Source organism: Catenovulum sp. SX2, from assembly GCF_052056295.1.
In the GTDB taxonomy this organism is placed as follows: domain Bacteria; phylum Pseudomonadota; class Gammaproteobacteria; order Enterobacterales; family Alteromonadaceae; genus Catenovulum.
Genome location: NZ_CP182493.1, coordinates 1,095,760 through 1,153,430, shown reverse-complemented (window position 1 = coordinate 1,153,430; position 57,671 = coordinate 1,095,760). Strand labels below are relative to the sequence as shown.

Below are 57,671 nucleotides of genomic sequence, written 5' to 3'. Positions count from 1 at the left end.
TATATTGGTTTGGTAAAGATGTGCAAGGGCACATGGGCAATTTAGTTTGGGATAAACAAGCTTTTCCAAATCCGAAAAACATGATCAGTGATTTTAAACAGCAAGGTGTTAATACAGTTTTAATCACAGAGCCTTTTATTCTAACCAGCTCAAAACAGTGGTCGAGTGCAGTGGCTAATCAAGCTTTAGCAACCTATGCATCGGGGCAAGCTTATACTTATGACTTCTTTTTTGGCAACACTGGCCTTGTTGATATTTTTAATCCTAAAGCTCAAGATTGGTTTTGGCAGTATTATCAACAACAAATGGAATTGGGCGTAGAAGGCTGGTGGGGCGATTTAGGTGAACCTGAAGTGCACCCTGATGACATTATTCATAGTGCTGGAAGGGGCGATCATATCCACAACGCATATGGCCACGTTTGGGCGCAAACTGTTTTTGAAAAACAGCAAGAATATTTTCCTGAAAAACGTCCGTTTATTTTAATGCGTTCAGGTTTTGCCGGCTCACAGCGTTATGGCCTTATTCCGTGGACCGGCGATGTCAGTCGTTCATGGGACGGCTTAAAACCGCAAGTAGAACTTAGCTTACAAATGAGCTTATTTGGTTTAGCTTATACCCATTCAGATTTAGGTGGTTTTGCCGGCGATAATTGGGATGCTGAGATGTATATTCGTTGGTTGCAATATGGTGTCTTCCAACCAATTTATCGACCACACGCCCAAGAAGCGGTTGCACCAGAGCCTATATTCCATGATGAGAAAACTAAACGTATAACCAAACATTTTATTAATCTGCGTTATCGTTTAATGCCATATTTGTACAGCATGGTATTTGCAAATAGCCAACAGGGTACACCACTGATGCGACCTCTTTCATTTGTTGAACCAAACAAGCAACAGGCTTGGTTAACGGCCAATGAATATATGTGGGGGGATAGTTTGTTAGTAGCGCCAATAGTGAATGCAGGCGTAAAAGTTAAAGCCGTTAGTTTGCCAGACGGTACTTGGTACGACTTTTGGGATGACAAAAAAGTGGTTGGTGGGCAAACATATCAAACACCTGTCAATATCGAAACTATTCCGGTATTTGTTAAGGGCGGAAGTTTCATCCCAATGTTAACTGAAGTGAATAATGCCAAACATTATGATAGTAGCAAACTTGAGCTGCATTATTATCTAGCAAACCAAGCCGGTAAATTTAACGCGAGTATGTATGAAGATGATGGTGTCACAGTTGATGCTTATCAAAAGCAGCAATATGAGCAAATGGATTTTACCGCCAAAGAATCTGAAGCTAATATACAAATTAACATTAAACGCCATATCGGCAAAAAATACAGCAATGAAGCTGGAGCTCGCACTATTCAGTTGATGTTACATGGTTTAGAGCAAGTAACAGCTGTTGAGGTTAATTCCACTGCTGACAGCAATTATCAATTTAATCCAGACAGCAAAATTTTGTTAATTGAGTTAAAGCAAAATCAACAAGATCTACACATAAATATTAATAGGCGATAAATATTCAACATCTGAACTGTGGGTATTGCGAAATAATATCACTATATACCCACAGTAAGTTTGTTTTGTTTGTTATCTCTCTGCTATACTTCGCTCCCGTCTGTATTGTCTATAATTCTTTCGTTTCAAATTCAGGTTCCACATGACAACTAGATATATTTTTGTAACTGGCGGGGTGGTTTCATCACTCGGTAAAGGTATTGCTGCGGCATCGTTAGCGGCGATTCTTGAAGCGCGTGGCTTAAAAGTCACCATCATGAAATTAGACCCATATATTAACGTTGACCCAGGAACCATGAGTCCTATTCAGCATGGTGAAGTTTTTGTAACCGAAGACGGTGCTGAAACTGACTTAGATTTGGGTCACTACGAAAGATTTATTCGTACCAAAATGACTAAGGGTAACAACTTTACTCAAGGTCGCGTCTATCAAGACGTAATTGCGCGTGAGCGTAAAGGTGAATATTTAGGTGCAACCATTCAGGTTATTCCACATATCACTAACGAAATTAAACGTCGTGTAGTAGATGGTGCTAAAGGTGCTGATATCGCTTTAGTTGAAATTGGCGGCACAGTGGGTGATATCGAATCACAACCTTTCTTAGAGGCTATTCGCCAACTAGGCACTGAAATTGGCCGTGAACATGCTATGTTCATGCACTTAACTTTAGTGCCTTACATGAAAGCATCAGGTGAAGTTAAAACTAAACCAACTCAGCACTCAGTAAAAGAGTTGCGCTCAATTGGTATTCAACCTGATATTTTGATTTGTCGTTCGGAAAATGCCATTCCAGCAAACGAGCGTAAAAAGATTTCATTATTTACCAATGTAGAAGAAAAAGCGGTTATCTCGTTAAAAGATGTAGATAGTATTTATCGCATTCCTGCATTGTTAAAATCGCAAGGTTTAGATGAGCACATTACTCGCCGTTTCCATATTGACTGCCCAGAAGCAGATTTAACTGAGTGGGAACAAGTATTGTACGAAGAGTCAAACCCTATGGGTGAAGTGACTATCGGCATGGTGGGTAAATATGTTGAGTTGGCTGATGCGTATAAATCAGTAAACGAAGCATTAAAACACGCAGGTTTGAAAAACCGTTTAACGGTCAATATCGAATATATAGATTCACAAGACTTAGAATCTAAAGGTATTGAAAAACTTAAATCATTAGACGCTATCCTAGTGCCAGGTGGTTTTGGTGAGCGTGGTACTAACGGTAAAATGTTGGCTGCTCAATATGCGCGTGAAAACAATATTCCTTATTTAGGCATTTGTTTAGGCATGCAAATGGCATTAATTGAGTTTGCGCGTAACGTAGCAAATTTAGAAGCTGCGAATAGCACAGAGTTTGACTCTGAAACGCCGCACCCAGTAGTTGGTTTAATCACTGAGTGGTTAAATTCTGAAGGTGATGTAGAAACGCGTAATCAAACATCTGATTTAGGCGGCACTATGCGTTTAGGCAGCCAATTGTGTCATTTAAAATCAGGTTCAAAAGCGGCAGACACTTATGGCTCAACTGAAGTTTATGAGCGTCACCGTCATAGATACGAAGTAAATAACCATTATATTGAACAACTTGAGAAAGCAGGTCTTGTATTCTCAGGTCTTTCAGCAGATCGAAAACTGGTTGAAGTAATTGAATTGCCAAATCATCCTTGGTTTGTTGCTGCTCAATTCCATCCAGAATTTACATCGACACCACGCGATGGCCATCCTTTGTTTAAAGGATTTGTGGCAGCAGCGTATGAGTGTCAAAAGCAAGATAAATAAACAAAATCACACGGCAGGGAAAGTATCCCTGCCAAAGTAATTTAAAGAGGACTAAAAATGGCTACTATTGCAAAAATTATCGGTCGCGAGATTATCGATTCACGTGGTAACCCAACTGTAGAAGCAGACGTATATTTAGAAAGTGGTGCGTTTGGTCGCGCTGCAGCACCATCAGGTGCATCAACTGGTACTCGTGAAGCGTTAGAATTACGTGACGGCGACAAAACACGTTTCTTAGGTAAAGGTGTATTAAAAGCAGTTGCTAATGTAAACGACGTAATCGCGCCAGCGTTAATCGGTAAAGATGCTTTAGACCAAGCAGCAGTAGACGGTTTAATGATTGAATTAGACGGTACTGAAAACAAAGATAAATTAGGCGCAAACGCAATTTTAGCAGTTTCTTTAGCAGTAGCTAAAGCAGCAGCAGCTGAAAAAGGTGTAGCTTTATACGAGCACATCGCTGACTTAAACGGTACTTCTGGTCAGTACAGCATGCCAGTTCCTATGATGAACATCATCAATGGTGGTGAGCACGCAGACAACAATGTTGATATCCAAGAATTTATGGTTCAACCTGTTGGTGCTAAGTCTTTCCGTCAAGCAATCCAAATGGGTGCTGAAATCTTCCACAACTTGAAAAAAGTATTAAACTCAAAAGGCTACAATACTGCAGTTGGTGATGAAGGTGGTTTCGCGCCAGATCTTAAATCAAACGCTGAAGCATTAGCAGTAATAGTTGAAGCGGTTGAATTAGCTGGTTACAAAATGAATGAAGAAGTAACTTTAGCATTAGACTGTGCTGCTTCTGAATTCTACGCTGACGGTAAATACAACTTAAAAGGTGATGGTAAATCATTCACTTCAGAAGAGTTTGCTGATTATTTAGGTGACTTAGTTGCTCAATACCCAATCGTTTCTATCGAAGATGGTTTAGACGAAAGTGACTGGGATGGTTGGAAAGTATTAACTGAAAAATTAGGCTCTAAAGTTCAGTTAGTTGGTGACGATTTATTCGTAACTAACACTAAAATCTTGAAAAAAGGTATCGAGAAAAGCATCGGTAACTCTATCTTAATCAAGTTCAACCAAATCGGTTCTTTAACTGAAACTTTAGAAGCTATCAAGCTTGCTAAAGATGCTGGTTTCACAGCTGTTATCTCTCACCGTTCTGGTGAAACTGAAGATGCAACTATTGCTGACTTAGCTGTAGGTACTGCTGCTGGCCAAATCAAAACTGGTTCAATGAGCCGTTCTGATCGTGTTGCTAAGTACAACCAATTATTACGTATCGAAGAAGTATTAGCTGAAAAAGCTGTATACAACGGTCGGTCTGAAATCAAAGGTCAAGCATAATTGCTGACTCGCTAGTTTTTCTAGCGATAATTTGATAATACTATGGTGTTTTAATTGAAATTCAGTTAAAACACCTTTTTTTTATCTGGAGTATTTGGTTTTGGTAGACTTTTTTGCACAACAACAAGATTTTGCCCAAGACAGCAAACGCTTGCTGGCCTATGCGCAGTTGTGTAATGTGTTCTACGAACGTGAACTAAAACTCTTAGCCGAATTTAATCTTGAACCTTCTCGTTTAAGTAAGCGTTTAGCCGCTTTACCTTTTTATATCAAAAGAGCTGCTGAATCTCTAATGTCGTTGGAAAATCCACTCCAGCTAGATACGCAAAATGGTACTTGGTCAGGCAAACAAAAACGCCGTAATCCCGCTGAAAAAATCACTGCAGACATGACGTTCGAGTGGTTAGATAAATATGCGCAAATTGGTTTGATTTTACCTGTACTAGTTAACGAAAACGGCGTCACTTGGTATAGATTAGATTGTATTGATGCTACATCAGACGGAAAAATTCGTTTAAATGAACACGGTTGGTTTAACCTCAATGGCCAAAGTTTAGATAGTGTTAACTTAAAAATTGTTAAAGCAAATAAAGATACTATGACAGCTGCTTGTTGCGGTCATTCATGGATAGGTGGAGATACTACGTTTCCCCGTACCTTAACCTTGCGCGAACTGTTATTATCTAGCACTATTAACTGGCCTAATTTAAACAAACCGATGAAAATTCCCCATTAGCTTATGAAACTCTTTCGGAATTTACTGATTGTTATTTTTATCTTACTGCAATATCGCTTGTGGTTTGGTGACAATGCATATTCCGAATATCAAAGTTTGAGTGGTAAAGTCAATCAACTTGAAAATGCCAATCAGGAGCTAAGATTACGCAATAAAATTATGTTAGCGGATATCGAAGATTTAAAGTCGGGCATTGAAGCGATAGAAGAAAAAGCGCGTAATGAGTTGGGTTTAATCAAACAAAACGAAGTTTTTTACCGAATAGTTCCCAATAGTGAATAAGCAAAAAATAATGAGCCCGTCGATTGCTGTTGTTATTCCAGCTGCAGGTGTTGGTAAACGCATGCAGTCAAATATCCCCAAACAATATTTACCTTTATGCGGTAAAACTGTCCTTGAACATACAATTGAACGTTTTGCTGGCCTTGCCATTGTTGATAAAATTGTTGTCTCGGTTGGCGTAAACGATGATTACATCCAAACACTAAAAGACAAACTTTCCGATAAAGTAGAACTTGTGATAGGTGGTAAAGAAAGAGCTGACTCTGTTTTGGCTGGTTTACAAGTATTAAATGCCAAACAACATCCTTGGGTTATGGTGCATGATGCTGCGCGTCCTTGTGTATTAACCGCAGACATAGTTAAGTTGTCAGAGCAAGTTATTGCGCAAAAAATTGGTGCTATTTTAGCTTCACCAGTGCGAGATACCATGAAACGCTCAGATAACCAGCAACAAATTCAACATACAGTTGAGCGTGAGTATTTATGGCACGCTTATACACCGCAAATGTTTGCAACTGATTTGTTAACCAATGCCATTGGCCAGAATTTGTCTAACGGACAAGTGATTACGGATGAAGCTTCAGCAATGGAGTTAGCCGGACATCCGGTTAAGCTTGTCGAAAGCTCAGATAGCAATATTAAAATTACCCGCCCGCAAGACTTAAAACTTGCCGCCATTTATTTAGAGAGTCAACAAAATGAAAATTAGAATCGGTCATGGTTTTGATGTACATAAATTTGCCGGCGAAGGGCCAATTGTTTTATGTGGGGTAAAGATCCCTTATGAACAAGGATTTTTAGCACACTCGGATGGTGATGTTGCTTTGCATGCTTTAACTGATGCTATATTAGGTGCACTTGCATTAGGTGATATAGGCAACCATTTTCCAGACACAGCTGCTGAATACGAAAATATCGATAGCCGAATATTATTAAGACATGTTATTGGTTTGATGCAGCAGAAGAACTATCAATTAGGTAATGCAGATATCACTATTATTGCCCAAGCACCAAAAATAGCACCACACTTAGCGCAAATGCGCCAGATAATCGCTGAAGATTTTCACTGTGATATCGAACAAATAAATGTAAAAGCAACCACCACTGAAAAATTAGGTTTTACCGGCCGTAAAGAAGGTATTGCAGTTGAAGCTGTTGTACTGTTAGAGGAAATCGCATGAATTTAGCTTACTTACATGGTGAGCCACAGGCTACAGGTTCAATCCGCAACAACAATGCAGACTTTTATGTAGAAGAAGTGATGCACTTTGAACTAGACGGTCAAGGTGAACACTTATGGTTATGGATTGAAAAAGACGGACAAAATACCCAGTTTATTGCTAAGCAGTTAGCCAAAGTATTTGGTATCGCGGCCAGATTAGTTTCAACATCTGGTATGAAAGACCGTCATGCTGTGACTCGCCAATGGTTTTGTTTACCTTGGCCAATCAAAAAAGACATTCCTGAAATTGAGTTACCTGGCGCCAAGGTATTAGAAATGAAGCGTCATGGTAAAAAACTTAAAATCGGCACGCACAAAATCAACAAGTTTAATATCGCAGTTAAGTTAACGGATTTTGCTCAGCAAGAACTGGTTGAACGTTTAGAAAAAATAAAAGCATTAGGTGTAGCTAATTATTTCGGCGAACAAAGATTTGGTAAATATGGTGATAACGTTGAACAAGCTGTCAAAATGTTCAGCGGTGAATTAACCGTGCGTGACAAAAAACTTAAAGGCTTGTTTATTTCAGCAGCCCGTTCAGAGTTATTTAACCAAATTCTTAATTACCGAATTGAAAAAGACTTATTCAAGCCATTAGACGGTGATGCCTTTGTGTTAAAAGGTAGCCACTCATTTTTTGTTGAAGCACAGGTACAAGCAGAAACCATTGAACGTTTTAACCAAGGTGATGTATTGTTAAGTGGTGCTATGTTTGGCGCTGGTGAAGCTATTGTCCAAGGGCAAGTGGCTGAGATAGAGCAAAGCGTGTTACAGCAATATCCAGAAATAGTGCAAGGTTTAACCGTTGAAGGGCTAAAACAAGATAGACGCGCCTTACAATTACCTGTTGATGAATTTAGTTGGCAGTTTGAATCAAAGCAGCAAGATAGTTATTTAACGTTATCTTTTGTCTTGCCAGCAGGCTGTTTTGCAACCTCGGTATTGCGTGAAATTTTAAACTATACAGATGCGAGTAAAAACCATGCGCATACTGCTGAGTAATGATGATGGTGTGTTTGCCCAAGGTTTAGCTGCTTTGTATCAGGCATTGTCTGTAGAGCATCAAGTGACTGTCATCGCACCAGATAGAAACTGCAGCGGTGCCAGCAATAGCCTAACTTTAACTAATCCGCTGCGTGTGACTAAACATGACAACGGCTTTTATTCAGTTAACGGTACACCAACAGATTGTGTGCATATAGGTATTAATCAACTGTGTCAGGTAAAACCTGATATTGTGGTGTCAGGTATTAACCATGGCGCTAATTTAGGTGACGACGTTATCTATTCAGGTACTGTGGCTGCTGCAACAGAAGGGCGGCACATGGGCTTACCCGCAGTTGCTGTTTCGTTGGCCGATTACAATAGTCAGGACTTTTCGGTTGCTGCAAGTGTCGCGGCGACTATTATTGGTCAGCTGGCGAAACACCCATTGCCAAACGATCAAATTCTCAATGTTAATGTGCCGCCGGTCACCAAGCAGCAAATAAAAGGCATTAAAACTACACGTTGTGGTAAACGCCATCAAGCGGAAACTATGGTGAAAACCTTTGACCCGCATGGTCGAGAAATATATTGGTATGGACCTGTAGGTGAAGTTAAAGACAATACTGCTGATACAGATTTTGCTGCAATTGAACAAAATTTCGTTTCAGTCACACCATTAACGGTTGATATGACAGCATATAAAACAATAAACGAGCTAGAGAACTGGCTTGCACAAATAGAAATTTGTTAGAATCTTTTTAATCTTAAAGTAGTGTTTAAAATCATGTCGGTAAGTTTAAATTTAGCCCGTAGCGGCGAGCGTCTTGCTCAACTATTGGTACAAGAAGGAATTAAAGATCAAAGAGTGTTGCAGGCAATCGCTCGAGTGCCTCGTCACGCTTTTGTTCAGCCAGCCTTAATTCATAAAGCATACGAAAATACCGCTTTACCTATTGGTAAAGGACAGACTATTTCACAGCCGGCTATTGTTGCGCGTATGACAGAAATTATTTTGTCGGCAAACATTCCGGTTAATAACGTATTGGAAATTGGCACTGGTTGCGGTTATCAAACTGCGGTGCTAGCTCAATTAGTTGATAAAGTATTTTCGGTAGAGCGCATTGCGTCACTGCAGTTTCAAGCTCGACGTTTAATGCGCCAATTAGACTTACACAATATCAGTTTAAAACATGGTGATGGTTGGAAAGGTTGGTCGAGTAAAGCGCCTTTTGATGCCATTATCGTAACGGCTGCTGCCGCTTCAATGCCACAAAAGCTCAAAGAGCAATTGAAAGTGGGTGGCATTATGGTTATCCCTATTGGTATAGAAGAGCAGAGATTAAAACTTGTTACTCGTACTGAAGAAGGTTTTGAAATTAAAGATATCGCGAACGTTAAATTTGTCCCCCTAGTTGCCGGCGATATTGAATAAAATAAAGGAATAAATATGAGCGCTCAGCCTCAGCGAAGTAAAAAAGAGTATGCTTTCTTAACACTTAAAGGCATGGCAATGGGCGCGGCAGATGTAGTGCCTGGCGTGTCTGGTGGCACTATCGCTTTTATTAGTGGCATATACGATGAGCTGATAGGTTCAATTCAAAAAATTGGTCCCCATGCTATCAAATTACTTTTTAGCCAAGGATTTTCTTCAGCTTGGCAATACATCAATGGGTGGTTTTTATTGGCGGTATTTGGCGGAATACTACTGAGCTTAAAAACCTTTGCTGCCTTGATTACGTTAGCGCTCGACTCACAACCTTTATTGGTTTGGGGCTTTTTTTCTGGGTTAATTGCCGCGTCTGTCTATTTGCTGGTGACTAAACTAAAAAATCATCAATGGCAAAATTACCTAAGTATGTTTGTTGGTGCATTGTTCGTGTACTGTGTCTCTGTCTCATCACCCGCACAACTTCCTGATGACAATTGGATTCTGTTTTTAGGTGGCTTTGTTGCTATATGCGCAATGATTCTACCTGGCATATCAGGCAGTTTTATTTTGTTGCTTGTTGGTTTGTATCCAGTATTTTTAAACGCGATTAATACCTTGGATATAATAGCACTCGCCAGTTTCGGAGGCGGATGTATCGCTGGGTTGCTGGTCTTTTCGCGCTTTTTGTCTTGGCTATTAAGCCGCTTTCATGATGTAACCATTGCAATGTTAATTGGCTTTTTAATTGGCTCGCTCAATGTCACTTGGCCTTGGAAGCAGGTGTTGACAACTTACACTAATAGACATGGTGAACAAGTGCCATTAATACAGGAAAATGTTCTCCCTAGTGCTTATTCTATGATTACCAACAACGATAGCCAGCTGATACTTGTAGCAGCTTTTGCATTGTTCGGTTTGAGTTTGGTGGTATTGTTAGAGCGATTCGCGAACAAACTAAAATAGTTATTTGGATGGTTCTTTGCCAATATGTGGTCAACTAGCAAGCTGATATGGATTAAAGTATTGATTACAAGCCTATGTTTAAGTGCTTGTGCTCAACGTACTGGACCTGCTCCAGTTGATTCTGTATATCGTGGTAAAAGTATCTTCGATTTTGAACCTAATAGTTTGCAGCAATCTCAATATACAGTCGTGAAAGGAGATACGCTTTATAGCATAGCATTTAGAGCGGGTGTTGAATTTAAACAACTTGCTCGACAAAATAATATTAAACCGCCTTATTCAATATTTCCTGGTCAAACCTTAGTCCTGAATAAGTCACATAATTCAAAAGGATCTAAAAAACTTAGCCCCTCAAAACAAATTGATATAAGTAAATCTGAAAAAAAGGTTGCAACTGCACCTAAGCAGGAGTACCTTAAATCAGGTAAACAAAATGTTAACAAAGTTAAAAACCCGATAGGGTTTGACCTAGGTAGCTGGCGGTGGCCTGCAAGTGGTAAGATTGTAGCTAGGTTCTCAAATGCAGAACTTGGCAACAAAGGCTTAGAAATTGCAGGTAAGAGGGGAGACCCCATATATGCAGCAAACTCCGGTAAGGTAGTTTATGCAGGAAAGGCACTGCGTGGTTACGGTAACCTGATCATCATCAAACATTCGGATGACTATTTAAGTGCATATGCACATAATCAGGTCAATCGAGTGAAAGAGCAAGATTGGATTACAGTGGGTCAACACATTGCTGATATGGGTGATACTGACACGGATGAAGTCAAATTGCGCTTTGAAGTGCGATTTAGGGGAAGTACCGTGGATCCTGAAAAATTTTTGCCAAAAAAATAGCTTAGGATACTTTAAGGACTGAACTAGTTGCTGTGACTAATAAACCAGGAGATGAAATATGGGCCAGGTAAAAAGCACGAACACCAAACAAGCCGTTGAAGCAAATGTTGATGTGGACGACATCGCACTTGAAGATATTGAAAACTCAAACGATGATAATTCAGCAGAAGAAGTCATCACCTCAGAAGATCTTAATAAAAACCTTGATGCAACACAATTATACTTAGGTGAAATAGGTTTCTCACCTCTATTAACAGCTGAAGAAGAAGTTTATTTTGCGCGCAAAGCTTTGAAAGGCTGTGAAGCCTCTCGCAAAAGAATGATCGAGAGTAACCTACGTTTAGTGGTGAAAATTGCTAGAAGATACAATAACCGTGGATTAGCTTTATTAGATTTAATTGAAGAAGGTAACTTGGGGTTAATTCGTGCTGTTGAAAAGTTTGATCCAGAACGTGGATTCAGATTTTCAACCTATGCGACTTGGTGGATACGTCAAACGATTGAACGTGCGATTATGAACCAAACTCGTACAATTCGATTACCAATCCATGTTGTTAAAGAATTAAACGTTTACTTAAGAACAGCACGTGAGTTAGCTCAAGAACTTGATCATGAACCAACCGCGGAAGAAATTGCCGCTAAATTAGATAAGCCGGTTTCAGAAGTCAGCAAAATGCTGCGCTTGAACGAAAAAATTAGTTCAGTCGACACACCTATGGGTGGTGATTCTGACAAAGGCTTGTTAGATATACTATCCGACGATAGATATGAAGGACCTGAAGAAACCATTCAAGATAATGACATCAAAAGTAACATAGTGCATTGGCTTGAAGAATTAAATCCAAAACAACGTGAAGTATTAGCAAGACGTTTCGGACTATTGGGTTATGAAGCATCTACTTTAGAAGATGTCGGTAAAGAAATTGGATTGACCAGAGAGAGAGTGCGTCAAATCCAAGTAGAAGCATTACGTCGCTTAAAAGATATATTGTCCCATCAGGGACTTTCAATGGAATCATTATTCCAGATGTAATATCTAGGCTAGTAACTAAAAGGCTGCTTTTGCAGCCTTTTTCTTTTTATTCTCAAAAGAAAACCATTTTTCCCGTCATTATCTACAAGTTTTCATTAATTTTAATGTTGCTTTGCATGTATAGCATATAGCTTAGCTAGGCTATCAAGCGTTATAGAGTGGTAAATTATAGACAGTTAAGTACTAAAAATAGCCGTTTCGTACGATATTTAGCCGAACAGTCAAAAAACTTAAATAATTCTAAAAAAAGCGTTGACGCCCATTCTTTTCTCCCTATAATGCGCCACCACAACGCAGCGACGCGGTGAAGTTCAACTCCTCCAAATCCTGCAAGCTTGAATCAAAAACTTGTTTTTAAAACTTATCTAAAAAGCTTAAAAATAAAAGGTTGACAAGCGAAATGAGAAGCGTAGAATGCGCGCCTCACTTAACGAGTTAAACATAAGTTGCTCGCTAAAATGTTCTTTAAAAATTAGTAACCTTATTTATCTGTGTGGGCACTCGCATAGTTTGAATAGACAAAAAATTATTCAATCTATCAGAAGTGACATACTTGTTAATTCAGTAAGATTGAGACAAAGATTAAAACTTTTTTATGAAGAGTTTGATCATGGCTCAGATTGAACGCTGGCGGCAGGCCTAACACATGCAAGTCGAGCGGAAACGAGAATAGCTTGCTATTCGGCGTCGAGCGGCGGACGGGTGAGTAATGCTTGGGGATCTGCCTTGTTGTGGGGGATAACCATTGGAAACGATGGCTAATACCGCATAATACCTACGGGTTAAAGAGGGCTTCGGCTCTTGCGACGAGATGAACCCAAGTGAGATTAGCTAGTTGGTGAGGTAATGGCTCACCAAGGCGACGATCTCTAGCTGGTTTGAGAGGATGATCAGCCACACTGGGACTGAGACACGGCCCAGACTCCTACGGGAGGCAGCAGTGGGGAATATTGCACAATGGGCGCAAGCCTGATGCAGCCATGCCGCGTGTGTGAAGAAGGCCTTCGGGTTGTAAAGCACTTTCAGTTGTGAGGAAAGGGTAGTAGTTAATACCTGCTATCTGTGACGTTAACAACAGAAGAAGCACCGGCTAACTCCGTGCCAGCAGCCGCGGTAATACGGAGGGTGCGAGCGTTAATCGGAATTACTGGGCGTAAAGCGCACGTAGGTGGATAGATAAGCTGGGTGTGAAAAACCGGGGCTCAACCTCGGCCGTGCATTCAGAACTGTCTGTCTAGAGTAAGGGAGAGGGGGGTAGAATTCCAGGTGTAGCGGTGAAATGCGTAGAGATCTGGAGGAATACCGGTGGCGAAGGCGGCCCCCTGGCCCATTACTGACACTGAGGTGCGAAAGCGTGGGTAGCGAACAGGATTAGATACCCTGGTAGTCCACGCCGTAAACGATGTCTACTTGCTGTTTGTGCATTTAATGCGTGAGTAGCGAAGCTAACGCGCTAAGTAGACCGCCTGGGGAGTACGGCCGCAAGGTTAAAACTCAAATGAATTGACGGGGGCCCGCACAAGCGGTGGAGCATGTGGTTTAATTCGATGCAACGCGAAGAACCTTACCATCCCTTGACATCCAGAGAATTTACTAGAGATAGTTTAGTGCCTTCGGGAACTCTGAGACAGGTGCTGCATGGCTGTCGTCAGCTCGTGTTGTGAAATGTTGGGTTAAGTCCCGCAACGAGCGCAACCCTTATCCTTAGTTGCCAGCATTAGGTTGGGGACTCTAAGGAGACTGCCGGTGATAAACCGGAGGAAGGTGGGGACGACGTCAAGTCATCATGGCCCTTACGGGATGGGCTACACACGTGCTACAATGGACAGTACAGAGGGCAGCTAACTTGCGAGAGTACGCGAATCCCTTAAAGCTGTTCGTAGTCCGGATTGGAGTCTGCAACTCGACTCCATGAAGTCGGAATCGCTAGTAATCGCAGATCAGAATGCTGCGGTGAATACGTTCCCGGGCCTTGTACACACCGCCCGTCACACCATGGGAGTGGGCTGCAAAAGAAGTAGGTAGCTTAACATTGGGCGCTTACCACTTTGTGGTTCATGACTGGGGTGAAGTCGTAACAAGGTAGCCCTAGGGGAACCTGGGGCTGGATCACCTCCTTAACGAAGCTATTAAACGTGCTGAGTGTTCACACAGATAAATAACGGTACTAATAATTAAGAACGACGAGAAGTTATCGCTAAGATGCTTACCTAAGTGTATTAGCAATGACTTAACGTCAAATGCTCTTTAACAATCTGAAAAAGTAAAAGCTAAAATTAAATTTTTAAGTTCAATTTTAAATCTGAATCTAACGAGTTTAATCAAGCAAACCAAGTATTCTAATCCAGAATATATCGAAAGATATATTCAAATAAACGAAGCGTTGTTTAATTTTATAATCTGAGAAACATTCGGGTTGTATGGTTAAGTGACTAAGCGTGCACGGTGGATGCCTTGGCAATTGGAGGCGATGAAGGACGTGTTAATCTGCGATAAGCTTGGTCGAGTCGATAAAAGACGCATGAGACCAAGATTTCCGAATGGGGCAACCCACTCTTTATAGAGTATCTTACAGTGAATACATAGCTGTAAGAAGCAAACCCGGAGAACTGAAACATCTAAGTACCCGGAGGAACAGAAATCAACCGAGATTCCGTCAGTAGCGGCGAGCGAAAGCGGAACAGCCGATATCATAGTGTTCAGCAGAACATTCTGGAAAGTTTGACCATAGTAGGTGATAGTCCTGTATGCGAAAAACACTATGATACATATTAAGTAGGTCGGGACACGTGTTATCTTGACTGAATATGGGGGGACCATCCTCCAAGGCTAAATACTCCCAATTGACCGATAGTGAACCAGTACCGTGAGGGAAAGGCGAAAAGAACCCCTGTAAGGGGAGTGAAATAGAACCTGAAACCGTGTACGTACAAGCAGTGGGAGCAGACTTGTTCTGTGACTGCGTACCTTTTGTATAATGGGTCAGCGACTTATATTCAGTAGCAAGGTTAACCTTTTAGGGGAGCCGTAGCGAAAGCGAGTGTTAACTGCGCGTTCAGTTGCTGGGTATAGACCCGAAACCCGGCGATCTACCCATGGGCAGGTTGAAGGTTGAGTAACATCAACTGGAGGACCGAACTCACTAATGTTGAAAAATTAGGAGATGACCTGTGGGTCGGAGTGAAAGGCTAATCAAGCCGGGAGATAGCTGGTTCTCCCCGAAAGCTATTTAGGTAGCGCCTCGGACGAATACCACTGGGGGTAGAGCACTGTTAAGGCTAGGGGGTCATCCCGACTTACCAACCCTTTGCAAACTCCGAATACCAGTGAGTACTATCCGGGAGACACACGGCGGGTGCTAACGTCCGTCGTGAAGAGGGCAACAACCCAGACCGCCAGCTAAGGTCCCAAATACTAATTAAGTGGGAAACGATGTGGGAAGGCTTAGACAGCTAGGAGGTTGGCTTAGAAGCAGCCACCCTTTAAAGAAAGCGTAATAGCTCACTAGTCGAGTCGGCCTGCGCGGAAGATGTAACGGGGCTAAATTAGTAACCGAAGCTGCGGATTCATACTTTGTATGAGTGGTAGGGGAGCGTTCTGTAAGCTGTTGAAGGTGTGTTGTAAAGCATGCTGGAGGTATCAGAAGTGCGAATGCTGACATGAGTAACGATAAAGCGGGTGAAAAACCCGCTCGCCGAAAGACCAAGGTTTCCTGTCCCATGCTAATCAGGGCAGGGTAAGTCGGCCCCTAAGGCGAGGCAGAGATGCGTAGTCGATGGGAAACAGGTTAATATTCCTGTACTTTTATTAACTGCGATGGAGAGACGGAGAAGGCTAAACTAGCTTGGCGTTGGTTGTCCAAGTGAAAGTATGTAGGCTAAAGTTCTAGGCAAATCCGGAACTTTATTAGGCTGAGATACGAGACGAGCTACTAAGGTAGCGAAGTAGTTGATGCCCGGCTTCCAGGAAAATCTTCTAAGCATCAGGTTAATAAGAACCGTACCCGAAACCGACACAGGTGGTCAGGTAGAGAATACTAAGGCGCTTGAGAGAACCCGGGTGAAGGAACTAGGCAAAATAGTACCGTAACTTCGGGAGAAGGTACGCCACGTTATTGTGAAGGGCTTTACGCCTGGAGCGAGAGGTGGTCGAAGTAACCAGGTGGCTGGAACTGTTTATTAAAAACACAGCACTGTGCAAAATCGAAAGATGACGTATACGGTGTGACACCTGCCCGGTGCCGGAAGGTTAATTGATGGGGTTATCCTTTGGAGAAGCTCTTGATCGAAGCCCCGGTAAACGGCGGCCGTAACTATAACGGTCCTAAGGTAGCGAAATTCCTTGTCGGGTAAGTTCCGACCTGCACGAATGGTGTAATCATGGCCACGCTGTCTCCACCCGGGACTCAGTGAAATTGAACTTGCTGTGAAGATGCAGTGTACCCGCGGCTAGACGGAAAGACCCCGTGAACCTTTACTATAGCTTGGCAGTGAACATTGAACCTACATGTGTAGGATAGGTGGGAGGCTTTGAAGCATGTACGCCAGTATGTGTGGAGCCATCCTTGAAATACCACCCTTGTATGTTTGATGTTCTAACGTTGTCCCATAATCTGGGATGCGGACATTGCCTGGTGGGTAGTTTGACTGGGGCGGTCTCCTCCCAAAGCGTAACGGAGGAGCACGAAGGTTGGCTAAGTACGGTCGGACATCGTACGGTTAGTGCAATGGCATAAGCCAGCTTAACTGCGAGACAGACACGTCGAGCAGGTGCGAAAGCAGGTCATAGTGATCCGGTGGTTCTGAATGGAAGGGCCATCGCTCAACGGATAAAAGGTACTCCGGGGATAACAGGCTGATACCGCCCAAGAGTTCATATCGACGGCGGTGTTTGGCACCTCGATGTCGGCTCATCACATCCTGGGGCTGAAGTCGGTCCCAAGGGTATGGCTGTTCGCCATTTAAAGTGGTACGCGAGCTGGGTTTAGAACGTCGTGAGACAGTTCGGTCCCTATCTGCCGTGGGCGTTTGAGAATTGAGGGGGGCTTCTCCTAGTACGAGAGGACCGGAGTGGACGAACCTCTGGTGTTCCGGTTGTTCTGCCAAGAGCATTGCCGGGTAGCTAAGTTCGGAATCGATAACCGCTGAAAGCATCTAAGCGGGAAGCGAGCCCCGAGATGAGTTGTCACAGACCCTTGAGGTCCTGTAGGGCCCTTGTAGACTACGAGGTTGATAGGTTGGATGTGTAAGTGCTGTGAGGCATTGAGCTAACCAATACTAATTGCCCGTGCGGCTTAACCATACAACGCCAAATGTTTATTGGGTTGCCAAGAATACAAAGAAAGAAGTTGTTTGATTGAATGATTAGATGAACAACAGATTGAAATAGAACTTAAAAATTAAGCTTTTACGAATTCAGATTGATGATTGTTTCAGATAAAACAATCATGTACCGATTATGCCTGGCGGCGATAGCATTGTGGAACCACCTGAACCATTTCGAACTCAGAAGTGAAACACAATAGCGGCGATGGTAGTGTGGGAGTTCCCATGTGAGAGTAGCACACTGCCAGGCTTTTAATTCTAAAGAGAAAATATAGTCAATTGAAAATAAAATAAATTATTTTCAATTGGTTATTGACTGAAAAAAGAGATGCTGTATTATGCACGCCTCTTTCGGAAGTAACCGAATTGTTCTTTAAAAATTAGTAACCTTATTTATCTGTGTGGGCACTCGCATAGTTTGAATAGACAAAAAATTATTCAATCTATCAGAAGTGACATACTTGTTAATTCAGTAAGATTGAGACAAAGATTAAAACTTTTTTATGAAGAGTTTGATCATGGCTCAGATTGAACGCTGGCGGCAGGCCTAACACATGCAAGTCGAGCGGTAACAGAAAGAGCTTGCTCTTTGCTGACGAGCGGCGGACGGGTGAGTAATGCTTGGGGATCTGCCTTGTTGTGGGGGATAACCATTGGAAACGATGGCTAATAACGCATAATACCTACGGGTTAAAGAGGGCTTCGGCTCTTGCGACGAGATGAACCCAAGTGAGATTAGCTAGTTGGTGAGGTAATGGCTCACCAAGGCGACGATCTCTAGCTGGTTTGAGAGGATGATCAGCCACACTGGGACTGAGACACGGCCCAGACTCCTACGGGAGGCAGCAGTGGGGAATATTGCACAATGGGCGCAAGCCTGATGCAGCCATGCCGCGTGTGTGAAGAAGGCCTTCGGGTTGTAAAGCACTTTCAGTTGTGAGGAAAGGGTAGTAGTTAATACCTGCTATCTGTGACGTTAACAACAGAAGAAGCACCGGCTAACTCCGTGCCAGCAGCCGCGGTAATACGGAGGGTGCAAGCGTTAATCGGAATTACTGGGCGTAAAGCGCACGTAGGTGGATAGATAAGCTGGGTGTGAAAAACCGGGGCTCAACCTCGGCCGTGCATTCAGAACTGTCTGTCTAGAGTAAGGGAGAGGGGGGTAGAATTCCAGGTGTAGCGGTGAAATGCGTAGAGATCTGGAGGAATACCGGTGGCGAAGGCGGCCCCCTGGCCCATTACTGACACTGAGGTGCGAAAGCGTGGGTAGCGAACAGGATTAGATACCCTGGTAGTCCACGCCGTAAACGATGTCTACTTGCTGTTTGTGCATTTAATGCGTGAGTAGCGAAGCTAACGCGCTAAGTAGACCGCCTGGGGAGTACGGCCGCAAGGTTAAAACTCAAATGAATTGACGGGGGCCCGCACAAGCGGTGGAGCATGTGGTTTAATTCGATGCAACGCGAAGAACCTTACCATCCCTTGACATCCAGAGAATTTACTAGAGATAGTTTAGTGCCTTCGGGAACTCTGAGACAGGTGCTGCATGGCTGTCGTCAGCTCGTGTTGTGAAATGTTGGGTTAAGTCCCGCAACGAGCGCAACCCTTATCCTTAGTTGCCAGCATTAGGTTGGGGACTCTAAGGAGACTGCCGGTGATAAACCGGAGGAAGGTGGGGACGACGTCAAGTCATCATGGCCCTTACGGGATGGGCTACACACGTGCTACAATGGACAGTACAGAGGGCAGCTAACTTGCGAGAGTACGCGAATCCCTTAAAGCTGTTCGTAGTCCGGATTGGAGTCTGCAACTCGACTCCATGAAGTCGGAATCGCTAGTAATCGCAGATCAGAATGCTGCGGTGAATACGTTCCCGGGCCTTGTACACACCGCCCGTCACACCATGGGAGTGGGCTGCAAAAGAAGTAGGTAGCTTAACATTGGGCGCTTACCACTTTGTGGTTCATGACTGGGGTGAAGTCGTAACAAGGTAGCCCTAGGGGAACCTGGGGCTGGATCACCTCCTTAACGAAGCTATTAAACATGCTGAGTGTTCACACAGATAAATAAATTGGTTACTAAAGGTTAAAGACTTCAAAAAGTCGTTGCAGGCTGAAGTTGTTTTGATTTAGGTCTGTAGCTCAGCTGGTTAGAGCGCACCCCTGATAAGGGTGAGGTCGGCAGTTCAAGTCTGCCCAGACCTACCAAATTTAGCACTATGCTGCGTTATTTTGATACTCGTTTAGCGAACTGAACTTCATATCAAAATGCCTTGCCTAGCACTAAATTAAGAAAAATAAACTCACAGCGAACGATGAAAGAAAAGTAGCAGAAAATGGGGCTATAGCTCAGCTGGGAGAGCGCCTGCCTTGCACGCAGGAGGTCAGCAGTTCGATCCTGCTTAGCTCCACCACTTTCTAAAACTTAACACGAAGTCGAAATCAAATCCAAGTAAGTTCACTAAACAAGCTTATTTCAATTTGGTTTTAATAACCTATGCTCTTTAACAATCTGAAAAAGTAAAAGCTAAAATTAAATTTTTAAGTTCAATTTTAAATCTGAATCTAACGAGTTTAATCAAGCAAACCAAGTATTCTAATCCAGAATATATAGAAATATATATTCAAATAAACGAAGCGTTGTTTAATTTTATAATCTGAGAAACATTCGGGTTGTATGGTTAAGTGACTAAGCGTGCACGGTGGATGCCTTGGCAATTGGAGGCGATGAAGGACGTGTTAATCTGCGATAAGCTTGGTCGAGTCGATAAAAGACGTATGAGACCAAGATTTCCGAATGGGGCAACCCACTCTTTATAGAGTATCTTACAGTGAATACATAGCTGTAAGAAGCAAACCCGGAGAACTGAAACATCTAAGTACCCGGAGGAACAGAAATCAACCGAGATTCCGTCAGTAGCGGCGAGCGAAAGCGGAACAGCCGATATCATAGTGTTCAGCAGAACATTCTGGAAAGTTTGACCATAGTAGGTGATAGTCCTGTATGCGAAAAACACTATGATACATATTAAGTAGGTCGGGACACGTGTTATCTTGACTGAATATGGGGGGACCATCCTCCAAGGCTAAATACTCCCAATTGACCGATAGTGAACCAGTACCGTGAGGGAAAGGCGAAAAGAACCCCTGTAAGGGGAGTGAAATAGAACCTGAAACCGTGTACGTACAAGCAGTGGGAGCAGACTTGTTCTGTGACTGCGTACCTTTTGTATAATGGGTCAGCGACTTATATTCAGTAGCAAGGTTAACCTTTTAGGGGAGCCGTAGCGAAAGCGAGTGTTAACTGCGCGTTCAGTTGCTGGGTATAGACCCGAAACCCGGCGATCTACCCATGGGCAGGTTGAAGGTTGAGTAACATCAACTGGAGGACCGAACTCACTAATGTTGAAAAATTAGGAGATGACCTGTGGGTCGGAGTGAAAGGCTAATCAAGCCGGGAGATAGCTGGTTCTCCCCGAAAGCTATTTAGGTAGCGCCTCGGACGAATACCACTGGGGGTAGAGCACTGTTAAGGCTAGGGGGTCATCCCGACTTACCAACCCTTTGCAAACTCCGAATACCAGTGAGTACTATCCGGGAGACACACGGCGGGTGCTAACGTCCGTCGTGAAGAGGGCAACAACCCAGACCGCCAGCTAAGGTCCCAAATACTAATTAAGTGGGAAACGATGTGGGAAGGCTTAGACAGCTAGGAGGTTGGCTTAGAAGCAGCCACCCTTTAAAGAAAGCGTAATAGCTCACTAGTCGAGTCGGCCTGCGCGGAAGATGTAACGGGGCTAAATTAGTAACCGAAGCTGCGGATTCATACTTTGTATGAGTGGTAGGGGAGCGTTCTGTAAGCTGTTGAAGGTGTGTTGTAAAGCATGCTGGAGGTATCAGAAGTGCGAATGCTGACATGAGTAACGATAAAGCGGGTGAAAAACCCGCTCGCCGAAAGACCAAGGTTTCCTGTCCCATGCTAATCAGGGCAGGGTAAGTCGGCCCCTAAGGCGAGGCAGAGATGCGTAGTCGATGGGAAACAGGTTAATATTCCTGTACTTTTATTAACTGCGATGGAGAGACGGAGAAGGCTAAACTAGCTTGGCGTTGGTTGTCCAAGTGAAAGTAAGTAGGCTAAAGTTCTAGGCAAATCCGGAACTTTATTAGGCTGAGATACGAGACGAGCTACCAAGGTAGCGAAGTAGTTGATGCCCGGCTTCCAGGAAAATCTTCTAAGCATCAGGTTAATAAGAACCGTACCCGAAACCGACACAGGTGGTCAGGTAGAGAATACTAAGGCGCTTGAGAGAACCCGGGTGAAGGAACTAGGCAAAATAGTACCGTAACTTCGGGAGAAGGTACGCCACGTTATTGTGAAGGGCTTTACGCCTGGAGCGAGAGGTGGTCGAAGTAACCAGGTGGCTGGAACTGTTTATTAAAAACACAGCACTGTGCAAAATCGAAAGATGACGTATACGGTGTGACACCTGCCCGGTGCCGGAAGGTTAATTGATGGGGTTATCCTTTGGAGAAGCTCTTGATCGAAGCCCCGGTAAACGGCGGCCGTAACTATAACGGTCCTAAGGTAGCGAAATTCCTTGTCGGGTAAGTTCCGACCTGCACGAATGGTGTAATCATGGCCACGCTGTCTCCACCCGGGACTCAGTGAAATTGAACTTGCTGTGAAGATGCAGTGTACCCGCGGCTAGACGGAAAGACCCCGTGAACCTTTACTATAGCTTGGCAGTGAACATTGAACCTACATGTGTAGGATAGGTGGGAGGCTTTGAAGCATGCACGCCAGTGTGTGTGGAGCCATCCTTGAAATACCACCCTTGTATGTTTGATGTTCTAACGTTGTCCCATTATCTGGGATGCGGACATTGCCTGGTGGGTAGTTTGACTGGGGCGGTCTCCTCCCAAAGCGTAACGGAGGAGCACGAAGGTTGGCTAAGTACGGTCGGACATCGTACGGTTAGTGCAATGGCATAAGCCAGCTTAACTGCGAGACAGACACGTCGAGCAGGTGCGAAAGCAGGTCATAGTGATCCGGTGGTTCTGAATGGAAGGGCCATCGCTCAACGGATAAAAGGTACTCCGGGGATAACAGGCTGATACCGCCCAAGAGTTCATATCGACGGCGGTGTTTGGCACCTCGATGTCGGCTCATCACATCCTGGGGCTGAAGTCGGTCCCAAGGGTATGGCTGTTCGCCATTTAAAGTGGTACGCGAGCTGGGTTTAGAACGTCGTGAGACAGTTCGGTCCCTATCTGCCGTGGGCGTTTGAGAATTGAGGGGGGCTTCTCCTAGTACGAGAGGACCGGAGTGGACGAACCTCTGGTGTTCCGGTTGTTCTGCCAAGAGCATTGCCGGGTAGCTAAGTTCGGAATCGATAACCGCTGAAAGCATCTAAGCGGGAAGCGAGCCCCGAGATGAGTTGTCACAGACCCTTGAGGTCCTGTAGGGCCCTTGTAGACTACGAGGTTGATAGGTTGGATGTGTAAGTGCTGTGAGGCATTGAGCTAACCAATACTAATTGCCCGTGCGGCTTAACCATACAACGCCAAATGTTTATTGGAAGCAAGAATATAAAGAAGTTGTTTGATTGAATAGATTAGATAAACAACAGATTGAAATAGAACTTAAAGATTAAGCTTTTACGAATTCAGATTGATGATTGTTTAAGATAAAACAATCATGTACCGATTATGCCTGGCGGCGATAGCATTGTGGAACCACCTGATCCATTTCGAACTCAGAAGTGAAACACAATAGCGGCGATGGTAGTGTGGGAGTTCCCATGTGAGAGTAGCACACTGCCAGGCTTTTAATTTAAGAGAAAGGCCCACTCATTGAGTGGGCTTTTTTCGTTTATACCATCCAAAAAAGTCATATCTAACAATCATATTGATTAGCCTTTTTATAATTTCCTTGATAATCAAAAATACGCTAATTAATACTGAACTTTGGTGTATTTAACTTCTAAATATTCTTCTATTCCTAAAAATGAACCTTCTCGTCCAATTCCAGACTGTTTTACTCCGCCAAATGGGGCTTTTACATCAGACAAAGCAACAGTATTAAAACCAAACATACCAAACTCTAAACTATCCTGTATTTTTTTCAGCTGTTGATAATTTGTTGAGTATACGTATGCAGCTAAACCAGCAACGATATCGTTTGCTTGAGTGATTGCTTCATCATTATCTGCAAATTCAATTATAGGTAATACAGGTGCAAATAGTTCATTTTGTGCTATATCCATGTGATTGGATACATTGTCCAAAATAGTTATAGGATAAAAGTTCTTATTTGGGGTCGCTTTAGACTTAAAAGCCACGTGTGCTCCTTGGACTATGCTCGACTCAACCCATTTATGCACTGTCTTTATATGCCTAAGATTACTTATTGGGCCAAGATCTGTATTGAGTGTTAAGCCATTTCCCATAACCATGTCACTGACTTTCTCAATGAGGATTTGTAAGAATTTTGCCTTTACCTTGCTGTGAACAAATACTCTGTTTACACATATACATGTTTGGCCACTGTTTCTGAATTTTGATTGGATTAGGTCACTTGCCGCAAGATCTAAATCTGTATCTTCAAAAATAATAAATGGGGCATTGCCACCTAGCTCTAAAGATAATTTAGTTACATTTTCAGCGGATTGACTTATTAATTCTTTGCCTACTCTAGTAGACCCTGTAAAACTAATCTTCTTAATAATATGGCTTTGATTGATTTGCTTCGAATATTCTTTTGGACTAGTTGTAATTATGGTTTGTATTAAACCATTTGGAAAACCCGCTTGATAAGCTAGCTCTGTTAAAGCTAATGCAGTTAAAGGCGTTAGTTCTGAAGGTTTTGCTATTATCGAACAACCAGCGGCAAGAGCAGGCGCCATTTTTCGTGTTAGCATTGCAGCTGGAAAATTCCAAGGGGTAATTAGCGAAACGACGCCAATCGGATGTTTCGTGATTTGAATTTGCTGATCTGCTTCACTATTTAATACGCTACCATAAATTCGCGTGGACTCTTCTGCAAACCACTTAATATATTGTGCAGCGTACACAGTTTCTGCAATTGATTCTTTAATTGGTTTTCCTTGCTCTAGCGTGATCAACTTTGCAAGGTCTTCTTGGTTTTCTAATACTAATCTAAACCAATTAAACAATAGCTTAGATTTAACCTCAGCTGGTACTTCAGCCCATTCTGATTGAGAATTTTTGGCTTGATCTAATACTTTTTTCGTTAAGCTAAAATCAAAATCACTTAATTCAATTAGAATAGAATTATCGTAAGGATTGATAACAGCTAAATCACTGTTGTGTGCACACCATGAATCAATGCAATATGAACCTGGTTTTATAAGTGATTTGTTTGCGATTTGTTTTTTTAAAATGTTTTGCACAGAGATGCGTCTAACTAGTTGGAATGATTTAATTGCTATTTAACTGTTGTTGCCAGATTATTTCAAATTGTTTTCTTTGTTGTTTTTTGGAATTTGCGCAATAAATGAAATCTGATTGGGTTTGTTTTTGCTGGCGACATCTTGGCTCTAGTTGAAAATAGGTATCCCAAGCTTTGGCCTTCGTGTGATCATACACATGATTGCTAGCCGTAAATTGACTATCAGTTGTTTTGAATTTGTTTCTGTTTGGCTGGTTATACTTGTGGCTACGCAAGTTTGGTTTTAGATGCGTTTGCTTTTTGCTTAGGGAATCAGGCTCTACATTATGTTTCTGACCTAAACGCTGGTTTCTTAAACATTGTTGATGCCTCGATTTTATTGCTCTCTCGGCCCGTTTTATATCTTTATATTCATCTTGGTTATATCCTTCTCGCATTTCTTGCTTAATAGAATTCATCCATTTACCAATATCATTGCAATGTATTTGGCTATAATCAATTAAGCGTAAATTACTATATGAGCAAGCAGAATATAAAAGGGTAACAATGATTAAAATGAAATAAGCTTGAATTCTAATTAGTTTAGCAATCATCCATTTGCCTTTTTGTTTGTGTGAATGGCTAAAATATAACCTATGCTTCAACTAATGTCACTTGACTGTTATTAATAACCGGAATATCTGAGCTTGATATAATTATCTGTAAGTTATTTAAGCTTCACTCCCATTTTCATAGCCATAGGCTTCAACACTTTGTCGAGTGTCTGTAAAGATAGGTTGCCTGTATCTATTTCAATTTGTTGGTTGAGTGGATGCTCTTTTGGTTGCTAATAAACTCAACTTGGCAAATGGTCTGCCAAGTTTCATTGAGATGCATTTCAACGTCTACAGTTTTCAAAGTCAGCCCCACTACAATATATGTAGCGCAGTATAATACGCATTTATTTCTCTACTGATGTGGGCTTACTATAATGAGCTTTTTATATCTTTAGATTTATATGCGCGCGTTACAATGCGCTTTTTATTTGTGAATAAGTTTGCACACTGAAATGTGGTTATCACGCAGCAATAAACCTTCACCGTCAGACAAGTTGTTTTCTTTGTCTTTTGTATTGTTAATTTGAGTGTTGTCTAAGGATAAAGTGACACTAGGCATAGTAACATTTTTAGTAACACCGGTTTTAGTAACATGCTCCGGTGTTACTAAAAATGTTACTACAAAGTGCGAATGTTACCAAACGAATAGGAACAAGTACGAACAAGGTTTAGTGTATTTGGTTGATTTTTAAGGGTTTATAGTGCGTTATCGAACAATGTGGAATGATGAGTGGTGGAGCCGGGGGGATTTGAACCCCCGTCCGAATAACCGCCGTCTTCGGTACTACATGCTTAGTTTGTCTTTAATTTCATCTAGCAGCTGCGAACAAACACGCCACTATTAGACTATCCTGAATTAAATTTCATGCTTCAGCTCTCAGGCGGGAGCATCCACACTATCTTGTTTGGGTTTGAACTTCTGTTATTCCCCGTCTTACAAGCGGAAGCTAGGGCAGAAGTGCTACTAGCAGGTTATTAAGCTGCTAAAGCGTAAGTTTCGTCGTTTGCGACTATTTTTTTGCGGCTTTTTACGTGGCCAACCGCCCCACGGCATGCACCTTAGAGTTTTAGAAACCCGTCGAATCCTAATCGGCCCCTGATCAGGGTATTGCTCACTCAAGGAAGGCGGATTTTACGCATTTTACCGCCTAACTGCAAGTGAAGTTTACTTTTAACTAGGTGAATTTCGGTAGCTTTTCGCTAGTGATAGAACCAGCAATACCATTAATAAGTATAGATTAGTTGTGCCAGAACTGCCTGCTTTAATGTTTATAGTCACATCCGCTGAATTCTCATTTTCTGCTTCTGACTCAACGGGGTCTGGTGTGTCGCTCTGAATTTTAGCCAAAAATGAGAATATGTTGCTGGCATCTGCGCCGTTGCTCACTTGTACATTAATAGAAACTTCGCTCAGCTCTGTATTTGTTATCGTTATTACATTGTCAGAAACAGTATAATTGCTTCCATTTAATATAATTACTTCTAAGGCTGAGTTTGTTGGGTTGTCTATCACTAAATCATTTATCGATATAGTGAAGTTTTCTCCTTGGTCTACTTCAAATGTATTTTGCCCGGTAATCAAAGGTTGTGGGTCAGCGGCAATTGAAAAGAACCCACTGTTTAAATTGAAGAACTGTTGGCTAGCACAGATAACCATCAATTTTGCTTGGGTAGCTGTGGTATTTGGCAATTCAATTTGCTGTTGGCCATCGTTTGGTGTGTTTGCAGCAAGCGTATATTCGAAGGTATCATCTAGGTCAGTATTCATTAAAATGTTTACTTGGCTGCAGAAGCTGTCAGTGCCATTTACTTGCCAATTTACGTCTATTAGTTGGCGGCCCACAAAGTCTTCGCTTCCACTTGGTTTGGTAACAACAAATGGTCCTGTGTCTGCTCTTACATTCACGGTTAACTCATCATGTGCCACACCACCTTTTTGATCTTTAGCGACAAATTTAAAAGTCATCTGCCGTGATATTGACGGGAGTAGTTCCGCACTGGTACTCCGTGAAAAAATTAAATCTTGGATATTTGGGATATACCTAGCAGGAGAGGTCGTTGCCGCATAGTTTCTAAAAATGGGTCCATCTCCACTGGTTCCCCAATCAGATTTGTCGCTCGTTGCCGTGCCTAAATCATATTGTTCCCACGTGTAAATTAACGAATCTTGGTTTGCGTCGTTTGCTTGTCCCGTCAAAACAAATGGTGTGTTGGCTGGAATGGTTTTATCGCTTCCAGCGTTGACTGTCGGTGACAGATTGTCACTTGTTTGGTGGGTTCCGCAGTTTCTACCACCACTAAAGCGTACATAATTATGGATCTCGCTGATACTTTGATAGTGGAAATTGGCGATAGATGTTGTACGGACATTTTCGTTGCCACTGTTGTCTGAACAAATACCTGCGTATCCCATTATGGTTACGCCACCGCCTAGTTCATACGCCGAGTCATCAATTCTGCCACCGTCACAAAAACCTGCTGTTCCGTTGAATGTATGTAAAGCACCTAATTGATGGCCGATTTCATGGGCAACAAAATCTACGTTGAATGAATCTCCCTGTGGCCTGGGCGTGCCCGTCATAGCTTGTGCTTTTAATCCGCTTCTGCATACGGCACCAACTTGCGCCAAACCACCACCATCAGTTGCAAACACGTGTCCAAGGTCGTAGTTACTAGAACCAATTATATTATCAATGGTTTGCTGTGCCGCCGCGATATCTGCATCCGGATCATCGTTAGCAAATGGGTCTGTACTTGCATTGGTAAATATCAGCAGATCATTGTTGTCAATCAATTGCAATTGAATGGCCAAATCGCGCTCAAACAACAAATTTACTCGATTAATGGTCGTGACTATGCCATTCAGGGCGTTTGTTTTGTTATTGTAAAACTGGGTATATTCACCTGTTGCTGCAACGGCTATGCGGTATGTAACTATACCTGGTTCGGCAGACAAAGGTCCTCTTGCTAGTAAGTTAGATGTCTGTAGCTGCTCAGTTATTAAAACCTCATCATGTTTTAAATCGCTGTGACCCGTATACAACTGGTACTGGTCATTTGTATCTGGGTCCAAGTACCAAACTTGGCCATCTAGCAAGTACATTGCGTAAAAGCCATTTGGGCCTATGGTAATTCTGGCTAGCTGAGTTGGGTCACTAACTTGATGGCCTTTAAAACTTTTTATTTGTGGGTAATCCTGTTGTAGTTGACCAGTAATTTCATTCGTTCGAGAGATATTGAAATCAACTAATTCACCTGTCGCGGTTGGCAGCTGCACTACAAAAATGTTTTCGGTAGAGTTGGTTAAAGTTGCTAACAATTTTTGAGACGAGTTGTTGGCTGCTAACTTAATTGCTTGAGTTTTCTCAACAAAGCTTAAGCTAGAATCAGCATTACTTGCTAACGTATTTGGCCGCTCAAGTATTTGCCAAGCAGCTGTGGGTAAAGATATTAAATACATGCTCGCGACAAATGGCAAAATTTTCACTGTATCATTCTCGTTTTACGCTGCAGCGCAGCTCAATTGATTAACCTATAGTTTAGCTGGTTTGATAAATATTTCCGCGTCTCTTTTGTTAACTAGTAGAGATTTTGGTATGATCGCTCTTTATTTCTATTCTCGCTTTGTTGGGTGTATCTATGCTAGCGCAGCGCATGAAAGCGGATCGCGATCTCTTTTCTTATTCCAGTCCAAATTTTCAATCTAAACCAGCACCATTTTTACCTATGTCGAAAAAGGAAATGGCGCAATTGGGTTGGGATAGTTGTGACATTATCATTATTACCGGAGATGCATACGTAGACCATCCAAGCTTTGGTATGGCCGTAATTGGACGCATGCTAGAAGCACAAGGCTTTCGTGTTGGCATTATTTCTCAGCCTGACTGGACTTCAAAACAAGATTTTATGCGTTTGGGAAAACCAAATCTGTTTTTTGGTGTGACAGCTGGCAATATGGATTCTATGATTAATCGCTATACCTCAGATCGAAAGTTACGTCATGATGATGCATACACAGCGGGTAACATAGGTGGGAAAAGACCCGATAGAGCCGTCACTGTATACACCCAGCGCTGCAAAGAAGCATACAAGGTTCCAGTCGTTATTGGTGGTATAGAAGCGAGCTTACGCCGCATTGCACATTATGATTATTGGTCAGATAAAGTCCGTCGCTCTGTGTTATTTGACTCTAAGGCAGATATTTTAATTTATGGTAATGCCGAACGGCCACTAGCAGATGTCGCGCATCGTCTTGCGGCAGGCGAAACAATCGACCAGATGCAGGATATTCGCGGCACAGCGGTTTTACGCAAAGAGCCATTGCCTGAATGGTACGGAGTTGATTCAACTGAGCTAGACAAATTGGGGAAAATTGATCCGATCCCAAATCCATATGAGATGATTCAAGAGTCTACTTGTGAAACCAATCAAGCTACTGAGACTTCTGACGTACAAGTAGTCACAATTCAGCCGGCCAAAACACGTCGACCTTGGGAAAAAACTTACGTTAATTTACCTTCATACGACATAGTTAGAGCGCAAAAAACATATTATGCCCATGCCTCTAGAATATTACACCAAGAGACGAACCCTGGTTGCGCTAGAGCTTTAGTACAGCGCCATGGTGACAGAATTGTTTGGATTAACCCGCCAGCGTTTCCATTAGAAACTTCAGAAATGGATGCTGTGTTTGGTTTGCCTTTTGCCCGTGTACCACACCCAAGTTACGGTAAAGCGAAAATACCTGCGTACGACATGATCAAAACCTCGGTTAACATAATGCGTGGGTGTTTTGGCGGTTGTACTTTCTGTTCAATTACTGAACATGAAGGACGGATTATTCAGAGCCGATCTGAAGAATCTATCTTGCATGAAATTGAACAAATCCGCGACACAGTCCCTGGGTTTACCGGTGTTATTTCTGACTTAGGTGGGCCTACAGCAAACATGTATAAGCTTAGATGTAAACATCCTAAAGCAGAACAAACATGTCGCCGAATGTCGTGTGTGTGGCCGGATATTTGTGGGCATATGGATACTGACCATAGCCCAACAATTAGCCTTTACCGCAAAGCGCGCAAAATTAAGGGTATCAAAAAGATATTAATAGCCTCAGGTGTGCGTTATGACCTCGCTGTTCAAGACCCAAGATATGTAAAAGAATTGGCGACACACCATGTTGGCGGCTATTTAAAAATTGCGCCTGAACACACGGAAGAAGGGCCGCTGAGCAAAATGATGAAACCCGGCATGGGGACTTATTATAAATTTAAAGAGCTGTTTGATAAATATTCGAAAGAAGCAGGTAAAGAGCAATACTTGATACCTTATTTTATTGCGTCTCATCCAGGGACAACAGATGAAGACATGGTTAACTTAGCTATTTGGCTGAAGAAAAAACGCTTTAAGCTAGATCAGGTGCAAAACTTTTATCCGTCGCCTATGGCAAATGCGACTACTATGTATCATTCGCAATCAAACCCACTACACAAAGTTACGCACAAGAGTGAAAAGGTTTTTATTCCGAAAGGGGATAGGCAGCGTAGATTACATAAAGCTTTATTGCGCTATCATGATGAGCAAGGCTGGCCAATGATACGTGAGGCTTTGAAGAAAATGGGTTTAAGTAAGCTTATAGGTAATGGACAAGATTGTTTAGTTCCAGCCGAAAGCCGTCGCAAAGCTGCTGGACAGAACAGGCAGGGACGTAAGCCAAGTGGTCAAACTGGTAAACAACAGGGTTACCAGAAAGCGACCACTCGCTTTACATCAGATCAATTTAAAAAGAAAACTCAGCGCCGATAGACCACTGTCGGCTTCTGTTTGGCAGACCAGCGTATACTCGATTGCTAATAGCTGGCGATGCATATTCTTTGTCAAACAAGTTTTTCGCTTTAAAGTAGAAATTTATTTGGTCGCTGAATTGGTAACTAATTTTACCGTTTGCGACTAAATAGCTATCCAATTCAGTAAGATTGCCTTCCGATTTCAAATATTCTGCCGTTTGTTTATCATCTTGATAGTTGGCCGATACATTAATGTTAAGTTTATCTAGTCGATAATTTGCTATTAGGAATAGTAGATTATTAGACTCTCTAAACTGATCCCTTCCTTTATCGATTAGGTGGGTAAACCCTGACTTCAAGTAAAAGTTGCTAGTTGGGATATAAGTAATTTCAGCTTCGATGCCACGAGTTATTGTATTGCTGTCTTGATTATTTAACATCACAGTGGTTGCTACAGGCTCCGCCACTATTGCATCTTTAATACTGTGCTGAAAATAAGTTAGTGAAGCTGTCCAGTCTGAAAATTGCATTAACGAAATAAAATCAAGTGATTTTATCGTTTCAGGTTTTAAATTAATGTTGCCCAATATCAGTGGGTTATTAATCAAACCTAGTTCGTTAAATTGAGGCGCACGGTAGGCTTCACCATAGTTAGCTTTAAAGGTGACATTGTCGTTTAAGTTATGCACCACACTAAATCTTGGGCTTATATTACTGCCAATATCGCTGTATTTATCATATCTAGCTGCGAGCGTTAACTGAGTTCTGTCGCTTGCTTGAATTTGAGCTTGGACAAATGCACCATTAATATCACGTTTTGTTACATCGGTGAATTTAACTTTACCTTCAAATGCACCATTATAATATTCAATGTTAGGCAGCTCAGCTGGGTCGAAAGCTTGTTGGCCTAAATATGCGCGGCAAGCCTGCGATTGCAAACATTTTGCGTAGTTGAAATTTGCGCTAGATTCATCTTTTTGCAAGTTGCTGCGTCTATGTTCAAAGCCGATACTCAATCGAATATCATCACTGTACTGATAAAAGTTGTTAATTCTGAGCCCTTTCGCTCTTTCGTAAATAGGCGTTTTTGCCAGCAAAGGCGCGGCAGACTGTGGTTCACTTATTTGGAAAAAGATCCCCATAGGTAAACCTAATAAATCTAAATCACTTTGGTTATCACGATAATCTAACCAAACATCTGTAGATAAAGTGTCATTCCAATCAAGCTGTTGATTAAACGTAATAAACTTGGAGCTGATTTGTGCTCGGTTAAAGTCATTATTCAGAATGCCTTGCACGTAATAGTCTTGCGCGTCCTGTTCACTCATAATGACTTGCAGTGATGTTTTGGCTTTTTTAATGTTTAGCACAACTTCTTGGTGCTCTATCGGATCTCGAGTGTCATGCACAAGCTGTGGGTTAAAACTGTCTACTTGCGCTTGATATAAATCGCCGTCATCTTGCGAATGATTAACTATGGCTTGGATAGAAAAATCATCATGAACAAAACCAGCTGAAGCTGTCGCTTTGATACTACCAAAGTTGCCTGTTTCAATTGTAACTTGTGGTTTTTCATCAGAAACAGTGATGATATTAATTACACCTAGAAATGCATTTGAGCCATATATTGCAGAGCCTGGTCCTTTGATAATTTCAATTTTTTCTGCAATTGCTAAAGGAATTAATGGGAAGGTGTAGTTGTTGGCACCTGAATATTCACTGTTAATTCGTTGGCCATTTAGCAGAATTAGGATGTCGCCGCCTTCGGAACTTGATGCTTTGCCACGCGCAGATATTTTATTGAATTTCGGATCTCTATCTGAGCGAGTACTTTGAATGCCGGTGACAAAGTTAGTCAGTTCGTGAACATAGTCTAAGCCGAGCTTTTTTATTTCATCACGATTAAATACGGCTACGCTAGAAGGGACATCTAACAAAGATTCATTAGACAAGGTTGCACTTGCAACCTCTAGTTGCATCAATTGCTCTATCGGCAGACTAAATAAATCGCCAGACAAGGCATCTTGTGCTCCGACATTTAAGTTATAACAGGCAAAACATGCCACTAAACTTTGAGAAAGTCGCTTTAATTTCATATCAAAATTGCTGGGGCTTAACCCCATCCGTTACTACTATTGTTGTTTGTTCCGTTGAACCACTTTGTGTTTGAAGTCATCTTCAACCAGTTTTAAAGCCGCTAATACGTCTTCAGGTTCTACTTCATTTGTTTCAAGTAAATATATCAGGTCAACTGCGAGTTTTATATGTTTTGGTGCTGTTTCTAAACTCATTCTAGCGCTTATCTCGCTCCGTCAAAAACTTTATGGCACTTCTAATTGCACTATCTACGTTCATTTCCATTTGTAAGCGCTCAGCTTGAGGCATATAAAAAGCCATATCTACTTCATACCTGATATAACGTGGCGGCAGCTGGTTTAGAACTAGGCAACAAAGATCAGCTAGATAGTCACTGTCTTTATTTTCTTCAGTAATGTTCATTTGCTGAAGTTTATTAATGACTAAATTTTCATAATAGTTATGAATATCATCATGCAATTTCACTGTACAGCTCCTTGATACTCGCCATAAATTTCATAAGTTTATAATAATGATTTAGAGAATAGACTTAAATAGCGCTACATGCTAGAAAATTTTCATTGTATTAACAATTGTAATTAGTCTAATTTATTTAACGCTTGTGCTAAGTCAGCTATTAAATCGTCAATATCTTCAATGCCGACAGATATTCTGATCATATTTTCGCTAATGCCCATGGCGGCGCGTTTTGCCTCGCCCATTTCATAATAAATTGTCTGTGCTACTGGAATTGCGAGCGTTCGATTATCCCCAAGGTGGGTTGAGCATAAAATTAACTCAAACGCATCTATAACCTTTCTACAATCTATTCCATCAATCGGAGCGAAGCTCAAAATAGCGCCAAAATGCTTAAATTGGTTAGATGCTAATTGGTGTTGCGGATGATCTGCCAGACCAGGGTAATAAACCTTTTTGATATTACCGTGCGTGGATAAGTAGTTGGCTAACGCATGCGCGTTACTGCAAGCACGCTCAAGGCGTAATGCCATGGTTTCAGAGCCAACCGCAAGCAGATGAGCTGAATCTGCTGACAGGCAAGCCCCCATATCACGTAAACCTTTCTTTTTAACTTGTGTTAAACCCCAATCTTGTGGGGCGTTTTTTTGATAGGTCGGCAAAATGTTAGGGAAAGTACGCCAGTCAAATTTTCCCATATCTATGATTGCGCCCCCTAAAGCATTTGCATGCCCACCAAAATATTTGGTCAATGAGGTGATTAATAGATCTATGGGGTAGTTTGCTGCATCCAACAAATAGCTCGGGGTCATGGTATTATCCACAGCAAAAAGTAAATTATGTCTGCTGCATAGGTTGCCTAAAGCCTTGATATCTGCCACTTGCGTCATTGGGTTGGCAATGGTTTCACAAAACAACAAACGGCTATTCGGTTTTATTGACGACTGAACTTCTTCTATGTTGGTTATATCAACTAAACTAATTTCGATACCTAAATTGCTTAATGTGTCTGCAAAGCTATTGGTATTGCCGAAAACAAAGCGGCTGAAAATAACGTGATCTCCAGCTTTTAGTAAAGTGAGCATTAGAGTGGTGAGCGCTGCCATACCGCTAGAAAATACTAAACTTGCGTGGCCACCTTCTAAATAGCTGATGGTATTTTGTAAACTACTAATGCTAGGTGAAGATTGTCGAGCATATGCATGTTGGCTGCTACGCCCTTGGAAGACATCAATTAAATCGTCAGCTTTGTCATAAGCAAATAATACAGAATGATCGACAGGAAAATGAATTGCGCCCGCAGTTGGTTTTTGTTGGCGCTCAGCGTGAACTAATTTAGTCGAGAAACCTTTTGCTTTTGTCATAAGATGCTTTGTGTCAAACTCATTATAATTCATCAGATTGGAGAGTAATTTATACTATGTCAAGCCAACCTATACAAATATCTTGGAAGGGCAATAAACAATTTTTAGCAACTTCGAGTGCAGGTCATAAGGTTTTAATGGACGGTCCTCCAAGTGCCGGTGGCTTAGATGCAGGTACTCGGCCAATGGAAATGCTTCTGATGGGTCTAGCAGGCTGTGCATCTTTTGATGTGGTAACCATTTTGCAAAAGAAAAAAGCCAATTTAATTTCGCTTGACGTAAATGTAACTGCCACACGTAAAGATCAAATACCGGCTGTATTTGAACATATAGTACTCGCATTTAAAATCTCGGCATCTGGTGTCAGTGAGGTGGCTGTCGAAAAAGCGGTTAATTTATCTTTAGATAAATACTGTTCAGTTGCAGCCATGTTAAGAGCAGCAGGTGTTGAAATTGAGGCTAACGTCACTTTTATTGAAGAATGAGCGTTAAAATAAATCGAGTTGTTGGGCTTGAATCTCTGCCAGTAACGCTTTTTCCTGTTGCTGAATTTTTTTGGAGTTTAGCTTTTTACGGCGAAGGGCACACAAATGGATAACTTGAAGTTTTTGCGGCGATGTGAGCTTTTCCCAATAGAATCGCTCTTCTCTGCTGCGTAAACAACCTTTGCAATAACCTCTAGGCCCACTTTGGCATACATGTATGCATGGGCTTTTTACTTCAATTTCAAATAAACTTGCTTGCTGCATTGCCATTTTACTTTTACCCTTTATATAAGAGTTTACTATATAACCTGAATTCTGGGTAACAAGTTACTTGCAGGCTAGTAAAGGTTAGTTAAGCATATTGTTTTCAAAGCGATTTGTTATTTGGGTTTACAAAATAACGAGCGCAAGGCAAACTGCTTGGTGTTTATATTTCATTTATTACAAGGGTCGTCTTAGGATATTGATATGAATGTAGAATTCGTCAACCCATTTCTTTCTTCATTAGTTAACGTTATCAGCACCATGGCGATGTTAGAGCTAAAACCTCTAAAACCAAGGTTAAAAAAAGATGAAGTCGCTCGCGGCGATGTTTCAGGTTTAATTGGTATGGTTGGACCGCAAACCATCCTTTGAAGGCTCGTTTTCTGTATCCTTTTAAGAAGGACTCGCTCTAGAAATTATGAGCCGTATGTTAGGTGAAAAACCTGATGGTATAAATGAAGAGGTAACCGATATGGTATAACCAACATGGTTACTGGTGGCGCGAAAAAATTACTCGCTGAAAAGGGCTATGACTTCGATATGGCAACACCTATGGTGGTTTCGGGGAAAGGCCATACAATTACCCACAAATCTGATGGGCCTATCGTCATTATGCCGTTTGAAGCTGAATCTGGCTCTGCCCATATCGAAATATGTTTTGACAAGGTAGCGAATTAATTTACTTATGTGGTTACAAAAGAAAATAGCTTTGTCGGCAAAATCTAGAGGTTTTCATTTGGTTACCTCTGAAGTGGAAGCTAAGTTAGCAGAATTATCGCAGATTAATATCGGTCTTTGTCATTTGATGTTGCAGCACACTTCTGCAAGCTTAACCATAAATGAAAATGCAGACCCGACTGTGCGAGCTGATTTTGAAGATCATGTTAATGTTATGGTGCCAGAAAACCAGCCATACTACCGACACACCTACGAAGGTGATGATGATATGCCTGCGCATGTAAAAAGTAGTTTGTTTGGTGTTTCTCTGACTATTCCTATCAGCCAAGGACGTTTGGCTTTAGGAACTTGGCAGGGCATCTATTTAGGTGAGCACAGAGACTTTGGTGGCAGCCGAAAAATTATTGCCACAATTAACGGAGAATAATTAGTACAAAGCTGTGCTTTTTATTCTCATTAAACGTTTATTTTACGTTTTTTAGTAAATAACGAAATATATCAACAATTCAGTTACAAATAGGCTTGTTAAATTTGTTTAACTGTCTTACCTTTAACATAGCCGTTAACTTTGAAGTTTTTCAAACAGCGGCATCCAATAATTATAATTTTAACTGTTCAAACTAAGCGTACACACTAAAGAAGCTTTTTGATTTAGAAAATCAATTAGTTGAACTAAAGAAACTTACACAATTGCCGAAATAGTTTTTTGAACAGTATTAAACAAGCAGTCTGCATCGTATGAGGTTAAAATATATATGCAATCAATAGCCAAAAAAGTACTTATCGCTTTGTTGCTAGTCAACTTTACTGTACTTACTACAGTTGCTGTATGGACTATGTCTATCCAAGAAGGTGACGAAAATGCGAGATATGACAATACTAAGGCTGATGTGGTCAAACAGCTTCAAGTAATTTTACAGGATCCAGTTTTCTCGTACGACTTCCCGCTTATCCAGAGCATCATTGATGCTTACATGCCAGATCCCATTATTGCCCAAGTTAAAGTGACCGACCATAGAGACAAAGACATGGCTGAGACTAAACTTAAGCAAGATGTTGAGTTAGACGGTCAAGCAAAATGGTATGAAATTAAAAGTAGTGACGGCGAATTAATTGGTAAAATCAAGATTGCTTTTTCACGCTCAGCTGTAGACGATAGATTGTCCTCACAATGGAATCAGAGATGGTTGTCTATGATAGTCTCTATGATAGCGCTACTTGCACTGTTGGTATTCTTAATCAAAAAAGTAGTGATTGAACCATTAACCCAAGTAAGTGATGTTTTACGGGATATTGCTGCGGGTGGTGGTGATTTAACCCAAAGAATTCCGGTTAAAACCAATGACGAAATTGGTAGATTAGCGACCAACTTCAATAGTTTCATTCAAAAGATTCAAGAGATCATTACCGATGTTGCCCAAGGTGCTAGTGGTTTAGGTGGTCTATCAAGCACAATCAGTGATGTTTGCCATAAAACCACAATGAACACCCATGAACAAAAAGAACAAACTGAACACTCGTTAAATTATTTGAAACAGTTGTCGGAAGCGACAGGTGAAATTGCACAAAATGCTGAGCTTACTGCATCAAGCACTACTGAAGCATTTGACCTAGCTGCACAAAGCCGCACGGATGTTGAAACTAATTTAGAACATGTTCAACAATTAGTGGATGAATTGGAGAATAATGCCAAAGTTGCGTCAGAGCTTAAATCTGCCAGTGAAAACATTGGTGGTGTGTTAGATGTAATTAAAGGTATTGCTGAACAAACTAACTTGTTAGCGCTTAATGCAGCGATAGAAGCTGCAAGGGCGGGTGAAACCGGCCGTGGTTTTGCGGTAGTTGCGGATGAGGTTCGTTCATTAGCAAGTAAAACACGTCAATCAACCGAAGAAATTGAAAGTATTATTGCTTCGCTACAAAGTAAAGCAGACGACTCTTACAAAGCGTCACATCGCAGTAAAGACTTAGTTAGCGAAACGATAGACTCAACGCAAAAAACAGTAGATTCATTTGGCACTATTTCCGACAAGATGAGCGGTATCAACGACATGATAATTCAAATTGCCAGTGCAACTGAAGAACAGTCGTTATTAACTAAAGAGGTTAGCCAAGGTATTGAGCACTTATTAGATGGTGCAACTCGACTTGCTAAAGAAACCAAAGAATTAGAGCACAGCACTCAATCTATGATTGAAGTTGAACAACAACTGTCAGTGCAAATTAAACAATTTAAATTTTAATTTTTAAATTGTCCCAAATAAAACCAGCTTCGGCTGGTTTTTTTATGCGCGTAATTTATCAGTTTTTGAAATAGCCCATTTGAGTTTTTAATCTTAATGTTGGTGTATTTGTGAAAACAAAGCCTTGTGTTGTATTAAAAATGCGCTAATTGAAGTTATTTTGCGCAAACAAAGCGGATATTGAAAAAAATGCGAAAAAACTGCAAAAAAGTGTTTGACCTACCCAGGTGATCTAGGTAACATGCGCCCCGCTGTCGAGGGAGACCTCAAGCAACGTCGGTGATTAGCGCAGCCTGGTAGCGCACTTGGTTTGGGTCCAAGGGGTCGCAAGTTCGAATCTTGCATCACCGACCACTTTCTAAATGAGTCCATAGGGACTTCGAAAGCGTCCTTAGCTCAGCTGGATAGAGCAACGGCCTTCTAAGCCGTGGGTCGCAGGTTCGAATCCTGCAGGACGCGCCATTTAGAAAACATTTCTACTATGGTGGCTGTAGCTCAGTTGGTAGAGCCCCGGATTGTGATTCCGGTTGTCGTGGGTTCAAGTCCCATCAGCCACCCCATTTTCTTGATACAGTTTCTAGTTCGGTGATTAGCGCAGCCTGGTAGCGCACTTGGTTTGGGTCCAAGGGGTCGCAAGTTCGAATCTTGCATCACCGACCACTTTACATTCAACGTAATTTTTTAACCTTTAGCCATATTCGCTCTCGACTCCTGCTTAAGTGATCGCTATAATGCTGCGTCATTTTTTTAATGTTCATAGAATATCTGCTCGGTACAACTTTTTTCCAGCAGGTTTTATGTCGATTCAGGGCTTATCAATTAATAATTGGTCCCAAAGGAAAAAGAGCCTTTCGCTCATAATTTTGAGGTATAGCAATGCAAGTTTCTGTTGAAACAACACAAGGCTTAGAACGCCGCGTAACAATTACTGTTCCTGCAGACAAAGTAGAATCTGCAGTTAAGAGCCGACTTCAAGGTTTGGCAAAAACTCAGCGCATCGACGGTTTCCGTCCTGGTAAAGTTCCTGTAAGCGTAATCAAAAAACGTTTCGGTGCAGCTGTACGTCAAGAAGTAGCTCAAGAAGTTATCCAACAAAACTTCTATCAAGCTGTTGTTCAAGAAAAATTAAATCCAGCAGGTACTCCTTCAATTCAAGAACAATCTATGAATGAAGGTGAAGATTTCAGCTTTACAGCTGTATTCGAAGTTTACCCTGAAGTTAAAGTTGAAGGTTTAGACGCACTTAAAGTTGAAAAAGCGACTGCAGAAGTAACTGACGCTGACTTAGACAACATGTTAGAAACTTTACGTAAGCAACATTCTAAATTTGAAACTGTTGAGCGTGCTGCTGCTGAAGGCGACCGTGTTAACTTAGATTTTGAAGGTTCAGTTGACGGTGAAGTTTTTGAAGGTGGCAAAGCTGAAGGTTTTGACATCGAGTTAGGCTCTGGTCGTATGATCCCAGGTTTTGAAGATGGCATCACTGGTTTATCTGCTGGCGAAGAAAAATCTATCGATGTTACTTTCCCAGAAGAGTACCACGCAGAAAACTTAAAAGGTAAACCTGCTGTATTCAAAATCAAAGTAAACAAAGTTGAAGAGCGCAAATTGCCAGAATTAGACGAAGAGTTCTGCAAATTATTCGGTATTGAAGAAGGTGGTTTAGACGCACTTAAAACTGAAGTTCGTCAAAACATGCAACGCGAATTGAAGCAAACTTTAAAACAACAAGCTAAAGAAGCAACAATCTCTGCTTTATTAGAAGCTGTTTCTTTCGAAGTACCACAAGCTTTAGTAGACCAAGAAGTGAATGCTTTACGTCAACAAGCTTTACAGCGTTTTGGCAATGGCAATCAAAACATGCCTGAGCTTCCAGCTGAATTATTCAAAGACCAAGCAGAACGTCGCGTGAAAACTGGTTTATTATTATCTGAACTTGTTCGTAGCAACGAAATCAAAGTTGACGACGAGCGTGTTAAAGAAACTGTAGAGTCTTTAGCTTCTGCTTACGAATCTCCTGAAGAAGTAGTTGATTATTACTACAACAACAAAGAAATGTTAGCTAACATTCAAAATGTTGTTATGGAAGATCAAGCAATCGACTTCATTTTAGAACAGGCACAAGTTGAGAGTGTAGCTAAATCTTTTGACGAAATTATGAATAAACAAGCTTAATTATTCATTTTTCTAATTGACTTAGCAGGGTTCGCCTTGTTTAAATGGCTTGGATGAGATTCGTTCAGGCCATTTTTATTTTTAGAGCTAAGGAATTCATGAATACAAATAATACAAATTACGATCCAATTAACGCATTAGTGCCTATGGTGATCGAGCAAACTGCAAAGGGCGAGCGTTCATTTGATATTTATTCACGTTTATTAAAAGAGCGTGTGATATTTTTGGTTGGCCAGGTTGAAGACCATATGGCTAACTTGATTGTGGCTCAATTATTGTTTTTAGAATCAGAAAACCCAGAAAAAGATATTCATATTTATATCAATTCTCCAGGCGGCTCTGTGACTGCTGGCATGGCAATTTACGATACTATGCAATTTATCAAGCCTGACGTATCAACTGTGTGTATTGGTCAAGCTGCGAGTATGGGTGCTTTCCTATTATCGGGTGGTGCAAAAGGTAAACGTCATTGTTTACCAAATTCTCGTGTTATGATCCATCAACCATTAGGTGGCTTCCAAGGTCAAGCATCTGACTTTGAAATTCATGCACGTGAAATTTTGGCGATTAAAGAAAAATTAAATCGTTTAATGGCTGAACACACTGGACAAGATTTCGAACGAGTGTCACAAGACACAGATCGTGATAACTTTATGACTGCTCAAAACGCGCTAGACTATGGTCTAATCGATAGTATTTTAGATCGTCGTCAACAAACTGAGCTAAAATAAGGTCTATATAGATAAGTTACGCGAATAGAAAGAATAGAGGTAAATAAATGACAGATTCCCGCAAAGGTGATGGGTCAGGCGATAATAAGTTATTGCACTGCTCGTTCTGTGGTAAAAGTCAGCATGAAGTACGCAAGCTAATTGCTGGACCTTCTGTGTTCATTTGTGATGAATGCGTCGAGTTATGTAATGACATTATTCGCGAAGAAATCAAGGAAATAGCACCAGAAGCGCGTTCAACCAAAGAAAAATTGCCAACGCCTGTAGAAATTCATCAACATTTAGATGATTACGTAATCGATCAGCAACTGGCGAAAAAAGTATTATCTGTTGCTGTATACAACCATTACAAGCGTTTAAAAAATAGTGAAAAAGCGAAAACTTCGGTTGAACTAGGCAAGAGTAACATTTTGTTAATAGGTCCAACTGGTAGTGGTAAAACTTTGTTGGCTGAAACACTAGCGCGCTTTTTAGATGTGCCATTTACTATGGCGGACGCAACTACCTTAACTGAAGCTGGTTATGTAGGTGAAGACGTTGAAAACATCATCCAGAAGCTACTACAAAAGTGCGATTATGATGTTGAGCTAGCGCAGCGTGGCATTGTGTATATTGACGAAATTGACAAAATTTCTCGTAAATCAGACAACCCATCAATTACTCGTGATGTATCGGGTGAAGGTGTGCAGCAAGCATTGCTTAAACTGATTGAAGGCACAATAGCTTCAGTACCACCTCAAGGTGGTCGTAAACATCCACAACAAGAATTTTTACAAGTAGACACGTCTAAAATCTTGTTTATCTGCGGTGGCGCTTTTGCTGGTCTTGAAAAAGTAATAGAGCAGCGTACAGCCAAAGGCACAGGTATTGGTTTTGGTGCAACGGTTAAATCTAAAAACGAAGAAAAAAGTTTGTCAGAAAAATTTTCTGATGTGCAACCAGAAGACTTAGTTAAATATGGTTTAATTCCAGAATTTATTGGTCGTCTACCTGTGGTTGCAACTTTATCTGAGTTAGATGAAGCCGCGCTGATTCAAATATTGAATGAACCAAAAAATGCATTAACTAAACAATATGCCGCATTATTCGAGATGGAAGGTGTTGAGCTAGAGTTTAGAGATGACGCATTACGTGCAATTGCGACCAAAGCTATGACACGTAAAACGGGAGCGCGTGGTTTGCGTTCTATTTTAGAGAACGTACTGTTAGATACTATGTATCAGCTACCTTCACTTGAAGACGTATCCAAAGTGGTGGTAGACGAAACTGTTATCAGTGGTGAATCAGACCCAATTCTGATTTACGAAAACACAGGTAAACAAGCCGTTTCTGAATAATTAGTTTGATACCCAACCTACATGGGTATAGAAGGCGAGTTTAATCACTCGCCTTAATTTCCTTCCTTTGTTTTAAACACTACAAGCATTTCGTTTATTATTTAACCTATTGATTATAAACCTTGCATTTATCCACTTTTTTCGGCGTTAGAGATTGGATTCATCGCTTGATCTCGCTATATTGAACCCCATATAAACTGTTATCACCCTCCTTGGAAAGAGAAATAATAAAATGACAATAGAATCATCTGGTTTAGCGGATATACCTGTTTTAGCACTGCGTGATGTGGTTGTATATCCACATATGGTAATCCCATTATTTGTCGGCAGAGAAAAATCCATTCGTTGTCTAGAAGCGGCAATGGAGAATGACAAACAAATATTTTTAGTTGCACAAAAAGATGCTTCAGTTGATGAACCAAGTACGGATGATATTTACCAAATAGGTACTGTTGCGACCATTTTACAGTTACTTAAATTGCCTGACGGTACAGTTAAAGTATTGGTCGAGGGTAATCAGCGTGGTCAGATCCATAAATATTTAAGCACAGAAGATTACTTTTTTGCGCAAATTGGTTTAGTTGATTCACCAGATGTAGACGAGCGCGAGCAAGAAGTATTAATTCGTTCAGCTGTCAGCCAATTTGAAGGTTATGTCAAACTCAACAAAAAAATTCCACCAGAGGTTTTAACTTCATTAAATGGTATCGAAGAGCCGGCCAGACTCGCTGATACTATGGCTGCACATATGCCACTGAAGTTAGATGACAAACAAACTGTTCTTGAAATTGTTGATGTTACAGAGCGTTTAGAATTTTTGATGGCGCTGATGGAAAGCGAAATCGACTTATTACAAGTTGAGAAGAAAATTCGTGGCCGCGTTAAAAAACAAATGGAAAAAAGCCAGCGCGAGTATTATTTAAACGAACAAATGAAGGCGATTCAAAAAGAGTTGGGTGAATTAGATGATGCCCCAGACGAATTTGAAACCTTACAGAAGAAGATTAAAGAAGCGCAAATGCCAAAAGAAGCTGAAGACAAAGCTTTGGCTGAATTGCAAAAACTTAAAATGATGTCGCCTATGTCTGCGGAAGCGACAGTGGTTCGCAGTTACATAGACGCTATTTCTTCGGTGCCGTGGAAAAAACGTTCTAAAGTTAAAAAGAATCTACCGGCGGCACAAAAAATTCTTGATACCGACCACTATGGTTTAGACAAAGTTAAAGAACGTATAATCGAGTATTTAGCGGTACAACAGCGCACCAATAAAGTAAAAGGGCCAATTTTATGTTTAGTTGGACCGCCAGGTGTTGGTAAAACTTCATTGGGTCAATCTATCGCAAAAGCGACAGGGCGAAAATATGTGCGTATGGCGCTTGGTGGCGTACGTGATGAAGCTGAAATTCGTGGTCATCGTCGTACCTATATAGGTTCAATGCCAGGTAAATTGATTCAAAATATGACCAAAGTAGGGGTGAAAAACCCGCTGTTTTTATTAGATGAAATCGACAAAATGTCATCTGATATGCGCGGCGATCCTGCATCTGCTTTATTGGAAGTGTTAGATCCAGAGCAAAACAGTACTTTTGCTGATCACTATTTAGAAGTTGATTACGATTTATCTGACGTCATGTTTGTTGCAACTTCAAATAGTATGCGTATCCCAGGTCCATTGTTAGACCGTATGGAAGTTATTCGATTATCTGGTTATACCGAAGACGAAAAACTCAATATTGCCCAGCGTCATTTGATTCCAAAACAAATAGACAGAAACGGCCTTAAAGCAGCTGAAATTGATATTGAAGAATCGGCCATCTTAGGCATTATTCGTTATTACACACGTGAAGCGGGTGTGCGTAGTTTAGAGCGTGAAATTTCTAAACTATGTCGCAAAGCGGTAAAAGAAATCTTAATGGATAAGAGCATTAAGAAGGTTGTGATTAATCAAGATAACCTCAATGATTTCTTAGGCGTACAGCGTTTTGACTATGGTAAAGCGGATAGCGAAAACCAAATCGGCCAAGTAACGGGTTTAGCTTGGACAGAAGTAGGTGGCGATTTGCTCACAATCGAAACCACCTCAGTGTCAGGTAAAGGTAAAATGACCTCGACTGGTTCGCTCGGTGATGTAATGCAAGAGTCGATTCAAGCTGCAATGTCAGTTGTTAGAGCACGAGCTAGTAAGCTTCGTATAGCTGAAGATTTCTACGAAAAACGTGATATCCATGTGCATGTACCAGAAGGGGCAACACCTAAAGATGGCCCAAGTGCTGGTATTGCAATGTGTACCGCATTAGTTTCTACGCTTACAGGTAACCCTGTGCGTTGTGACGTAGCTATGACAGGTGAAATTACTTTGCGTGGCGAAGTATTGGCAATTGGTGGTCTTAAAGAAAAGCTGCTAGCAGCTCACCGCGGTGGTATTAAAACCGTCGTTATACCTAAAGATAACGAACGTGATCTAAAAGAAATTCCTGCCAATGTAATTGGTGATTTACAAATTCATCCAGTGAAATGGATTGATGAAGTATTAAATATTGCGTTAGAAAACCCGCCAGAGGGCTTTGAAGTAGTAAAATAAGGCAATTTGTTGGTTTTTAAGGCTTCTTATTTATAAATTTTATGGTAGCCTTAGACACTGTTTTGCAGCCCTTGTAATTCGGGGGCTGCAGCAATTTATTAAAAAAGTGGTAAAGTTAGGTTTACATACTTGATTCGAAAGTCTAAGCCTGCTATAACTTTGAAACTAATTTGAGCCGCAGTAGGGCACAAGCTTGCTGAAGTGGCGGTATAATAACAATCTAAGGGGATGAAATCTTGAACAAGTCTCAACTTATCGACAAAATCGCAGCAGGCGCTGACATTTCTAAAGCTTCTGCTGGCCGTGCATTAGATTCTTTTATTGATGCAGTTTCTGGTGCTTTACAAGAAGGCGACCAAGTAGCTTTAGTTGGCTTTGGTACTTTTTCTGTACGTGAGCGTGCAGCTCGCACTGGCCGCAACCCTCAATCAGGTGAAACCATTGAGATTGCAGCTGCTAAAATTCCAGCATTCAAGCCTGGTAAAGCATTAAAAGATGCAGTAAATCAATAAAAAATTGATCTGATTAGTAGGTCGAGAAATAGACAGGCTTCGAGCGTATCGAAGCCTTCTTTGTTTATAAGAATTAACAAATCATAACTATTATTTGTCCACTCATATTAAGTTCTTGAAACAGTTAGTACTTAACTTAAAAAGAGATCCAGCATGTTAGAAAAAATCCGTGAAGGTAGCCAAGGACCCGTTGCCAAGATCATATTAGGTCTGGTGATATTTAGTTTTGCTTTAGCCGGTGTTGGTTCATACATCAATTCTGGTAGCGAGCCGAAAGCTGCTGAAGTAAATGGTCTTGCAATTAATGTAAGTCAATTAGAGCGTGCCTACGAAAATGAGCGAGCTCGAATGGAATCACAATTTGGTGAAATGTTTTCGCAGATCGCGTCTGATCCAGCCTATTTGGCCAATTTTAAACAAGGTATTTTAGATCGCTTGATCTCAGAACAACTGGTAAACGATCTTGCTAATCGTTTATCTGTACGTACTAGCGACGAAGAAATCAAAAAAGCCATTTTTGATATGCCTGAATTTCAAGTAGAGGGCAAGTTTAATAACGACAGATATCTACAATTATTAACTCGTGCTGGTTATACACCGGCCAAGTTTCGCGAAATGTTGCGTCAAGATATGACACGTCGTGCTGTGGTAACTGCATTAACCCAAACAGATTTTGTGTTGGAAGATGAAGTTAAGTATTTCCAGCAGCTACAGTTACAAAAGCGTGATATTGAGTACGTTGAAGTGCCGGTTGCTTTGTTTAACGACGCAGTGAACCCGACAGAAGAAGATATTCGCAGCCACTACGAAAGCAATATTGAGCAATACGAAACGCAAGAGCAATTTGATATAGCTTACGTTGAACTTAAATTAGCTGATGTAGCTAAAGGTATTGAAGTTTCAGAAGACGAAATCAACCAGCATTATCAAGCAAGCCAAGCGCAATATGTTACAGCTGAGCGCCGTCGTGCATCACATATCTTAATTGATGGCTCAACTGATGATGCGCAAGCTAAAGCTGAAGATTTATTAGCTCAAATAAACTCTGGTGCAGACTTTGCTGAGTTAGCTAAAGAACATTCAGCGGATACATTCTCTGGTGAAAATGGTGGTGATTTAGACTTTTTTGGTGCTGGTGTCATGGACCCTGCATTTGAACAAGCGACTTTTGCGTTAACAAACATTGGTGATGTATCAGACGTTGTTGAATCAAGCTTTGGTTTTCACATTATTAAGTTAACTGACATTGAAGCAGAAACTGTGCGTCCACTTGAAGAAGTTAAAGCCGATATCATCAGTCAGTTGCAAGAAGACAAAGCACGTGACATTTTCTTAGAGAAACAACAGTTGTTAGCTGATACTGCATTTGAAGTACCAACGAGTTTACAAGAAGCGGCGACAGCAACTGGCTTAAGCGTAAAACAAACAGGCTTAAAATCAGTTAATGCTGGAGTATTTCCATTTACAGAAGCTAAGTTGATAACAGCTGCGAAAGAAGATGATGTGTTAAACGCGGGTTATAACAGTGCTTTAGTTGAAGTTTCTGGTGATCACTTAGTTGTATTGCGTGTAAATCAGTATGAAGCTGCTAGAACACAGCCGCTAGAAGAAGTTGAAGCACAAGTTAAACAAGCAGTATCACAAAAACTAGCGCACTCTGTTGCTCAGCAATGGGTTGAAGAGTTAACTGCTAAGCTAGCTGCTAATGAAGCTGTAGAGACTTTATTAAGTGAAAAATCATTAAGCTTTACTGCAAAACAAGATGTAGCGCGTTTTGGCTCAGAAGTTTCTGGGGCAATTGTTCGCAAAGCGTTTGAAATGAAAAAAGCAGATGAAGAGCAAGTTTCAGCCGCATGGGTTGAAGTGAACCCAACTTCATTTGCTGTGGTTAAAGTAACAGCAGTGACTCAAGCTGAGGTGGCTGAAGTAGACCAAGCAACAGCACAGCGTTTAGAGTCAGCTTTAACTGATTACAATTATCAAGCATTTATCACTGGCTTACGTGAAAATGCGGAAATTGTTACCTACCAAGCAGCCAATTAATAAACCGCTGCGTTAATATCTAAATAATATGCAAAAAGGCAGCTTGGCTGCCTTTTTTCTTTTCTTTAAGTTAAATTTAGCTGAGTTACTTAGCCGTTTTTACTCAATAACATTTGTTGCGAGTAAAGTAATTTTTTGGTCACTACATGGCGTGGATTTGCTAACACATCAGCTGTGTTGCCCCGTTCAACCACCTTACCTTCGTTCATGACAAATATCTTGTCACTGATGTGCCTGACCATGTTTAGGTTGTGTGAAACAAACACGTAAGAGATACCAAAAGTTTGTTGTAGGTCTAAAAACAAGTTAACCATTTGAATACGGGTCGACGGATCCATTGCGGCAAAAGGTTTGTCTGCGACTATTATCTGTGGATCAAGGATCAGTGCTCGAGCAAGAGCAATACGCTGTTTTTGCCCACTAGAAAGCATATGCGGGTAGTGCCAAATATAGTCAGATAATAGACCGACTCGGCTGAGGGTTTTTTTGATTTTTTCTTGGCGTTCAGTTGCGTTTAATTGAGTGTTTAGTTTGAGCGGCTCTTCTAATATTTGGCCAATCGAAATACTCGGATTAAGTGATGTAGCTGGATCTTGATAAATCATGCGTATGTGCTGACAGCGGGTGGTATTATCACCGTCTTGGAGCACTTTACCATTTAAGATTATTTCTCCAGATGTTGGGCTTTCAACCCCTGTCAGTAATTTAGCTAATGTGGATTTTCCCGAACCAGTTTCACCAATAATTGCCAGGGTTTCGTATGCATTCAGCGAAAAGCTTACTTTTTCTAGAGCTGTCACTGTGGTTGATTTCCATGGCAAAATCCGTTTGTGGTAGGTTTTGGATAAATCGTTTACTTCTAATAATACTGACATGCTCTACTCAATATTTATCGGGTAATGGCAACTAAACACATGGCCTTTAAGTTTTATGCTTTTGGGAGTCACCACACATTCTTTTTGTGCGCGTAAGCAGCGAGGTCCTAATCGACAGCCAATGGGTAAATGCTGCAAGGGTGGTGTTGAGCCGGGTAGTGCTTGTAAACGGGATTTAGGCGTTAAATTGCCCCCTAATCTAGGCACAGTGTTAAACAACACTTCAGTGTATGGATGAAAGGGTCGACGAATTAAATCTTTAGTTGCAGCGGATTCAACACTCTGACCACTGTACAAAATAGTTATGTCGTCTGCAAACTGGGTAACAGCATCTAAATCATGGGTGATTAATAACACAGACATGTCTTTGCTTTCATTCAATTTGTGCAATAAACGCAGTATTTGAATTTTGGTTGTGCTTTCCATCGCATCTGTTGGTTCATCTGCAACCAGCAACTTGGGGTTACGTGAAATTGCCATGGCAATCATGACTTTTTGGCATAAACCTTCTGACAATTCGTGTGGGTAGCTATCAAAACATTGTTGATATCGTTTGATCCCAACTCGTTTGAGCAGTTGATGAATATATTCAATTCGTAGTCTGCGTGTTTGCCAAAATGAACCTTTGCATTCGCTGGCAGGTACAACTTCGCTTAGTTGTTCACCTATGGTCGCGGTCGGATCTAAACAATGTCCAGGTTCTTGGAAAATCATTGCTATATCTTTATGGATTATCTGATCACGTTGTTCAGCAGATAATTTCAATAAATCTTGCCCGCGCCAAAACATACGATCAGCTTTGACTTCCCATTTATCTGATAAGGTTGCGGTTAATGCACGCGCAAATAACGACTTACCAGAGCCAGATTCACCAACTAATCCATGAATAGTGCCATCACGCATAGATAAACTCATTTTATCAATAGCGTTCACCTTGACGTTGTCTGATTTTAACGACACGGTTAGGTTTCTAACATCTAATAGCATTATTCGCTCCGTTGTTTTAACGCGTTGCGCAAACCATGCCCAACTGCGTTAACCGACAACAAACATAAAAACATGGTAATTCCCGGCAACATAGTTAACCACGAAGCTCGGTAAATTAAGTCAATACTGGCAACTAACATAGCGCCCCATTCGGGTGAACCTTGCTGTGCACCTAGACCCAAAAAACCGAGCGCTGCTATATCTAACATAGCTGCCGATACCGCGAATGTATACTGCAAAATAATACTTTCGACTATATTTGGGAAAATTGAACGAAATAAGATTTGCCAATTATTCGCCCCATCTAATCGCGCCGCTGTAACATATTCTTTTTTAAGTTCTGCTTGAATTGCTTGGCGGGTGCGGTGAACAAACAAAGGAATTAATACCAAAAATATTGCCCAAATGGTATTGGGTAATCCAGGCCCCAATACAGCAACAATCACTATGGCTAACAGTAAAGATGGAATCGACAGAATGGTATCGAGTAAATGATTGAATATACTGGCTCTTACGCCTTTGCTCATGCCAGCTAAAGCACCTAGCGCAGTGCCTACTAACATTGCAGCTAGTGCGGTTAATAAACTCAGACCAAAGGTAATTTGGCAACCATATACTAGCCTAGAGAAGACATCTCGACCTAAATCATCTGTGCCTAAAATAAATCTAACATCACCGGCACTACTCCAAGACGGTGGCAATAATACATCTTGAGAATGTTGTTCTAATGGGGCATATGGCGTGATAATCGGTGCTAGAATGGCCAAGGCGACAAAAAACAATACGATACAAAAACTAATCCAAGACACATGATCGGATTTAAATTTACCCCAAGCCAACATATATGGACCTGGGTGTGCCACTTCATTGTAAATATCATGACTAGCCATTTAATTCTTTCCTTACCAAAGGATTGACCAAGGTATGAATGATATCTGCCAACACGTTGATTAAAATCATAAATGACGAAACCAATAACAAAGACGCCTGAATAACTGGGTAGTCTCGTTGATAAATTGCTTCCAATAACCAATGGCCAATGCCCGGCCATGAGAAAATAATCTCAGTTATCATAGTGCTGGTCATCAAGGTATTAAACAACAAACCAAACTGCGGAATAATAGGTAACAGCGCATTACGCAATACATGACGTCGGACAATTTGATATAAACTGATGCCTTTGGTACGCGCAGCTTTGATGTATTGGCTATCCATAACGCTAATTACGTTGGTACGCATCATGCCAATTAGCAAGGTTGTCGGTAGTGTTGCGAGAGTAACGGTTGGCAAAATCAAATGTCGCAGCGCATCTTGATAGATAGGCCACTTATTATCAAAGTCGCTTAATGCAATGTCTATCAATAATACGCCACTAATATATGGAATATCATAAAGCAAGTTGAGTCGGCCAGAAATGGGTAACCAAGCAAGGTTGAGTGAAAAGACCAAAATAAACAGTAAACCCAACCAGAAAATTGGGATTGAGTTAGCTATAGCTGAAGCTGAGAAGATTATTTTATCAATCAATGAATTGCGTTTAACACCAGCCCAAAGGCCTAAAGGTAAACCCACTAACATAGTAACGACCAAAGCGTAAAAACTCAGCTCAGCCGACGCCGGAAAAATTCGGACAAAGTCTCTAATGACTTCACTTTGCGAAGTAAATGACAAACCAAAGTCACCTGAGAATACGCGGTCGAGATAGACTAGATATTGCATAAAATAAGAGTCGTCTAACGCAAGTGCTTGGCGGATGTCGGCATATTCTTCGTAAGTTAAACTTTGTTGCCCGGTAAAGTTTATAACAGGATCGCCCGGGAATAAGTGACCCAAAGAAAAAGACAGCAAGCTCAATAAAAATAATGTCGTTATTAACAAGTTGAGGCGTTTAACTAAATAAATAAACATTAAAACTTCTCCGCATGTTTAAACGATATAGCTGAATACGGTTGAAATTTTACATTGACGACATTGTCTTGTTTAGCCAAAAAGCTGAGAGAATGAGCAATTGGCACAACTGGCATTTCTTGAGATAACAAACTTTGTGCTTGCATTAAATTATCTTTGCGGCGGCTAAAATCAGTTGCCGCAGCTGCGTTTGCCAATAAATTATCAAAATAAGGGTTACACCAAGCAGCTCTGTTGCTGCCAATAACGGCAGCAGCGCAGCTCAAGGTCGGGATCAAATAATTGTCTGGCGTGGCCATATCAGGTGTCCAGCCAATAAGCACAGAATCATGCGCATAATCCATGAGTTTTTTGCGCAATGTGCTCCATTCAAACTCAACAATTTCAACCGCTATGCCTACTTCGGCTAAGTTGGCTTTAATTAACTCGGCCATTTTTAAAGAATTAGGATTATATTCACGCTCAATTTGCGCACTCCAAATTTGCATTTTAAAACCTTCAGCTATACCGGCAGCTCTTAATTCTCTTTTGGCTTGTTCAGGGTTGTAGTTAATTGCTGGGATATTCGAATTATAAGCCCACGAACTTGGTGGCAATAAAGAGTTAGCTGGAAAAGCCATACCATAATAAATGGTTTTATAAATGGTTTGACGGTCTAATGCTTTGGCTAACGCACGTCTAACTTCACTTTTGTTAAATGGTGGTTTTAACGTATTAAATGCCCAAAATGCAATGTTATCAGCACTTTTTGATTGCAAGGTAATTCCTTGTCTATCTTGTAATACCTCCATCTCACTTGCTACTGGATGAGCGACCACATCACACTCGCCGGTAATGAGTTTGGCTAAGCGATTAGAACTTTGTGGTGTGATATCGTAAACTAAGTGGTCAATCTTGGCTTTACCTTGCCAATAATCCGGATGAGCTTTGTAGCGTATGTATTCATCTTTAACAAAGTCTTCGAAATAAAAGGGACCTGTGCCAATAGGGTAGTTATCTAGTAGGTTGTTTGCATCTTGTAAATCGAGTTTGGCGGCGTATTCGGCCGACAAAATAATCATATAATCCGTTGCAAGTTGTGACAAAAAATCTGTATTGGCTTGGTTTAGCTTAAAGCGAACATGATGCGATGAAACTTTTTCGATATCATCAATCAGCAATTCAAGCTGATAACTTTGCATATGTGGGTAGCTGTCGGCACTGGCAAAAAATGGATGTGTATTTAAACGCCAGCGGTTAAACGTAAACAAAACATCATCAGCGTTTAATTCTCGACTCGGGATAAAGTAGCGGGTTTGATGAAATTTAACCCCTTGGCGTAAAAAAATATCAATGGTTTTTCCGTCATCACTCACTTGCCATGATTCTGCGAGAGCTGGAGCCAATTGATCAGACGAAACACTTTTTTCAATTAAACGGTCGTAAATTTGATGAACGCTGGCGTCTAAGGTAATACGTGACGTAGTCGTTTGTGGATTAAAGTTTTCGGGGTTACCTTCAGAGCAATAGATAAGACCATTTTTCAGTCTATCATCCTGTATTTGTTCGCACCCGCTACAAAACATTGTTAAAACACTAGAGATTAACCAAAGTTTGGTTAAGTTATTCATCATTTCGAAGTGTTTCCAGTAATTGATATTTTTTTAAATAACCGCGCAATTGGTGATAACTGACTTCTAATAAATCTGCGGCTTTTCTTTGATTAAATCGCGCTTCCTGTAATGCCGATTTTATCAGATTAATTTCATATTCTGCAGTTTTGTCTTTAAAGTTAACTGGAAAATTTACACTCGCTTGCACACTTGCGGGTAATTTCGCGTTGGCTGTTGGCTGTGTCAGTGGGCGATAGGGCGATTTAAACGGATCAAAAACAATATGGTCGAGTGTTTTATCAAAAGAGTCGTTGCGGTAAACACTGCGCTCAACCACATTTTTTAATTCTCGAATATTTCCTGGCCACTGATAATCCAACAAAGCGATACGCGCTGCTTTGCTAAAACCGGGAAAATGTGAGTGATTAAGCTCTTGTGCCATATTCACCGCAAAATGTTCAGCCAAGAGTAAAATATCTTCTTTGCGTTCTCTTAGTGGTGGAATAGTAATTACATCAAAAGCTAAGCGGTCTAATAAATCAGCTCTGAATTTACCTAGTTCGGCTAAACTGGGTAAATCTTCATTGGTTGCGGCAATTAACCTAACGTCGGTTTTATTGGTTTGGCTACCACCAACGCGTTCAAATTCACCGTATTCAATCACTCTCAAGAGTTTTTCTTGCACCATAAGTGAAGAATTAGCTAACTCGTCTAAAAATAAACTACCACCATGAGCGCGTTCAAAACGGCCTGCATGTTTTTTGTTTGCGCCGGTAAAAGCCCCTGATTCGTGGCCAAATAACTCACTTTCTAATAAATTTTCGTTTATCGCAGCACAATTGAGTTTTAAAAACTCGCCGTCCCAACGTGATGACAAATAGTGCAAGCGTTCAGCCACTAGCTCTTTACCAGTACCACGTTCCCCGATAACCAATACAGGTTTGTTTAATGGCGCGAGTTGGGATATTTGCTCAATCATGGCTAAAAAGGCATTTGATTGGCCAATTAGGTTTTGTTGAACTTTTGCCATAGTGTTGGTCTATTTCCTCAACTTTTGGTGTAATTGATTATGTTCCTAAAGTGGTTAAATTACTAGAATTAAATAAAGTTAATATAGATCAATGGCTTGATGTTTTGGCATGATGTTTGTTTATATAAACTCAAATCTTGAGGGAATTGAGGTTTAGGTAGGGGAATCGGAAAGGGAATTGAATATTTTACAATGTATTATCGGATACAACCGAAATTAGAGAGGTTATTTATGGGTATTTTTTCAAGATTTGCCGATATTGTTAATTCAAATATCAATGCTTTGTTAGATAAAGCTGAAGATCCTGCCAAAATGGTTCGTTTAATCATCCAAGAAATGGAAGATACTTTAGTTGAGGTACGTTCTAACTCAGCGAAAGTTTTAGCGGATAAAAAAGACTTAGCCCGCCGTTTACAACGTTTGCAGTTGCAACAACAAGAATGGCAAGAAAAAGCTGAGTTAGCCATTAGCAAAGATAGAGAAGATCTGGCTCGTGCCGCATTGTTAGAAAAAAAGCGTATCTCAGACCAAGAGGCGCTAATGGCTTCAGAAGTTGCATTGTTGGATGAACAGTTAGATAAATTACAGTCTGAAATACAGCAACTGCAAGATAAGTTAACCGACGCTAAAGCACGTCAAAAAGCATTAATTATGAAACACGAAACTGTTAGTGCACGTGTTAGTGTTAAACGTCAACTGGATGCTGAAAAGGTGCGCAACTCGTTAGATAGATTTGACGCCTATGAACGTAAAATAGGTGACATTGAAGCTGAAGCCGATAGTTACGATTTGGCTGGCAAAAATCTTAAAGCTGAATTTGATGACTTAGTTGCACAAGAAGCTTTAGACGATGAATTAGCGCAATTAAAAGCAAAAGTGAAATCTAAACAAGATCAAGAGTAAGGAATTTTTGTCATGAAAGAAATTGTCGCGTTGCTGGTAACCCCTATCATTTTATTCATGATATTTGTTGCGCCAATTTGGCTAATTTTAAGTTACCGCAGCAAGAAACAAATGAACCAAGGACTGACCGAACGCGAACAAACTCAGTTGATAGAGTTGTCTCGAACTGCTGAGCGCATGGCCGATAGGATTGAAGTTTTAGAAAAAATCTTAGATGTAGAGTCACCAAATTGGAGGCAAAAATAATGAAATCGGAAGATAGAAAGTTAACTCGCGATGTTGCTAATGGTCGAATCGCCGGTGTATGCGCGGGTATCGCAAAGTATTTTTCGTTAGAAACTTGGGTTGTCAGATTAATTACCTTTGGCGCATTAATTTTTTCATTTAGCTTTATATTGTTTGTCTATATTGCTGCTTGGTTAATATTAGAGAGAAATGACAAGGTAAAGTCTGGACGCGTGTACGATACTAGTACACGCGACAACTACCATTTTGATATTAAACAAAATGTTTGGCAGGCCGGACAACCGCCAAAACAGGTACTCGCTCATTTGGGGGATGTTTTTGACCGTTTGGAGCAAAGGGTTCGCCGGTTAGAAAAATATGCTACAAGCGAGCGCTACAGGGTAGAAAGGGAAATTAATAAGCTATAATTAAATACCCAAACTGCTGGTTTAATATTTACATGAGGAATGATCATGGCCAATTTAACCGAACAAAGCTGCGAAGCATGTCGTGTAGGCGCCCCTTTGGCAACAACTGAAGAAATTGCTCAGTGGTTGCCACAATTAACCGATTGGCAAATTGTTAATGTGGATAGTATTGACAGGTTAACTCGAACTTATCAGTTTAATAATTTTGTTGATGCATTAACCTTTACTAATAAGGTTGGGGAGCTGGCCGAATCAATGGGCCATCACCCCGCGTTATTAACCGAGTGGGGGCGAGTGACTGTCAGCTGGTGGACGCATAAGATCAAAGGTTTACATAAAAATGATTTTATTTGCGCTGCGAAAACAGATGCAATATACCCAAGCTTGAGCAAATAGCGTATAATTCGCGCTAGTTTTAATACAAATTTATCAAGTCACATGTCGCAAATTGAATTAAATGCAGGATATGAATTCAACTTCCCTGCAAAACCAACTCCTTTATCTATTGAAGAAAAAGCGCAGTACAAAGAGCGCATTAAAAAGCTTTTAGCTGAAAAAGACGCTGTGTTAGTTGCGCATTATTATACTGATCCTGAAATTCAAGCTCTGGCTGAAGAAACAGGCGGTTGTGTTTCTGACTCACTAGAAATGGCTCGTTTTGGTCGTGAGCATCCTGCAAAAACCTTAATTGTTGCTGGGGTAAAATTTATGGGTGAAACCGCAAAAATTTTATCGCCAGAAAAACGTGTATTTATGCCAACGTTAGAAGCTACTTGCTCATTAGACTTAGGTTGCCCAGAGAAAGAATTCACCGAGTTTTGTGATGCTCATCCAGACCACACAGTTGTTGTTTATGCAAATACTTCAGCTGCGGTTAAAGCGCGTGCGGATTGGGTGGTAACCTCGTCAATTGCATTAGAAATTGTTGAACATTTAGATGCTGAAGGCCACAAAATTATTTGGGGGCCAGATAAACACTTAGGTTCGTACATAGAGCAAAAAACTGGCGCTGAAATGCTTAAGTGGAATGGTGCATGTATCGTCCATGACGAATTTAAAGCTAAACACCTGCGTGAAATTAAATCTATGTATCCGCAAGCCGCTGTGTTAGTTCATCCTGAATCACCAGCTTCAGTTATTGAACTTGCAGATGCAGTTGGCTCAACCAGCCAATTGATTCAAGCTAGCCAAACCATGGAAAACGAAATGTTTATTGTGGCAACTGACAAAGGCATTTTTTATAAAATGCAGCAGTTAGCACCACATAAAACATTTATTGAAGCGCCAACTGGTGGCAATGGTGCAACTTGTCGTAGCTGTGCACATTGCCCTTGGATGGCGATGAATGGTTTAGTTGCAATTGAAAATGCATTGATCGCAGACGACTTATCAGAGCACGAAATTTTTGTCGATGACAGTTTACGTGAGCGTGCGTTATTACCACTCGATAGAATGCTTAATTTTGCTGCAGAACTTAAAATGAAAGTAAAAGGTAACGC

At 41.1% G+C, this 57,671-nt stretch carries 43 protein-coding genes, 6 tRNA genes, 6 rRNA genes, 1 other RNA gene and 1 pseudogene (2 of these 57 only partly in view); 41 read left to right on the top strand and 16 right to left on the bottom strand.

The genetic code is table 11. From position 1 onward, the window contains the following. From ACMZOO_RS04815 to rrf (ACMZOO_RS04715), 21 genes are all read left to right on the top strand, one after another. Positions 1 to 1,520 carry the 3' portion of a TIM-barrel domain-containing protein gene (locus ACMZOO_RS04815; RefSeq protein ID WP_440905626.1) on the top strand. It extends 874 nt beyond the left edge of the window, so the window shows 1,520 of its 2,394 coding nt (coding positions 875–2,394); its start codon lies beyond the left edge, outside the window; its stop codon occupies positions 1,518 to 1,520. A gap of 142 nt (positions 1,521 to 1,662) precedes the next feature. Continuing rightward, positions 1,663 to 3,297, top strand: coding sequence for a CTP synthase (locus ACMZOO_RS04810; protein ID WP_440905625.1), 1,635 nt, complete (start codon positions 1,663 to 1,665; stop codon positions 3,295 to 3,297). A 57-nt stretch (positions 3,298 to 3,354) separates the two neighbouring features. Then, positions 3,355 to 4,650 (top strand): phosphopyruvate hydratase, encoded by a 1,296-nt coding sequence (eno, locus tag ACMZOO_RS04805; protein ID WP_016957911.1) that lies wholly within the window; start codon positions 3,355 to 3,357, stop codon positions 4,648 to 4,650. A gap of 100 nt (positions 4,651 to 4,750) precedes the next feature. After that, on the top strand, positions 4,751 to 5,386 hold the full coding sequence (locus tag ACMZOO_RS04800) for a hypothetical protein (RefSeq protein ID WP_440905624.1): 636 nt from the start codon (positions 4,751 to 4,753) through the stop codon (positions 5,384 to 5,386). Between the two features lie 3 nt (positions 5,387 to 5,389). Continuing rightward, positions 5,390 to 5,668, top strand: a complete 279-nt coding sequence (gene ftsB, locus ACMZOO_RS04795; protein WP_440905623.1) for a cell division protein FtsB — start codon at positions 5,390 to 5,392, stop codon at positions 5,666 to 5,668. A 10-nt stretch (positions 5,669 to 5,678) separates the two neighbouring features. Beyond that, positions 5,679 to 6,377, top strand: coding sequence for a 2-C-methyl-D-erythritol 4-phosphate cytidylyltransferase (gene ispD / locus ACMZOO_RS04790; RefSeq protein WP_440905622.1), 699 nt, complete (start codon positions 5,679 to 5,681; stop codon positions 6,375 to 6,377). Beyond that, the gene (ispF, locus tag ACMZOO_RS04785) at positions 6,373 to 6,849 is read left to right on the top strand and encodes a 2-C-methyl-D-erythritol 2,4-cyclodiphosphate synthase (protein ID WP_440906282.1); all 477 of its coding nucleotides are present in this window, start codon (positions 6,373 to 6,375) and stop codon (positions 6,847 to 6,849) included. The genes ispD and ispF overlap by 5 nt, the downstream gene beginning before the upstream one ends. Next, positions 6,846 to 7,892: a tRNA pseudouridine(13) synthase TruD gene (truD, locus tag ACMZOO_RS04780; protein ID WP_440905621.1), complete on the top strand. Its 1,047-nt coding sequence runs from the start codon at positions 6,846 to 6,848 to the stop codon at positions 7,890 to 7,892. Before ispF ends, truD begins: the two co-directional genes overlap by 4 nt. Then, positions 7,873 to 8,628: a 5'/3'-nucleotidase SurE gene (surE, locus tag ACMZOO_RS04775; RefSeq protein ID WP_440905620.1), complete on the top strand. Its 756-nt coding sequence runs from the start codon at positions 7,873 to 7,875 to the stop codon at positions 8,626 to 8,628. Before truD ends, surE begins: the two co-directional genes overlap by 20 nt. A 33-nt stretch (positions 8,629 to 8,661) precedes the next feature. Then, a complete protein-coding gene (locus ACMZOO_RS04770; RefSeq protein WP_440905619.1) occupies positions 8,662 to 9,309 on the top strand; it encodes a protein-L-isoaspartate(D-aspartate) O-methyltransferase in 648 nt (215 codons plus the stop codon). Between the two features lie 15 nt (positions 9,310 to 9,324). After that, positions 9,325 to 10,269 (top strand): DUF368 domain-containing protein, encoded by a 945-nt coding sequence (locus ACMZOO_RS04765; RefSeq protein ID WP_440905618.1) that lies wholly within the window; start codon positions 9,325 to 9,327, stop codon positions 10,267 to 10,269. A 24-nt stretch (positions 10,270 to 10,293) separates the two neighbouring features. Continuing rightward, the gene (locus ACMZOO_RS04760; RefSeq protein ID WP_440905617.1) at positions 10,294 to 11,109 is read left to right on the top strand and encodes a peptidoglycan DD-metalloendopeptidase family protein; all 816 of its coding nucleotides are present in this window, start codon (positions 10,294 to 10,296) and stop codon (positions 11,107 to 11,109) included. 58 nt (positions 11,110 to 11,167) lie between these two features. Then, a complete protein-coding gene (gene rpoS, locus ACMZOO_RS04755; protein ID WP_016957901.1) occupies positions 11,168 to 12,142 on the top strand; it encodes an RNA polymerase sigma factor RpoS in 975 nt (324 codons plus the stop codon). A 592-nt stretch (positions 12,143 to 12,734) separates the two neighbouring features. Next, positions 12,735 to 14,262, top strand: a 16S ribosomal RNA gene (locus tag ACMZOO_RS04750). Between the two features lie 302 nt (positions 14,263 to 14,564). Next, a 23S ribosomal RNA gene (locus ACMZOO_RS04745) occupies positions 14,565 to 17,443 on the top strand. Between the two features lie 159 nt (positions 17,444 to 17,602). Then, a 5S ribosomal RNA gene (rrf, locus tag ACMZOO_RS04740) occupies positions 17,603 to 17,716 on the top strand. Between the two features lie 250 nt (positions 17,717 to 17,966). Continuing rightward, a 16S ribosomal RNA gene (locus ACMZOO_RS04735) occupies positions 17,967 to 19,494 on the top strand. A gap of 102 nt (positions 19,495 to 19,596) precedes the next feature. Beyond that, positions 19,597 to 19,673: transfer RNA gene (locus ACMZOO_RS04730), tRNA-Ile, on the top strand. 130 nt (positions 19,674 to 19,803) lie between these two features. Next, positions 19,804 to 19,879 (top strand) — tRNA-Ala (locus ACMZOO_RS04725). Positions 19,880 to 20,144: 265 nt separating this feature from the next. After that, a 23S ribosomal RNA gene (locus ACMZOO_RS04720) occupies positions 20,145 to 23,023 on the top strand. A 154-nt stretch (positions 23,024 to 23,177) separates the two neighbouring features. Further along, positions 23,178 to 23,291 (top strand): 5S ribosomal RNA (rrf, locus tag ACMZOO_RS04715). The 16S, 23S and 5S rRNA genes sit together here with 2 tRNA genes alongside, the layout of an rRNA operon. 128 nt (positions 23,292 to 23,419) lie before the next feature. Here rrf (ACMZOO_RS04715) and ACMZOO_RS04710 read toward each other — a convergent pair. From ACMZOO_RS04710 to ACMZOO_RS04690, 5 genes are all read right to left on the bottom strand, one after another. Further along, a complete protein-coding gene (locus tag ACMZOO_RS04710; RefSeq protein WP_440905616.1) occupies positions 23,420 to 24,877 on the bottom strand; it encodes an NAD-dependent succinate-semialdehyde dehydrogenase in 1,458 nt (485 codons plus the stop codon). Between the two features lie 28 nt (positions 24,878 to 24,905). Further along, positions 24,906 to 25,469 (bottom strand): hypothetical protein, encoded by a 564-nt coding sequence (locus ACMZOO_RS04705; RefSeq protein WP_440905615.1) that lies wholly within the window; start codon positions 25,467 to 25,469, stop codon positions 24,906 to 24,908. 427 nt (positions 25,470 to 25,896) lie between these two features. After that, positions 25,897 to 26,031: a hypothetical protein gene (locus ACMZOO_RS04700; protein ID WP_440905614.1), complete on the bottom strand. Its 135-nt coding sequence runs from the start codon at positions 26,029 to 26,031 to the stop codon at positions 25,897 to 25,899. 172 nt (positions 26,032 to 26,203) lie between these two features. Beyond that, positions 26,204 to 26,569, bottom strand: a transfer-messenger RNA (tmRNA) gene (gene ssrA / locus ACMZOO_RS04695). Positions 26,570 to 26,643: 74 nt separating this feature from the next. Beyond that, complete coding sequence (locus ACMZOO_RS04690) at positions 26,644 to 28,959, bottom strand: reprolysin-like metallopeptidase (RefSeq protein ID WP_440905613.1); 2,316 nt, start codon at positions 28,957 to 28,959, stop codon at positions 26,644 to 26,646. A 152-nt stretch (positions 28,960 to 29,111) separates the two neighbouring features. On the opposite strand from ACMZOO_RS04690, the gene ACMZOO_RS04685 reads away from it, so the two are divergent. Next, complete coding sequence (locus ACMZOO_RS04685; RefSeq protein ID WP_440905612.1) at positions 29,112 to 31,277, top strand: YgiQ family radical SAM protein; 2,166 nt, start codon at positions 29,112 to 29,114, stop codon at positions 31,275 to 31,277. Here ACMZOO_RS04685 and ACMZOO_RS04680 read toward each other — a convergent pair. From ACMZOO_RS04680 to ACMZOO_RS04665, 4 genes are all read right to left on the bottom strand, one after another. Beyond that, complete coding sequence (locus ACMZOO_RS04680) at positions 31,252 to 33,354, bottom strand: TonB-dependent receptor plug domain-containing protein (RefSeq protein ID WP_440905611.1); 2,103 nt, start codon at positions 33,352 to 33,354, stop codon at positions 31,252 to 31,254. The genes ACMZOO_RS04685 and ACMZOO_RS04680 overlap by 26 nt on opposite strands. Before the next feature lie 36 nt (positions 33,355 to 33,390). Beyond that, entirely contained in the window at positions 33,391 to 33,549 is a 159-nt protein-coding gene (locus tag ACMZOO_RS04675; RefSeq protein ID WP_440905610.1) for a DUF2496 domain-containing protein, read from the bottom strand. A 1-nt stretch (position 33,550) separates the two neighbouring features. Continuing rightward, positions 33,551 to 33,820 carry a late competence development ComFB family protein gene (locus tag ACMZOO_RS04670; protein WP_440905609.1) on the bottom strand — a complete coding sequence of 90 codons (270 nt, stop codon included), beginning with the start codon at positions 33,818 to 33,820 and terminating at the stop codon, positions 33,551 to 33,553. Positions 33,821 to 33,933: 113 nt separating this feature from the next. Then, on the bottom strand, positions 33,934 to 35,175 hold the full coding sequence (locus ACMZOO_RS04665) for a cystathionine gamma-synthase family protein (RefSeq protein ID WP_440905608.1): 1,242 nt from the start codon (positions 35,173 to 35,175) through the stop codon (positions 33,934 to 33,936). A 56-nt stretch (positions 35,176 to 35,231) separates the two neighbouring features. Between ACMZOO_RS04665 and ACMZOO_RS04660 the strand changes: the two genes are divergently transcribed. Beyond that, positions 35,232 to 35,660 carry an OsmC family protein gene (locus ACMZOO_RS04660; protein WP_440905607.1) on the top strand — a complete coding sequence of 143 codons (429 nt, stop codon included), beginning with the start codon at positions 35,232 to 35,234 and terminating at the stop codon, positions 35,658 to 35,660. Between the two features lie 3 nt (positions 35,661 to 35,663). Here the strand turns inward: ACMZOO_RS04660 and ACMZOO_RS04655 are convergent, their stop codons facing one another. Further along, entirely contained in the window at positions 35,664 to 35,930 is a 267-nt protein-coding gene (locus tag ACMZOO_RS04655; RefSeq protein WP_440905606.1) for a DUF1289 domain-containing protein, read from the bottom strand. 198 nt (positions 35,931 to 36,128) lie between these two features. On the opposite strand from ACMZOO_RS04655, the pseudogene ACMZOO_RS04650 reads away from it, so the two are divergent. From ACMZOO_RS04650 to ACMZOO_RS04590, 13 genes and pseudogenes are all read left to right on the top strand, one after another. Continuing rightward, positions 36,129 to 36,602 (top strand): annotated as a pseudogene (locus ACMZOO_RS04650) (chemotaxis protein CheX). Positions 36,603 to 36,609: 7 nt separating this feature from the next. Beyond that, positions 36,610 to 37,029: a secondary thiamine-phosphate synthase enzyme YjbQ gene (locus ACMZOO_RS04645; protein WP_440905605.1), complete on the top strand. Its 420-nt coding sequence runs from the start codon at positions 36,610 to 36,612 to the stop codon at positions 37,027 to 37,029. A 328-nt stretch (positions 37,030 to 37,357) separates the two neighbouring features. Further along, positions 37,358 to 38,845 (top strand): methyl-accepting chemotaxis protein, encoded by a 1,488-nt coding sequence (locus ACMZOO_RS04640; RefSeq protein WP_016955531.1) that lies wholly within the window; start codon positions 37,358 to 37,360, stop codon positions 38,843 to 38,845. Between the two features lie 277 nt (positions 38,846 to 39,122). Beyond that, positions 39,123 to 39,199 (top strand) — tRNA-Pro (locus ACMZOO_RS04635). 31 nt (positions 39,200 to 39,230) lie between these two features. Continuing rightward, positions 39,231 to 39,307: transfer RNA gene (locus ACMZOO_RS04630), tRNA-Arg, on the top strand. Between the two features lie 22 nt (positions 39,308 to 39,329). Further along, positions 39,330 to 39,405, top strand: a tRNA-His gene (locus ACMZOO_RS04625). A 23-nt stretch (positions 39,406 to 39,428) separates the two neighbouring features. Next, a tRNA-Pro gene (locus ACMZOO_RS04620) sits at positions 39,429 to 39,505 on the top strand. Between the two features lie 216 nt (positions 39,506 to 39,721). Then, positions 39,722 to 41,020 carry a trigger factor gene (gene tig / locus ACMZOO_RS04615; protein ID WP_440905604.1) on the top strand — a complete coding sequence of 433 codons (1,299 nt, stop codon included), beginning with the start codon at positions 39,722 to 39,724 and terminating at the stop codon, positions 41,018 to 41,020. 98 nt (positions 41,021 to 41,118) lie between these two features. Further along, on the top strand, positions 41,119 to 41,751 hold the full coding sequence (gene clpP / locus ACMZOO_RS04610; protein WP_016955529.1) for an ATP-dependent Clp endopeptidase proteolytic subunit ClpP: 633 nt from the start codon (positions 41,119 to 41,121) through the stop codon (positions 41,749 to 41,751). A 47-nt stretch (positions 41,752 to 41,798) separates the two neighbouring features. Beyond that, on the top strand, positions 41,799 to 43,088 hold the full coding sequence (gene clpX / locus ACMZOO_RS04605; protein ID WP_016955528.1) for an ATP-dependent protease ATP-binding subunit ClpX: 1,290 nt from the start codon (positions 41,799 to 41,801) through the stop codon (positions 43,086 to 43,088). Positions 43,089 to 43,320: 232 nt separating this feature from the next. Continuing rightward, positions 43,321 to 45,669 carry an endopeptidase La gene (lon, locus tag ACMZOO_RS04600; protein ID WP_440905603.1) on the top strand — a complete coding sequence of 783 codons (2,349 nt, stop codon included), beginning with the start codon at positions 43,321 to 43,323 and terminating at the stop codon, positions 45,667 to 45,669. A 236-nt stretch (positions 45,670 to 45,905) separates the two neighbouring features. Continuing rightward, positions 45,906 to 46,181: a nucleoid-associated protein HU-beta gene (gene hupB, locus ACMZOO_RS04595; protein WP_016955526.1), complete on the top strand. Its 276-nt coding sequence runs from the start codon at positions 45,906 to 45,908 to the stop codon at positions 46,179 to 46,181. A gap of 153 nt (positions 46,182 to 46,334) precedes the next feature. Then, positions 46,335 to 48,224: a SurA N-terminal domain-containing protein gene (locus ACMZOO_RS04590; RefSeq protein WP_440905602.1), complete on the top strand. Its 1,890-nt coding sequence runs from the start codon at positions 46,335 to 46,337 to the stop codon at positions 48,222 to 48,224. Between the two features lie 89 nt (positions 48,225 to 48,313). Here the strand turns inward: ACMZOO_RS04590 and ACMZOO_RS04585 are convergent, their stop codons facing one another. Genes ACMZOO_RS04585 through pspF form a run of 6 tightly spaced genes read right to left on the bottom strand, consistent with a single transcriptional unit; the run spans position 48,314 to position 54,616 of the window. Beyond that, entirely contained in the window at positions 48,314 to 49,099 is a 786-nt protein-coding gene (locus tag ACMZOO_RS04585; protein WP_440905601.1) for a peptide ABC transporter ATP-binding protein, read from the bottom strand. A gap of 3 nt (positions 49,100 to 49,102) precedes the next feature. Further along, positions 49,103 to 50,086, bottom strand: coding sequence for an oligopeptide/dipeptide ABC transporter ATP-binding protein (locus tag ACMZOO_RS04580; RefSeq protein WP_440905600.1), 984 nt, complete (start codon positions 50,084 to 50,086; stop codon positions 49,103 to 49,105). Then, positions 50,086 to 50,976 (bottom strand): ABC transporter permease subunit, encoded by an 891-nt coding sequence (locus ACMZOO_RS04575; protein WP_016955522.1) that lies wholly within the window; start codon positions 50,974 to 50,976, stop codon positions 50,086 to 50,088. The genes ACMZOO_RS04580 and ACMZOO_RS04575 overlap by 1 nt, the downstream gene beginning before the upstream one ends. Then, on the bottom strand, positions 50,969 to 51,994 hold the full coding sequence (locus ACMZOO_RS04570; RefSeq protein WP_440905599.1) for an ABC transporter permease subunit: 1,026 nt from the start codon (positions 51,992 to 51,994) through the stop codon (positions 50,969 to 50,971). Before ACMZOO_RS04570 ends, ACMZOO_RS04575 begins: the two co-directional genes overlap by 8 nt. Next, positions 51,994 to 53,607: an ABC transporter substrate-binding protein gene (locus ACMZOO_RS04565; protein ID WP_440905598.1), complete on the bottom strand. Its 1,614-nt coding sequence runs from the start codon at positions 53,605 to 53,607 to the stop codon at positions 51,994 to 51,996. Before ACMZOO_RS04565 ends, ACMZOO_RS04570 begins: the two co-directional genes overlap by 1 nt. After that, complete coding sequence (pspF, locus tag ACMZOO_RS04560) at positions 53,597 to 54,616, bottom strand: phage shock protein operon transcriptional activator (RefSeq protein ID WP_440905597.1); 1,020 nt, start codon at positions 54,614 to 54,616, stop codon at positions 53,597 to 53,599. The genes ACMZOO_RS04565 and pspF overlap by 11 nt, the downstream gene beginning before the upstream one ends. 231 nt (positions 54,617 to 54,847) lie before the next feature. On the opposite strand from pspF, the gene pspA reads away from it, so the two are divergent. The 5 genes in view from pspA to nadA are tightly spaced (at most 45 nt apart) and all read left to right on the top strand, a layout consistent with a single transcriptional unit that may run on beyond the window. Continuing rightward, positions 54,848 to 55,519 carry a phage shock protein PspA gene (pspA, locus tag ACMZOO_RS04555; RefSeq protein WP_440905596.1) on the top strand — a complete coding sequence of 224 codons (672 nt, stop codon included), beginning with the start codon at positions 54,848 to 54,850 and terminating at the stop codon, positions 55,517 to 55,519. A 12-nt stretch (positions 55,520 to 55,531) separates the two neighbouring features. Then, entirely contained in the window at positions 55,532 to 55,765 is a 234-nt protein-coding gene (gene pspB / locus ACMZOO_RS04550; protein ID WP_016955517.1) for an envelope stress response membrane protein PspB, read from the top strand. Continuing rightward, complete coding sequence (pspC, locus tag ACMZOO_RS04545; RefSeq protein WP_016955516.1) at positions 55,765 to 56,172, top strand: envelope stress response membrane protein PspC; 408 nt, start codon at positions 55,765 to 55,767, stop codon at positions 56,170 to 56,172. The genes pspB and pspC overlap by 1 nt, the downstream gene beginning before the upstream one ends. A gap of 45 nt (positions 56,173 to 56,217) precedes the next feature. Continuing rightward, the gene (locus ACMZOO_RS04540; RefSeq protein ID WP_440905595.1) at positions 56,218 to 56,568 is read left to right on the top strand and encodes a 4a-hydroxytetrahydrobiopterin dehydratase; all 351 of its coding nucleotides are present in this window, start codon (positions 56,218 to 56,220) and stop codon (positions 56,566 to 56,568) included. A gap of 42 nt (positions 56,569 to 56,610) precedes the next feature. Next, positions 56,611 to 57,671 carry the 5' portion of a quinolinate synthase NadA gene (nadA, locus tag ACMZOO_RS04535; RefSeq protein WP_440905594.1) on the top strand. Its footprint extends 4 nt past the window's final position, so 1,061 of the gene's 1,065 nt are visible here — the first part of the coding sequence; it begins with the start codon at positions 56,611 to 56,613; its stop codon lies off the right edge, out of view.

Coding starts and splice junctions, on each gene's coding strand:
- ACMZOO_RS04810 (WP_440905625.1), top strand. CDS start 1,663: ATGACAACTAGATATATTTTTGTAACTGGCGGGGTGGTTTCATCACTC.
- eno (WP_016957911.1), top strand. CDS start 3,355: ATGGCTACTATTGCAAAAATTATCGGTCGCGAGATTATCGATTCACGT.
- ftsB (WP_440905623.1), top strand. CDS start 5,390: ATGAAACTCTTTCGGAATTTACTGATTGTTATTTTTATCTTACTGCAA.
- ispD (WP_440905622.1), top strand. CDS start 5,679: ATGAGCCCGTCGATTGCTGTTGTTATTCCAGCTGCAGGTGTTGGTAAA.
- truD (WP_440905621.1), top strand. CDS start 6,846: ATGAATTTAGCTTACTTACATGGTGAGCCACAGGCTACAGGTTCAATC.
- surE (WP_440905620.1), top strand. CDS start 7,873: ATGCGCATACTGCTGAGTAATGATGATGGTGTGTTTGCCCAAGGTTTA.
- ACMZOO_RS04770 (WP_440905619.1), top strand. CDS start 8,662: ATGTCGGTAAGTTTAAATTTAGCCCGTAGCGGCGAGCGTCTTGCTCAA.
- ACMZOO_RS04765 (WP_440905618.1), top strand. CDS start 9,325: ATGAGCGCTCAGCCTCAGCGAAGTAAAAAAGAGTATGCTTTCTTAACA.
- ACMZOO_RS04760 (WP_440905617.1), top strand. CDS start 10,294: ATGTGGTCAACTAGCAAGCTGATATGGATTAAAGTATTGATTACAAGC.
- rpoS (WP_016957901.1), top strand. CDS start 11,168: ATGGGCCAGGTAAAAAGCACGAACACCAAACAAGCCGTTGAAGCAAAT.
- ACMZOO_RS04705 (WP_440905615.1), bottom strand. CDS start 25,469: ATGATTGCTAAACTAATTAGAATTCAAGCTTATTTCATTTTAATCATT.
- ACMZOO_RS04700 (WP_440905614.1), bottom strand. CDS start 26,031: ATGCCTAGTGTCACTTTATCCTTAGACAACACTCAAATTAACAATACA.
- ACMZOO_RS04685 (WP_440905612.1), top strand. CDS start 29,112: ATGCTAGCGCAGCGCATGAAAGCGGATCGCGATCTCTTTTCTTATTCC.
- ACMZOO_RS04680 (WP_440905611.1), bottom strand. CDS start 33,354: ATGAAATTAAAGCGACTTTCTCAAAGTTTAGTGGCATGTTTTGCCTGT.
- ACMZOO_RS04675 (WP_440905610.1), bottom strand. CDS start 33,549: ATGAGTTTAGAAACAGCACCAAAACATATAAAACTCGCAGTTGACCTG.
- ACMZOO_RS04665 (WP_440905608.1), bottom strand. CDS start 35,175: ATGACAAAAGCAAAAGGTTTCTCGACTAAATTAGTTCACGCTGAGCGC.
- ACMZOO_RS04660 (WP_440905607.1), top strand. CDS start 35,232: ATGTCAAGCCAACCTATACAAATATCTTGGAAGGGCAATAAACAATTT.
- ACMZOO_RS04655 (WP_440905606.1), bottom strand. CDS start 35,930: ATGGCAATGCAGCAAGCAAGTTTATTTGAAATTGAAGTAAAAAGCCCA.
- ACMZOO_RS04645 (WP_440905605.1), top strand. CDS start 36,610: ATGTGGTTACAAAAGAAAATAGCTTTGTCGGCAAAATCTAGAGGTTTT.
- ACMZOO_RS04640 (WP_016955531.1), top strand. CDS start 37,358: ATGCAATCAATAGCCAAAAAAGTACTTATCGCTTTGTTGCTAGTCAAC.
- tig (WP_440905604.1), top strand. CDS start 39,722: ATGCAAGTTTCTGTTGAAACAACACAAGGCTTAGAACGCCGCGTAACA.
- clpP (WP_016955529.1), top strand. CDS start 41,119: ATGAATACAAATAATACAAATTACGATCCAATTAACGCATTAGTGCCT.
- clpX (WP_016955528.1), top strand. CDS start 41,799: ATGACAGATTCCCGCAAAGGTGATGGGTCAGGCGATAATAAGTTATTG.
- lon (WP_440905603.1), top strand. CDS start 43,321: ATGACAATAGAATCATCTGGTTTAGCGGATATACCTGTTTTAGCACTG.
- ACMZOO_RS04590 (WP_440905602.1), top strand. CDS start 46,335: ATGTTAGAAAAAATCCGTGAAGGTAGCCAAGGACCCGTTGCCAAGATC.
- ACMZOO_RS04585 (WP_440905601.1), bottom strand. CDS start 49,099: ATGTCAGTATTATTAGAAGTAAACGATTTATCCAAAACCTACCACAAA.
- ACMZOO_RS04580 (WP_440905600.1), bottom strand. CDS start 50,086: ATGCTATTAGATGTTAGAAACCTAACCGTGTCGTTAAAATCAGACAAC.
- ACMZOO_RS04575 (WP_016955522.1), bottom strand. CDS start 50,976: ATGGCTAGTCATGATATTTACAATGAAGTGGCACACCCAGGTCCATAT.
- ACMZOO_RS04570 (WP_440905599.1), bottom strand. CDS start 51,994: ATGTTTATTTATTTAGTTAAACGCCTCAACTTGTTAATAACGACATTA.
- ACMZOO_RS04565 (WP_440905598.1), bottom strand. CDS start 53,607: ATGATGAATAACTTAACCAAACTTTGGTTAATCTCTAGTGTTTTAACA.
- pspF (WP_440905597.1), bottom strand. CDS start 54,616: ATGGCAAAAGTTCAACAAAACCTAATTGGCCAATCAAATGCCTTTTTA.
- pspA (WP_440905596.1), top strand. CDS start 54,848: ATGGGTATTTTTTCAAGATTTGCCGATATTGTTAATTCAAATATCAAT.
- pspB (WP_016955517.1), top strand. CDS start 55,532: ATGAAAGAAATTGTCGCGTTGCTGGTAACCCCTATCATTTTATTCATG.
- pspC (WP_016955516.1), top strand. CDS start 55,765: ATGAAATCGGAAGATAGAAAGTTAACTCGCGATGTTGCTAATGGTCGA.
- ACMZOO_RS04540 (WP_440905595.1), top strand. CDS start 56,218: ATGGCCAATTTAACCGAACAAAGCTGCGAAGCATGTCGTGTAGGCGCC.